Raw genomic sequence first — 49,863 nt, forward strand, 5'->3', positions numbered from 1 at the left:
ACCTCCGCCACGGATTGCAGCAGACAAAGCGGCCTGTAAAAAAGCCGTGTAGTGCCGACCTAAAATTGTCGATTATGGAAAAACAGCAAGTTACACGTCCACATGGTCGCGAATTGCGAAAGTCGGGCTATCTTGAACTGGAGCTGACGGAGCGGGTAATGATGGAAATTGCTATTGACGATTTTGGGACCGGATATTCCGCTTTAAGCCATTTGCAGATATTTCCCCTGACAACCCTGAAAATCGATAAATCTTTTGTGCAAAATATCGACAAGGAAGGCAGTAATTCCTCCTTGCTTCCTTCTATTGTGGCGATTGCGAAAAGTTTTAACCTTAATGTGGTGGCAGAAGGGGTGGAAACCGAGAAACAGTGCGCCGCCTTACGAACAATGGAGTGCGACGAGCTCCAGGGATTCTTTTTCAGTAAACCGCTGCCTCACAATGAAATTGAGGCCATGCTGAATACACCTGGCGGGTGTTGAAACATTGAGCAGACTTTCCGGGTGATCAACACATCACTGCGCCGACAGCTTGCCTGTTGATGAACAAGAGGTAGGCTGGTGAAATGACGGATGGAAAAAGGGTGCATGATTGGAGGAAAAAAAAGGCGGATCCCTATGCACAATTGGGGCGATATCCGGGTGGCGTTTGAATTCTTTGTCGAGAAAGGAACGAATGTCTTTTCTGTTCCACCCTCTTGGATGACGAAAATTACAATACAGGGACAGGTCACCTTCGTAAAAGTCGTCAACCTTTACGGCTTGAGCATCCAGGCCAAAGATCGGCATATTGAAGATGGCCAGGTTGAGAAAGGTAATGGCGCTGTGGTGCTGAGCAGTGAATTTCAATGTTTCCCGAGCTTCCTGGAGAGATTCACTTGGCGTACCAAATAACAGGTAAACATATGTTGCTATCCCTGCCTGTTCCAAGCAACGCAGTGTCTGGGAAACCATTTCAAGGGTGATCCCTTTGCGCATGGTATTGAGGACCTGTTGATTACCCGATTCCAACCCTAATTTGAGCATGACGCAGCCGGATTGGCGTAATTGTTTACAGTACTCCGGATCTGCAAGATATGGGGCCACCCGTGCAAAACCGTACCATGGAATACCGGTTGGTTGGGCAATGAGTATTTTTAACAGGGCCGGCGAAAGAGCATTATCGAGAAAATGGAACAGGACCGGGCTGTGCTGCTGCTGAAGGTAGTGCAGGTCGGCGGCTATCTGGTTGGGGGGCATGTGATGGTACTGGTTGCCTTCTGCAACTTCAGGGCAAAATGAGCATTTGTTCCAGTAGCATCCAGATGAGGCGGCATAGGGTATGATCGTCCCTGGGGAAAGATAGTCGGCAAGCGGGAGGTCTGTATAATCAGGTGGTGATGCCGTTGTGTGCTCAGTGTTGAGTAATTTGAGCAGAGGCATTTCCCCCCTGCCTGTTATCCAGTGATCGACCAGATCTGCAAAGGGATTTTTCCACCCAGGTTGACTCAGCCAGGAGGTGACCAGGCCGCCGCCTACGATGATCGTTACATCTGGGAAGGTGGCTCGTACAAAGCCTATCATGGCAAAAGTGGTATTTGCCTGGCTCAGGTAGGTGAGTGAAAAACCAACATGGGTAAAAGGCTGTTGTGCAAAGAGCTGCTCAAGGCGTTGTTTGAAGTAGGGGAAGTAGATGTTTTGTTCATAGGCTGCCGCTGCCGCCCGGAGATCACTGCTGCGCAGTGGTGAATTTTTTTGGTCCTGGTAATTGACTAGGCTGAGTGTGAGTCCCGGTTGCAGCGCACTTTGCTCCACAACCCGGTTCAGGTCTCGAACTACCCTTTGGTAACGATCCTGGTTAGAGAACAGGGAAAGATCCTGCAAGGCATCTCTATTTTTGTTGAGATGACGTTCGGCTCTTTTTGACCAGGTATCTTCGGGGGTACGGGTGCGCTCTATAAGGTAATGGAAGCCTTCGATATTGGCGTCAAGGACAACACATTGTTTTCCATGTGCTTTCAGGGTGCCTGCCAGCTGGGCAATGCCTGTTGGGGGTTCACCCGGTTTAGCAACAGGCGGATAGATGAGCAGCATTTTTTTACTATTTGTATTCACTCGATAAAAAAGGGAAATTGCTTAGTCCGAAGGGGGAACTTTTTACGAGTCCATCAATTGATTGAGTTTAAAATCAAAATCTGATTACCCATGAAACTCAGACATTTTTTTTGGACTCGGGAGACAGATCGGAGTCTTCGCTTACCTAAATTTCTCAGTACTGAGGTAGGGGACTGATTTTTTTTCATGGTTTTTTATGAAAATTAATCTGTCTCCCGGGTTTAAAAGAGAAATAAAATCAGTCCCCTGTCTGTTTCGGTAGATAATTGGCTGAGTTTTGTACGTAATCAGAAATCAAAAAATTCATGAGACATTCGGGCTCAGCCGGTTTCGGTCGGCAATCCCTGTTCATGCCACTCGTCAACCCCTTGTGGATAGCGAAAAATATTTGTATAGCCAAGTTGTGCGGCCACCCGGGCCGCGAAGATGCTTCGTATTCACGAAGGACCGTCTCAGTAAAAAGCGACAGGCCGACAGAGATCTGAGCCCAGCAGGGTGCGTAAAGCTCTTTTTTTGAGCAATTTGTCCCACAGGCTGGGTTTCATCGGAAAAGAGACCGCCCCCTTGATATGTCTTTGTACATATTTTGGACGGTCACGTAGATCAATAATCAGTAGTTTCTTGTCTTCAAGGTCTCGGTCATGCAGTTCCTTTGTTGTAATGTCGTTATAAACTTGGTTCATAAGTTACTCCAAAGTTAGACAGATTCTCGGGTCTTGTGAAAAACAATATCAGGGAATAGTTCCATGGTGTGCGACAAGCGCCACATGCCATCGGCCAGATAGGAAAGATGGCCTTCAGCATCAAAAGCCAGGTTTGCCTGATTTTTCTTTTCAAATTCCCTTAACTGCACCTTGTTTTCGCTCGTCACCCAGCGGGCAAGTGAAAAATTCATGGGCACGTATTCGGCATCAACCCCGTATTCCGCCTTCAGGCGGGTCATGGTCACTTCAAATTGTAACACGCCTACTGCCCCAAGCACATAGTCGTTGCCTATAATAGGGCGGAAGAGCTGTACAGCTCCCTCTTCGGCCATCTGCACCAATCCTTTTTGCAGTTGCTTTATTTTCAGCGGGTTCCTGAGGATAACCTTGCGGAAATGTTCCGGCGCAAAGTTGGGGATGCCGGTAAATTTCAGTTCTTCCTTGTCGGTAAAGGTATCGCCTATTTTGATGGTGCCGTGGTTGTGGATACCGATAATGTCACCGGGATAGGCTTCCTCGACGTTTTCCCTGTTTTGGGCCATGAAGACCGTTGCATTGCTTAAACTGATATCTTTGCCAAGGCGATGATGCTTCACTCGCATACCACGGGTGAATTTGCCGGAGCAGATCCGGAAAAAAGCAATACGGTCACGGTGGGCAGGGTCCATGTTGGCCTGGATTTTAAAGGTGAAACCTGAAAAAGCCGTTTCTTCAGGGGAAACCTCTCGGGTCTGGGTTGGTCTTGGCCCAGGTGGTGGAGACAGTTCTACAAAAGCATCAAGCAGCTCACGGACCCCGAAGTTGTTAATGGCGCTGCCGAAAAAAACAGGAGTCTGGCCGGCTTTAAGATATTCTTCATATTCAAATGGATTGGCAGCTCCCTCAAGCAGTTCGATGTCCTCCCGAAGCTTGTCCGCATCCACGCCAAGCAGTTGGTCAAGCTTGCTGTCATTGATGTCAGAGACTACGGTATGGTCTTCCGGTCGAGTATCCTGACTGGGAGTAAACAGGTTGAGTTCTTTTCGATAGAGGTTGTAGACTCCCTTGAAACCTTTACCCATGCCAATGGGCCAGGAAAGGGGAGCACATTCAATCTGCAACTTTTCCTCGATATCTGCGAGGATGTCCAGCGGGTCCAGACCTTCGCGATCAAGTTTGTTGATAAAAGTAATGATTGGGGTGTTCCGCATTCTGCAGACTTCCATCAATTTGGTTGTCTGGGTTTCAACCCCTTTGGCACTGTCAATAACCATTAAGGCACTATCCACCGCTGTGAGTACCCGATAGGTGTCTTCCGAGAAGTCCTGGTGACCTGGAGTGTCTAACAGGTTGATTTCATAATCGTGGTAATTGAATTTCATGACGGAAGTGGTCACGGAAATCCCGCGGTCTTTTTCAATCGCCATCCAGTCGCTGAGGGCGTGGTTGGACGTCTTTCGTGATTTAACAGCACCGGCCATCTGGATGGCCCCGCCAAAGAGCAGTAATTTTTCAGTCAATGTTGTTTTACCAGCATCGGGATGGCTGATAATGCCGAAGGTTCTGCGCTTTTCTATTTCGTTGAGGAATTTACCGCTCACGTTACAACCGTTACTTGAGAAAATGATAAAAGGGGAAACCGTGGCCTTGTTTGGATAGGGGGCCCGGCATTATAAAAAAAGATGGATCATTGCCGACCCATCAGGAACGAGGTATATACTCTATTTTACGTTTTTTGTCCAACTATCTTGTAAATTTGCTACTGCAATCCTTATTAACTCGAATTTCTCATGGGAAATCCGGGTTAAGACCCAAGACTGTTTGACAACGGACAAGGAGAATACGGTAGTTCTCGGCAAGGGAAAGAATAACCGGATTGCAATCGAAAAGAGAACTAAGAGGACGATATAATGGATAAGACATGCTATTTCCTACACGGTCTTGAATCCTCAAGTCAGGGAACCAAAGGAAGATGGTTTGATGAGCATTTTCCAAACATGATTGTTCCCGATTTTAAGGGTACTTTAGAGGAAAGGCTGACACAACTGGACCAGCTCTGTGGTGACGGCAAAGACCTGCTCTTTGTTGGGTCGAGTTTCGGCGGACTTATGGCCACTGTTTATGCATCCCGCCACCCTTTAGCCTGCAGGCGCCTTATCCTGCTTGCACCGGCACTGAATTATGACGGCTATGTACCTTCTGAAAAACCGATTCAGGTTCCGACGCTGCTTGTTATCGGTAGGCATGACACCGTAACCCCACCCGATCGTGTCGTTCCCCTTGCCGAAAAAAGTTTTGCCGACATTGAGATTCGAGTGGAAGATGACGACCACATGCTCCACAATATGTTCCCCGCATTGGACTGGTCGCTTTTGCTGGGTAAATGATCGTGCTTCTCAGGGTATCTTGAGGTATTCGCAAATTATCTGATCATCAGGGCAGTTGAAAAAACAAGGCAACCCATTCGTCTTGATATTCGGTGGCGGCAAGAGTATAGCCCAGCTCTTGATAGATGTTGATGATGTTGTGCTCCTGCTGCCCCTGGAGGATGCCTGCCAGGATGAGCGAGCCACCTGGGAGAGAACGTTGCCTGATGGCATCGGCCATGTCCACCAGTACGTCATGGACAATGTTGGCGCAAATAATCGCATATTGTCCCTGGATATCGTCCAGCGGAGTTATGCTGACGTCAATCTGGTCAGTAAGTCCATTATTGGCCACATTGTCTGCAGCTGCAGCTACGGCATCCGGATCGTTGTCAATGGCGCTTATCTGTTGACCACCATAAAGGGCGCCTGCCATGGCCAGAATACCTGTCCCTGTCCCGATATCAAGGATAGTCGCCGCTTTGTCACTCATCTCCTGAAAAGTTTTTGTCAGCAGGGAAAGAGCCATCTTGGTTGAGGCATGCTGGCCGGTTCCAAATGCCATTCCCGGATCCATCTCTATGATATGTTCTCCCTTTTCAGGGACATACTCTTCCCAGGTTGGTTTGATGACCAGTCCTGGAACAATTGCAAAGGGATTAAAAAATTGCTTCCAGCTGGTTGCCCAATCCTGATCGTCGATAAGGGTTGTCTCGATGGCCTCCATGTGGTGGTCGTAGAGCGCGAACAGTTCTTCCAGCCGTGTACTCACCAGCGCTGTAAGCTTTTTAATCTGCGCATCAGTGGGACTGCTGGAATCCAGTTGGAAAAAACCGCTGATACGGCAGCCGTTTTCCGAATCCGGGCTTTGCTCAACCCCCGCATTGCTGAGAACACCGATCAGGTCTGCAGCAGCTTCGCTTATCAGGGACGGAGTATTGCATGTGATTTTTAACCATTGGTTGCCGGATGGTGCGGTTGAAGGTGTTGTGGTCATGGTCAATAAAAGTGAAAAAAGTTAAATTTGAATATCGGTTGGTATGATGAAAATATCTGCTGAGTATACCTTGAATTGTCGTAAAGAGCGATGAGTATCCTGCAGCCGACACAGGCAACAAAGCTCTTGAGGCAGGTTGCGCCGAGCTTTCCAGGATGGTCGATACATATACGTCTTCCCAAAAACTAATTTTGTAGTATAAGGCCCAAGTAGCCGAACCTTTGTGTATCATTTTGTTATAATTGATGGCGTCGTAAAAAGTCCGATCTACGGTGTTACAGGTTTTGCCCGAGGCTTTGACATACCATATGTATAGTCAAGGCCTCGAGCAAAACACTGCGCCTTGTATATCAAACTTTTGTACTTGGCCATCTTTAGTGTGTGATGGACTCTTTACGAGTCCATCATAATTAATTTCCTGGGAAAAATATGCTTGGAACAATTGTAAATGCTGCGGCAATCATTGCAGGGTCTTTGCTCGGGCTCCTGTTTAGTAAAGGCATTCCTGATAATTATAAAGAAATTATCATGGGCGGTGTCGGTCTGTCGGTCATATTGATTGGGATGAAAAGTGCGTTGGTATGCGACAACCTGATTATTGTGATTCTTTCGGTTATTCTGGGCGCCTTGCTGGGTGAATTTCTTAAAATTGAGAACCGGCTCGAGTTATTGGGGAAATACCTCGAAAGTAAAGTAGCTGCACGGTCCAGTGATACAAGCTCTTTTGCAAGGGGGTTTGTGACGGCAAGCCTGGTTTTTTGTGTTGGTTCGATGGCAATTGTCGGCTCCCTGGAAAGCGGTCTGACCGGCAATCATCAGACTCTGTTTGCCAAATCCATCCTTGATGGGGTTACATCTATTATTTTTGCTTCTGCAATGGGGCTTGGAGTGATGTTTTCCAGTGGTGCGGTTTTTCTCTACCAGGGCCTGATCACCTTGACCGCAGTGTTGATGAAAAATTTGCTGGTCCCGGAAACCATCAGCCAGATGACCTCTGTCGGCGGCCTGCTTATCTTGGCCATTGGTTTAAATTTGTTGAAAATAACGACTATTCGAGTTGGTAACCTTATTCCAGGGATTTTTCTGCCTCTGCTCTGGTTCGGCCTCCTGCAGTTAATAAAATAGGGAGCTTTGCTTCTGTTGTTTGTGCTTTTTGTGCTGTTTGAGCAGGTATTTTTGTCCCCTGCAGGTTCTTGCTTGACCCTGTTCTATAGCTTGACTATAAAAGAATGGGAAAAGTGCAGGCTGTATTGCATCTAGGTACAGGGATTATGGCCAATGGAGACAACCGATGGCACCTTCCCTGCAAGAAAAAAAATCATCCGGAGGGAAGAGGAGTGAAGAGACTGATTGTTCGCATGTTCTTCGTACTGGCAGTGACGATGTTGGCTTTGGGATCAACTACCCAGGCTGCAACGCTGAAACTAGCCATGGATGCCGACCCGGTGTCCCTTGATCCGCATGTCCAGCTTTCCGGCGGCATGCTTCAATACTCACACATGGTTTTTGATCCATTGGTACGTTGGACCAAAGATGGTAAATTTGAGCCGCGACTGGCTGAAAAATGGGAACTGGTTAATCCAACAACCACCCGATTTTATCTTCGCAAAGGCGTCAAGTTTCATTCCGGCAACGATTTTACCGCTGAAGATGTTGTTTTCACTCTGGCCCGTTTGAAAAAATCAGACGATTACAAAGGATTATTTGAAAACTTCGCCGAAGCGAAGGTCGTAGATCCACACACGGTAGACCTGATTACCAAAGAACCCTATGGTTTGGTAATGGCCATGGGAACGTATATCTTTCCCATGGACAAAAAGTTCTACACAGGCGCTGACGAGAAAAATGGGAAAACCAAAGATCTCATCATTAAAACCGATTATTCCTTTGCCAACTTTAACGAGTCAGGTACCGGTCCGTTTACTGTGGCGGAAAGGGAGCAGGGGGTGAAAACCGTTTTCACCCGCTTTGCCGGCTATTGGGATAAGAATACAGGCAACGTCAGCGAGATTATCCTCACCCCCATTTCTGAAAATCCAACCCGTGTTGCAGCCCTGCTTTCAGGTGATGTTGATTTCATCATGCCTGTTCCACCGACAGATCTTGAAAGGGTGGAAAAAACAGATGGCCTTCAACTGGTCACCATGTCCGGTTCCCGTATCATTACGTTCCAGCTTAACCAGAAACGCCGTGAGGAATTCGCCAATGCCAAAGTTCGTCAGGCAATGGCGTATGCCTACAACAATGTCGGCGTGGCAGACAAGATCATGAAAGGGTTTGCCACCCCCGCTGCGCAGAATTCTCCTCAAGGGTACCAGGGATACAACCCTGATCTGCAGCCTCGTTATGACCTGGACATGGCCAAAAAGCTGATGAAGGAAGCCGGCTATGAAAAGGGATTTGAGTGTACCATGATTGCGCCCAACAACCGTTATGTGAATGACGAGAAAATTGCCCAGGCATTCGTGAACATGATGAGTAAAATCGGCATCAAGGTTAATTTGAAAACCATGCCAAAGGCTCAGTACTGGGATCAGTTCGACGCCCAGGTGGCAGACATCCAGATGATCGGTTGGCATTCAGATACGGAAGATTCCGCCAATTTCTTTGAATATCTCTACATGTGCCCCAACAAGGAAACCGGACGTGGTCAGTATAACTCCGGCAACTACTGTAACCAGGAAGTTGACGACCTGACACTTGCCTCCAACAGCGAGACCGATACTGCCAAACGTTCGGCTATGCTGCAGAAGATCGAAAAAATATTGTTTGATGATGCCGCTTTTATTCCTCTGCATTGGCAGAACTTATCCTGGGCATCCAAGGATAATATGAACACAGAGGACATTGTCAATGTGATGAACTTTCCATATTTTGGAGACCTGACAATTAAATAGCCTGTAATGTCTGCAGGTTGATGAATATCTTTTTTTAAAGGGAACCCGGCCTGGCCGGTGTTCCCTTTTCTTGTATTGAGCATTCTGCCATGTTTGCATTTACCGTTAGAAGAGTTGCCCAGGCCATACTGGTAATGTTGATTATCAGCTTTATCGGCTTTTCGATAAAACATAATTTCGGCGACCCTGTACGTGAGTTGGTCGGGGAAAGGGTCACGCCCCAGGAGCGCGCTGAAATCCGTGAGAAGTTGGGGCTTAATGACCCTTTTCTTGTTCAATATGGACGATTTTTACAAAGTGCGGTCCATGGAGATCTTGGTCGATCCTTTTTTTTCAAAAAACCAGTCACTGAAGTCATCTTGGCTAAGGCACCTGCCACACTGGAGCTGGTTTTTTGCGCCTCGCTGATTGTTATCGGCCTTTCCATTCCCATGGGGATTTATTCGGCAATACACCCCAAGCGGTTTTTCAGCCGTTTGATAATGGGGTTTTCCATCGTTGGCGTATCGGTGCCGGTTTTTCTCACCGCCATCCTGCTGATCTATATTTTTTCCGTTGAGCTGGGCTGGCTGCCCAGTTTTGGTCGTGGTGAAACCGTGCGTCTCTTTGGCTTCTGGGATTCCGGGCTGTTGACCCGTGACGGATTGCTTCATCTTATTATGCCGTCGATCGCACTTTCCTCAATAATGCTGCCGCTGTTTATTCGTCTTATTCGCTCAGAGATGATGGAAGTGCTGGAAACGGAATATGTGAAATTTGCCTGGGCCAAAGGACTTAAGCCACGGCGTGTATGGTATGTCCATGCCTTTAAGAATACCCTGCTACCGGTTATAACCGTTGGTGGCGTGCAGTTGGGGATTATGGTTGCCTTTACTATTCTCACAGAAACCGTGTTCCAATGGCAGGGAATGGGGGCAATGTTCATAGAGTCCGTTTCCCGGGCTGATACTGCGCTGATGGTTTCCTATATCGTGGTGGTTGGTTTTATTTTTGTGGTGGTTAATACAATGGTTGATTTAATCTACGGGATTGTAAATCCGACCGTTAGAATTGCAGGGAGGAAATAAGATATGGCCTTTTTGCGAAGAATTCAGCGATCTGATTTCATCTATTATTTTTTCCGGGACCCCGTAGCCTATATTTCTTTTTTTATCCTGCTCGCTCTTTTTGTCAGTGCCTTTGCTGCTCCTCTTATCGCGCCTCACAATCCTTACGATCCAACGACCATTGATATCATGGATTCAGAGCTGCCGCCTGTCTGGTCCAGTGAAGGGTCTGCTCGGTTTTTACTGGGGACCGATGATATGGGCAGGGATATGCTCTCCACCATGCTGTACGGCATGCGCATTTCCATCATTATCGGCCTTGGCGCCGTCTTCCTCCAGGCAGCAATAGGCATAGTGGTTGGTCTTTTATCGGGCTACATAAGAAGGTTGGATGCGATTCTGATGCGTATTGCAGATGTACAGCTTTCTTTTTCCACCTATATGATAGCCATCTTTATCGGGGCGACTTTTCAGATGATGTTCGGGGTCGCAAACTACGAAAAGATTGCCGCTCCGCTGTTGATATTTATTATCGGGCTGGCTGAGTGGCCCCAGTATGCGAGAACCGTTCGTGCGTCCGTTCTTGCTGAGCGGCGAAAGGAGTATGTCGAAGCTGCCAGGGTTATCGGTCTGTCCAGGTTACGGATTATGTGGCGCCATATTTTGCCGAACACGCTATCGCCAGTCCTGGTTATTTCGACGGTGCAGGTGGCCAATGCAATCATGAGTGAGGCCGCACTTTCTTTTCTTGGGCTGGGGATGCCTCAAAATAAACCATCACTTGGCTCGCTCATCACGTCCGGGTTTGAATACATTTTTTCCGGCACCTGGTGGATTACTATTTTTCCGGGCATACTGCTAGTGGTACTGGTACTGGTGATCAATCTGTTGGGTGATTGGATCAGAGATTACCTCAACCCTAAGCTTTATAAAGGATAAGTTGTGGATAAACTGCTTACCATCAACAATCTTAACGTTGATTTTACTCTTCGCTCTACAACCCTGAGGGCTGTCAATAATGTCAGCCTTTCGGTGAATAAAAGCGAGAGGTTAGGGATTGTTGGCGAATCAGGTGCCGGAAAATCGGTGCTCGGTTTTTCAATAATCAACCTGATTTCCAAGCCGGGTCGCATCGCTTCCGGTACCGTCATGCTACAGGGGGAAGAAATTTCTTCCTATACCTATGAGCAGATGCGGCAAATTCGCGGCAACCGGATCAGCATGATTTTTCAGGATCCGATGATGACCCTCAATCCGGTACTCACCATTGGCGAACAGATGCGGGAAACCATCAATGCCCATGCAAGTATGAGTGCAGCCGATGTGGATGCGATCTGCCTGGAAAAGTTACGCAAGGTGTATATTCCGTCACCGGAAAAACGCCTTGATCAATATCCACATGAGTTTTCAGGGGGAATGCGGCAGCGTATTATTATTGCCATCTCGCTTTTGACAAACCCTTCTTTGATTATTGCGGATGAGCCGACCACTGCCCTGGATGTGACCATTCAGGCTGAGATTATGGACCTGTTGCTGGAATTGTGTGAAACAGAACACATGGGTCTCATTCTTATTACCCATGATCTGGCGGTAGTTTCTCAAGTCACCCAGCGCATCGCCGTTATGTATGCCGGATCTATCGTGGAGCAGGGTGCTACCGAACAACTCATTACCAACCCGCAGCATCCGTACACAAAAGGTCTGCTGGGTGCGTTGCCTCAAAGAGCTTCCCGTGACGGTCGATTAAATCAGATTCCAGGAGTTATGCCGGGGCTGGCTAAAATACCGGAAGGCTGCTCTTTTCGAAATCGATGCTCTTTGGCTGCAGATATTTGTCTAACTCAACCTGTGCTTGAAGAGAAAACATCAGGTAGCCAAGTTGCCTGTCATATGGTGAAATAATGGTATCTTTTATGTTGTTATACAGGCTTCAGGCCGTGGAATTGTATTGCTCCATGTGTATCGAAATTGAGAAAAAAGGCCGGCAAAGAAAGGAGGGGTGCTGATAATGGATCCTTTGGTTTTGGTAAGCATCCGTAATCTTGTCAAACGCTTTGATATCACCGGTGGCTGGTTGGACCAGTTCCGTTTTTCCGGCGGCAAGATTTCCAAAGAAAGAACTGTTGTTCGAGCTGTAAACGGCGTTAGCATTGATGTGGCCCAAGGAGAGACTGTCAGCGTGGTGGGTGAGTCGGGATGCGGAAAGTCGACCCTGGCAAGAACCGTTATGGGGCTCTATCCTGCTGAAGAGGGTGAGGTGTATTATAAAAACACCCGGATCGATAACCTCAGTGAGGCGCAGCGCCAGCCGTTTCGTGCACGCATGCAGATGGTTTTTCAGGATCCGTATGCCTCATTAAATCCCCGTATGACACTGGGGGAAATTTTACGTGAACCTATTCGTTTTCATCAACCCAAGCTGGACAAGGGGGCTGTAGCTGAAAAGGTTGCCCTGGTGATGGAGCAGGTAGGCATAGATCCTGATTGGCATACCCGATATCCGCATGAGCTTTCAGGCGGGCAGCGACAGCGTATCTCTATTGCCCGAGCACTGACAGTGGAACCGGAATTTATAGTTGCCGATGAGCCCATAGCAGCGCTTGATGTTTCTATTCAGGCCCAAATCCTCAATTTAATGATGGACCTCCAGGAACAGAACAACCTGACCTACCTTTTTATCAGTCACGATTTATCAGTGGTAGAGCATATTTCAAAGAGGGTAGCTGTGATGTATCTTGGTTCCATGTGTGAACTTGCTCAGGCCGAAGAGCTTTTTCAGCGGCCCCGGCACCCATATACCCAGGCTTTGTTATCGGCAATACCGAAGTTGGGAAAGGCAGCTTCCCATGAAAAATTAACCGGTGATGTTCCTTCCCCAATCAACCTGCCTCCAGGTTGTGTGTTCCATACTCGCTGCCGACATGCCAATGATCGCTGCCGTCTGGAAATTCCACAATTGCTGACTGTAGAAGGTGGCACGCAAGTAGCCTGTCATGGGGTAGAGGAAGGGCGGCTTTAAATAAATTTATTGTATCTATATCGGCCCTTCTGCAAGGGAGGCCCTGTTTTCTATGATTTGTTCTCAACATGGGGCGTATTCGAAAGTACAGTCTTTCACAACACTCTCTCCTCATTGTACACATTTATTTTTTTTTACTTATAGATGAATCCATGTCTGTACCCAAAAAACTGTATATTGAATCAACCACCCGCTGTAACTTGGCCTGTGATAAATGTATAAAGCAGATGCCTGGAAATCGTATATCCAATGAAGATTTACCGCTTCCATTGTTTGAAAAGCTGCTTCCCGAATTGGGTGAGGTGGATACGCTGATTTTAAATGGGATTGGTGAACCTCTGCTTCATCCGAATTTGGTCGAAATGGTGGCAAAAGCCAGGGCAGTGATGAAACGTGACGGGGTGATTGGTTTTCAAAGCAATGGTGTCCTCATGTCCACAACCATGGCTGAAAAACTGGTGGAAGCAGGACTCTCTTCAGTATGTTTTTCATTGGACGGGTTGCAGGGAGAGGGGGAAGGTAACAGTGTGAGCTCGCCCAGTTCGCTTTCAGTGGCCAGGGCGCTTGGTAATCTGCGGCCATTTATACGTCAAAAAGAAGTACAGACCGGGCTCGAAATTGTAGTGAGTCAGGATAATGTTGAAGCATTACCTGATTTGATACAATGGGGCGCTGATCAGGGCGTGAATTATATTTTGGTGAGTCACCTGTTTGCTTATGATAAGGAGATGACCAACAAGAGTCTGTTTAGTCCTATTACTCAGGAAGTGCTTACTCTTTTTGTCAAATACCAGGAACTTGCTCGGCAACAAGGAATCGATCTTGTGCGTGGATTGCACGCACATGTGAAGTTCAACAGAGCTGCACCGGATAAGCAGGCACTTGAACTGCTTGCCCAAATGCGCAAACAAGCCCAGGCAAAGGATATCTATCTTCATTGGGCGGACCTGCTTGAATATGACGCAGAGCAAATGGACCACACTTCGGCTCTTTTTGCTACGGCCCAACAGGTAGCACTGGCCCGGGGAATTGCTCTGGAATTACCGCCATTGCAGGCCGAGCACAATCGTTCATGCCTTTTTATTGAGGATCAGGCAGCATTTATCGGCACCAGGGGCGAAGTTATGCCCTGTCATTTCCTTTGGCACTCCTATTCCTGCATGGGGGGCAATGAAGTGATTGATGTCCAGCAGTGGGATTTCGGCAATCTTCACGACCGTTCATTGACTGCTATTTGGGAGGGGGATGAATATAAGCGGTTTCGGGAAGAAGCACGCAGGGCCGAATATTCCAGGTGCTGGAGTTGTCCCCAGAGTCCATGTGCAGATATCGTCAACAACAACAATCTGCTCACCGCCAATGACTGTCATGGCAGTATTGTTCCCTGCGGTCATTGCCGTTGGTCCATTGGTGGCTTGCGATGTCTTTAACCAGGGTTTCTCATCTGTAAAAAATAAAGCTTTATTTCTATAAACAATAAAGGGCTCTCTCAATAGCTGAGAGAGCCCTTTGGTGTTGGAAGCCGGATCAGTAACAATCAGAGTAGAGATTCAGAAAACCAGAGCTATGAGTTTACTACGCTAGTGCCCGTTTATTTAAAGGGATTATAGGTGAGTGTCGGGCACGGAGCATTTTTGACCACCCTTTCAGCGACACTGCCAAGCCACATTTTTTCCAGGCCTTTTCTGCCATGGGTGCCGATGATGATCATATCTGCGTTGTTCTTTTCAGCATAGGCACAAATGCCTTCAACCACATCTCCATTAAGCACTTTGCCCAGACAGGGTGTTTCGCTGGTGTTATTTTTTGTGACCAGGTTATCCATTTTTTCCTGCGAAAGTTCCATCATTTGGGGAACAAAGTGTTTGATCGTCGGCCCCATGTAGTCGCCGTAGATATTTACTTCCTCCACGACATGAAGAAAATGGAGTGTGGCATTGAGTTTTTTTGCCATGTTGAGGGCATATGCCACAACCTTGTCAGTATGGGAGAGGAAATCGATCGGGACAATAATCGTACTGTTTGTTTGCATGGCACACCTCATTATGTGGAGTGAGTTAATGATGATACCAACGGGACAGGTGGTCAAAAAAAACGTCATTATGTTTGTAGGTGCTTTGTGTTATTATCGTCATTATTGTTTGAAATCACAATAAAAAAATACAGAAAACAAAAGATTTACATCCCTTTTCCCTGGAAGATGAGAGCGGTGCCCAGCGTAAACATAATGAGGCCGACCAGTACATCGAGAATTTTCCACGACAAGGTGTTTTGAAAAAAGGGCGCAAGTTTGCTTCCACCAAAACCAAGTGTGAAAAACCATATAAAAGATGCCGATATGGCGCCGGCAGTAAACAGGAGGCGTTCACTGCCGCCAAAGCGGCTGCCGATACTGCCGACCAATATCATCGTATCCAGGTAGACATGAGGGTTAAGGAGGGTAACAGCTAAAGTCGCTCCAATAGCCGCAGTGAAGGAACGGCAGGTAGGTTCGGTATGTTCCAATTTTTGTGTATTACAGGCACAGGCTGAACGTAGGGAGCGGGCGGCGTACCAGAACAGAAAAAGTGCTCCTCCCCATAGGGTGATCTCTGTGAGTAGAGGGTTGGTTGATATGACGGCGCCCACACCTGAAACTCCGGCAATGATGAGGAGTGCGTCACAGAGGCAGCAGATAAGGACAATGGTGAGTATGTTATTTTTTTTAATTCCATTGCTGAGGACAAAAGCATTTTGTGCGCCGATGGCAATAATCAACGCTGCTCCTGTTGCCAGTCCGTTAAAAAATGGCATGATCATTCTTTTTCCGGTGTTTTATGATTGTTACGCGCAATTTTTTGTTCGTTTTTGAGCTGGGCCGAAGATATTCAACAATTTTGTTTTTGTAAAATTAATAGTTTTTATTATCCATTAGCAGCGTTAATAGTAAGGCATGTTTGATTATAAATTGATTAAAGCCATGGCCACGGTTGTATTGGAGCAAGGTTTCGAGAAGGCTGCGCAAAAGCTGTATATAAGCCAGTCAGCGGTCTCTCAACGGGTAAAGTTGCTGGAAGAGCAAACCGGAAGGGTTTTGCTGGTACGGTCCAATCCGCCTGTCCCTACAGATGCAGGTCGTCTTATTTTGAAGCACTACCAGCAGGTTATGAGCCTGGAAAAGGGAATGGTAGAAATGCTTGATCAGGACAGTCAGAGCACTTTTGTGCCTCTGACCATTGGACTGAATGCAGACAGTCTGGCCACATGGTTTGTGGAGGCTGTTGTCCCCTTACTTTTGACAGAACAGGTAACTCTTGATTTGCTGGTAGATGACCAGGAGCAAACTCTGAGCTATCTGAAAGCAGGCGAGGTCATGGGGTGTGTAAGCTCTCATGCACGACCTGTCCAAGGATGCACCATGCATCACCTGGGAACCATGCATTACCGGTTGCTGGCAACCAGGGATTTTTGTACGACCTGGTTCCCGGAGGGGCTGACCACCGAGGCCGCAGCAGAGGCGCCGGCAGTTGTTTTTAATCGTAAAGATGGACTCCATCAACGATTGTTGGAAGAGATCTTGACCGAGGTACCTTCTCATTTCCCTGTTCACTATATTCCTTCCTCTGAGCAGTTTGTTGAATTGATACGCAAGGGACAGGCTTATGGTAGCGTGCCTGATTTGCAGGGGTGTCAGTATTTGCTCAGTCAAGAATTGGTAGAGCTGGTACCGGAAAAAGCCTATCCGGTACCCTTGTTTTGGCATGTGTGGAGTCACCGCTCAAGGTTATTGGAAAAAATCACCAAAATTTTAACCAGGGCAGGCTGTGTAATTTTTTAGGGCAGGGCCTATTGCTCCTGAGAAAAAAATCAATTATGGGGTAGGGTAGCGCGCGAAGCACCGAGGCCCAAAAGGTTCCGGATGTCCTCAAGGATCAGGTACAGGGACGGGATTAAGACCAGGGTAATGGCAGTGGCGAAAAGAATACCAAACCCTAGTGAAATGGCCATGGGGATAAGAAAACGCGCTTGCCGGGAGGTCTCAAATATCATTGGCAGGAGACCGAAAAAGGTAGTGAGCGTAGTGAGAAGAATGGGTCTGAATCTCGATACAGCGGCATTAATGACTGCTGCATAAGCTGTGTGCCCTTGCTTGCGATTACGATTTGTAAGGTCAATCAGAACCAGTGAGTCATTGACCACTACGCCGGACAAAGCGACGATGCCGAAAAATGAAACCAGGCTAAGAGAGAATCCCATCAGCAAGTGCCCCATGACCGCTCCAACTATACCAAAAGGGATTGCTGCCATGATAATAGCCGGTTGGCTGTAACTTTTGAAAATGATGGTAAGCAGAACATAGACAAGTAACAGCGCTACCAGCATCCCCTGGGCCAAAGCTGCCATGGATTTTTTTCTATCTGCCTGTTTCCCTTCAAAGGAAAAGTTAAGCCCTCCATAGCGGGTGGACAGCTCAGGCAGTAATTCGGTTTTGAGTGCGTCAATGACCTGGTCGCTTTTTTTAGCTGGAGTAATATCAGCTGTCACTTGTATCGTTCTACGCCCATCCCGGTGCTGGATAGAAGTAAAGGCCCGGCCTGGTGTTATGCGAACGACACTTGGTAGAGGTACTTCGCCTCCATCAGGTGTGCGGAGCATCATCCTTTCCAGGGTCAGCAGTGTTTCCCGTTCATGGAGTGGGTAGCGGAGCATTATTTTTATTTCATCCCGTCCTCGGAGCTGACGGTTGATTTCGTGACCGTAAAAGGAGGCTCGTATCTGGCGAGCAACCGAATTTGGGCTCAATCCCAGTCGATATCCCAGGGCATTGAGTTGGAAATCATACTGTTGCTTTCCCAGTTCAAACCCATCTTCGATTTCACTGACTATGGGAAACGTTTGCAAAAAGGTGACAATTTCGCGGCTGGCTCCATGCAATATCTCAGGATTTCGGTGTTGGAGTTCAAGGGTGAGGCCGGCGCCGGAACCAGGGCCACCGGAGTTTGATCGAAACCGTATCGATTCTATGCCCGGCAATGTTCCCACATCTTTTCGCCAAAGATTGGTGAATTCATGGGTGGAAAGGGGGCGGATGTCAGGGGGGGTAAGGTAGATTCGTATCCATCCTGTGTTGTCATTGATCATCGATTGGGTGCCCTGTACCAGCTCACTTCCCCCGTAGTCGTCAGCTATTTTTTTTGCAGAATGAAGAAGAGTGGTAAGTGTGGCCTCCACTTTTTTAGCGGATGCCCCGACGGGCAATTCAAACGAGACATAGGCCCTGTCGGATTCTACCTTGGGAAACATGGTCATGCCCATATGCCCACTTTTGATATAAGCACCGGTCAAAAGCAGTATGATCATGGCTATGGCGGTGCTGATGTAGCGATAGCGTAGTGCTATAATAATGAGAGGGGTGAAGCTTTTTTTTATGATTTTGGTTATCCCATTGCTAATGCGTGCCTGCATCCTCTCCAGCAATACTCCAATGCGTCCTTGAAGAGGGCGCTGATGACCCAGGTGGGCCGGCAAAACAAATAAAGCTTCAATAAGAGAGATGAAAAAAACCATCCCCACGACCACCGGAATGGCACGAAAAATTTTGCCCATTACACCGGGAATAAAATAAAGCGGCATAAAGGTCACAATATTTGTCAGGACGGCAAATGTTACAGGTGCTGCCATTTCCCGGGCACCTATAAGAGCTGCCTCAAGCGTATTATATCCCAGCTGGCGAAGACGGTAGACATTTTCCCCTATGATAATGGTGTCGTCCACCACAATCCCAAGAGAAACGATAAAGGCGAACAACGAAACCATATTCACCGAAACATCAAAAAAAGGAAGAAAGAGCAGTGAGCCGAGAAAGGAAACCGGGATGCCCATGGTGACCCAGAAAGCTAACCGGGGCTCAAGGAAGAGGCCGAGCAGGAGGAACACCAACGCCAGGCCGAGGTAGCCGTTTTTGAGCAACAGATCCAGTCGTTGTTGATAGATAAGGGAGCGGTCATTGACCGTATCAACGCTGAGCCCGTCCGGCAACGTACCGCGCAATGTTTTTACCCGTTTTTTGACTGCGTCGGCTATCTCTATGGGGCCCTGGTCCCCTACTCGAAAGACCTCTATACCAATGGCGGGCAAACCATTGTAGTGCATCGCCTGGTCTGTTTCTTCAAACCCGTCTTTGATGTCGGCAATATCACCCAGTCGGAGCTGTGAGCCTTCATCGGTCATCAGAACCGGAATGGAGGCGAATTCACGGCCAACATTGCGACGTTCCTTCATCCGTAACTGTACATCGCCACTCGTTGTTTTTATGGTGCCTCCGGGAAGGTCAATCGAGCCGTTTTTGATTTTTTCGGCCAGGCTCTGCATGGTTAACCCATAGGCACGGAGTGTTTCCTGGCTCACATTCACTGCTATTTCCAGCGGACGGTTTCCCTGCAGTTCCAGCTGGGAAATGAGTGGATCAAGCAGGAGTTGATCCCTGACCATTTCCGCAGATTCCTTGAGTACGGCATCGGAAAGCGCACCAAAGAGAATCAGGGTGATAACCGAACGGCGGCGCGAGGGAATAGTTACCTTTGGTTCTTCTGCATCATCGGGAAAAGAGTTGATCCGGTCAACTTCGTTTTTGATATCAACAGCCAACTGCTGTAGGTCTGTGTCAGCCAATGCTTCAGCCGTAACCGTTCCCCTCCCCTCGACCGCAGTGCTCTGAACCTGTTCAATGCCCTCCAGAGAAGAAATCGCCTCTTCAACGGGCAGGATAATGCCGTCTACCACTTCTTCAGGGCTTGCACCGGGGTAGGCAACACTTATGTGAACTTCATCACGTTCAAATTCAGGAAAGACTTCCTGCTTAATCTGAGTGCCCCAGTAGATGCCGCCAATGAGAAAAAACAGCATGAGTATGTTTGCTGCAACAGGGTTGGTCGCCATCCAGTGAATGGGGCCTGCATGGGTGGAGTAAAGTGTGTCTTTCACAGGGAAGCTTTGGGAGGAGTAGGAGTGTTGGGAATACTAACCGAAATGTGCATACCTTGGATCGGGGCAGCCACCGTGGAGGTAATAACCAGATCTCCGTCATGCAGGCCGTGATCAATGTAGGCTTGCTCCTGGTTTTGCCAGATGACGGAGACCGGTCGAATTTCAAGGGTATTTTCCTTGGTTGCGATGAAGACGCTCTGGTCAGGGCGTACAGCGCTTCGCGGTATTTGAAAACAATTTTTAAGTGGAGTGCCGGTAATGGTTGTTCGCACAACAGAACCCAGGAGGAGGGGGATTTTGCCGGTTGATCGATCAGTGGGTTGGGCAACTTCTATCAGCACCCTGGCCATAAGTCCTTTGGGGTCTACATCACCAAGCAGGCGAATAATTTTTCCCTGCCAATAAGCAGCAGCCTCTTGGTCGCTAATGGCAGTGATTTTTACAGGCGAACCATATTTTTCATCCTCTGGGAGCAGTATGTTTGCCAGTTCCTGTTGAGCCAGGGTTGCCCGAACCCAGAAAACATCTGTGCCAGCCAGAGTGGCGATGGTGGTTTGGCTGCTGACCTGTGCCCCGACTTCGGCATTGGTATCAAGCACGATAGCGTTAAAAGGACAAAGCAATTGGGTGCGATCGAGGTTGAGCTTGGCCATGGCTACATCTGTCTCGGCAGCAGCTTTTGCTGCCTTTGCTTGCGCCAACTGCGGTTTGCGAAGGGCGAGGTCGATTGGCGCATCTTTTAAATTTACTCCTGAAAATTCCGAAATCAGTTCATATTCTCTGCGGGCAACGGACTGGTTACCTTGTTCCAGACGTAAATCCATGACAGCTTTTTCAAGATCATTGCGGCGTCGCTGATAGGTTAATTTATAATCACGCGAGTCCAATTGCAGAACAGTGTCGCCTTTTTGCAGAATTCCTCCGGGGACGAGATTCGGGTGTACATCTTCAACCGTTCCTGCGATAGCAGGCTTGAGAGCCAGCGTGTTGGCGCTCAGGACTGTACCCAATGTCTCTATCCGGCGGGGAAAGGTCGCTTGCTGAACAGGTATTGCCTTGACTACAGTCTGCATTTTGGCAGGAGGCTTACGCTCTGCTTTAGGTTTACTTTTGATAATTTGTTGAGCCATTACCAGGCCGCCGGCGCATATAAGGACAACCAGGCCAAGAGCCAAGAGGCGTTGTCCTCTTGTACGTTTGGGCGTGGGGGTGTCCGGGTGAACTGGATTTTGAATGGGCTTCTGCTCTTTACTCATGAACCTTCTTTTTGTTGTTAACTATTTGTATTGTAATAAATAAAGCCGCTGGTTACTGCTGAGCTGTCGAGAGGGGCATTGTCTCGTTTGGCACCAGCTGATCTGTCCAGGTGCCACCCAGCGCCTTGTGCAGGGTCACCCTTGTCTGAACAAGATCTCTTTCTGTGGTTATTCGGTCCTGTTCAGCGGTAATAAGATTGATTTGTTCTCTGATCACAGGAAGGTAATCGCTGAGACCGTTGAGGTATCGCCATGTCGCTTCCCGATAAGCCATCTGTGCGAGCTCGATTTGTTGGTCGATATTGGCGATGCTTTTTCGGTATTGCTGCTCAAAAACCAATGCGTCTTCTACCTCTTTGAGGGCCAAAACTACGCTCTCGCGATAGGCGGCAAGTCTTTCTTCAGCTACTGCCAGGGTTCGTTGGACCTCTGCCGACCTGGCACCGCCATCCACAAGCGGTGTCGCAAAACTTGCTGCCAGGCGGAAAAGCCAGGCGTCCAGAAGAGATTCTATAATGCTGGAGTTGTATGTTAATGCACCGGTCAGGCTGAGCTGAGGCAGTCGGTCCGCTTTTGCGGCAGCGATGGCCCAGGTTGCTCCCTGTAGTTGCAGTCCCTTGGAGCGAATATCCGGCCGCTGGGCGAGCAGATCCGCAGGAAGACCACCTGGGGGGATGGCAGGGATCGATGGGAAGAGTTGTTGCGCCGTATTAAGCGGAGCTGTGGGCGGACGGCCAATCAGGATGGCCAGCCTATGGAGTGCTGTTTGTTTTGTCCTTTCAATGGTTATGAGTGCCCCTTCAATACCGGTGATGGTTTGGTTCTGCTGGTAGACATCCAGCGCACTCGCCTTGGATGTGGCAAAACGAAGTTCAATCAGCTCCAAGAGGCGTTTGTTGAGATTAAGCTGCTTGTGCAGCTGTGCCCCCTGTTGGCGGGCACTGATAAGGTCCAGCCATGCTATGGCAATTTCAGCACTCAGGCTCATCGCGGCTGCATACACATCCTCGTTTTTAGCTTGAGCATCAAGCTGTGCCTGGTTTTTTGCTGATTTTACTCTCCCCCATAGGTCAACTTCATAGCCTACGCTGAGGCCTAAGGAAAAGTCATCTGTGTTGGTTTCGGTACCGTCCTCTTGGCCGGTACGATTGTGGGCACCGCCGGCAAGGGCATTGAGGTGAGGAAAACTGTCTGCTCCAGCTTTGCGAGCCACTGCACGTGCCTGGGCAAGCCTTGCCCATGTTTGCTGTAAGGAAAAATTATGCTGTAATCCTTCTTCTATAAGCTCGTCAAGTTCCTTGTTGTCAAATTGTGTCCACCAGGGTACAAGGTGATCTTGTTTCTCTGTGTAGAATCGATAGGTTGGCGGAACCAGGTGTGCCGCCGGCTCGGTGAGTGGGGTATGAAAATCCGTACATCCGGGCAGGAAAGCCACAAAGAGAATGAGTAAAAAAGAACGTTGATACATGCTATTGCAGTCAGTGTGGCCAAATTGATGATTGACAAAAACTCTAAGATACGATTGACTTGTACTTATCCGTCTGTAACTCACTAGATGTTTCAGTAATGAAAAGAGTGTAACAGAGCATGTGGGAGATGGCAATCAACAACGGGATTGAAACCGTCACGATTTTCAGGGCATATCAGATGATTTCCGGTACATATTATGATTGATACATCAGGCCACCATTTAGTGTATGGAGTTCTTCAGGATTACCTGACCGGCGAGGAGTTGCAAGATACTGATGACGAGCGTATTCGTCAGGATTTAATGCGCCTGCTGGTAGAGGATTTAGGATTTTCTCGTCAGGAGCTGGAACCACGATTGCAGATTGTATCGGAGTTTAATGGCAAGCGGGTGGAAACACAGATTGAGCTGACCGCCAGCGTCAACGGGAAGCGATTGTTTATTTTGCGGTATGGTGCAGGCTCATTGGTGACCAGGGAAAAAGCGGCGATTGCCGCAGCACGGATTCTTGACCCCGAGTATGCTATACCACTGGCTGTGGTCACTAACGGCAGAGATGCCGAACTCCTTGATACCGGAACCGGTAAAGTGCTTGCGACAGGCATGGGCTGTATCCCCAGTCGTGAACAGGCAGAAAAGATGAAGGAAGACTGCAGCTTTGAACCCTATTTAGATGTTGAACAGCGGGAAAGGGCACTACGGATTCTTAATGTTTTTGATGAGGAAATTTGTTGTGTGGGACTTAAGTGTAAAACTACGGAATAGAGACAATGAGTGATTTAAAGCAATGGAGTAAGTCAAGTTGGCAGCAATACGAAGCGTTACAACAACCTAACTGGCCGGATAAGGAAAAATATGAGGCCGTTGTCAGCGCTCTTGCCACCTTGCCGCCCCTTGTTTTTGCTGGTGAAATTCGTGACCTGAAGACCCTGTTGGGAAAAGCCGGTGCCGGTGAGGCCTTTTTGCTGCAAGGCGGCGACTGCTCAGAGGAATTTTCCCGCTGCACCGCGCCCAATATCAGGGAAACCTTGAAAGTATTACTGCAAATGGCTGTCATCCTTACGTATGCCGGGGATAAACCGGTTGTCAAAGTTGGGCGCATTGCCGGGCAGTATGCTAAACCTCGATCAAGCGACACTGAAAATGTCGATGGGGTTGAAATGCCCAGTTATCGAGGCGACATGGCTAACTCAGCGGAGCCTAACCTGGAAGCCAGGATTCCAGATCCTGAAAGGTTGATGAAAGGGTACAACATGTCTGCTGCAACCTTGAATCTGCTGCGGGCATTTACCCGAGGTGGTTTCAGTTCGCTGCACCGCGTGCAAGCCTGGAACCAGGAGTTTGTCAAAAGGTCTCCCATGGGGCGTTCGTACGAGCGACTGGCCAAGCAAATCAGTCATGCGCTTAAATTCATGGAAACCATAGGCATTGCAACTGATATTCCACAGATGAAGCAGGCACAGTTTTTTACCTCTCATGAAGCGCTGTTTCTGGGCTACGAAGAGGCATTGACTCGAGAAGACTCTGTAGACGGCGGCTGGTATGACTGTTCCGGGCATATGCTTTGGATAGGAGATAGAACCAGGCAGCTTGAAGGTGCCCACATAGAGTTTTTGCGCGGTGTCAACAATCCGCTGGGAATGAAAGTCGGCCCTAATCATAATATAGACGAAATACTAAGGATCCTAGACCGGCTTAACCCGGAGAACGAACCGGGACGGATGACGCTTATTACACGGTTTGGGGCTCGACAGATTGAAAAGCACTTGCCCCCCTTGCTGCGAGCCATTAAGTCGGCCGGCAAAGAGGTCCTCTGGAGCTGTGATCCTATGCATGCCAACACCTTTAATTCTGAAAGCGGGCATAAGACCAGGGATTTTGAAAATATCCTCTGCGAATTGCGCTGCTTTTTCGAACTGCACTGGTCAGAAGGCACTGTGCCGGGCGGGGTTCACTTTGAATTAACCGGTGACGATGTCACTGAGTGTATTGGTGGGGCACGAAAACTCTCTGATGCGCAGCTCAGTCAGCGCTACCTGACAACCTGCGATCCGCGTTTAAATGCTGAGCAATCGCTTGAAATGGCATTCCAGATAGCGGAGATGATCAGGACCTCATAAAATACAGTCTGTAAAAAAAATACGTTCTTTTTGCCCTGCCGGATTTTTTTTCCTGCAGGGCTTTTTTTTTGGCTGCAGGATGAGAATAGATTGTCCGGTAGTGGATAATCCAGGCGATGGCCCCGCGCCCACAAAAGGTGTCGGCTGTGGAGACCGGAAAAGAAGAGAGTTACGGCTTTTTTGAAGGGGGGGTAAAAAGGGAAACGATTTCTTGGGGGGAGTGAACTTGCAGAAGCTTGAGTCGATTCGTATGCTGTTTGAGCACGTTGCTGATATGAGCAAGTGCCTGCAGGTATTCAGAGGCGATTTCGGCCGGCGAGAGAAGGAGTGCAAACAGATAGACCGGTCGATTGTCAATGGCCTCAAAATTGACGCCCTGCATGCTGCGGCCAAAACAAAATATAATGTCCTTGAGGCCTGCAACTTTGCCATGGGGAATGGCCACCCCGTTGCCGACACCGGTGGAGCCAATCTGCTCCCGCTCAAGCAGGATAGAGTAGAGTCGTGCGCTGTCCAGGTTGTGGTAATTGTCTACAGCCATCTGTGCAAGTTCTTTGAGCGCAGATTCCTTGTTCGTAGCCTGCATGTCGAGAAGAATGCACTGTTGTTTGAACTGGAGCATGATTGTGGGTTTATTTTCTTGCTTTTCTACGGTGTTTAACCGGCAGGATTTTCATTTGGTCACGATATTTGGCAACTGTCCGGCGTGCAACCTTTATATTTTCTTCAGCAAGCATCTGTGAGATTTTGTTGTCACTGAGTGGCTTGGCCGGGTCTTCCTGTGCAACCAGTTGCCTGATCCTGTTCTTTATAGCTTCAGCAGCAACCGTATCGCCATTGGTAGTAGCAACGGCAGTGCTGAAAAAATATTTCAGTTCATAAATTCCCTGGGGAGTGTGTGCATATTTATTGGATGTCACTCGACTGACAGTGGATTCGTGCATGCCTATGTCCTCGGCTACGTCCCTGAGAATCAGGGGCTTCATTGCACTTGCCCCATGTTCGAAAAAATCCCGTTGGAATTTAAGCAGACTTTCCATCACTTTGTAGATGGTGCGCTGACGCTGCTCGATGGAGCGTATGAACCATTCAGCGTTACGCTTGTTTTCCCGCAGATACCCTCGAGACTCTGCCGGCAGCTGTTTTCTTTGTTTGAGCAGGTGAATATATTCTTTGGAGACCTGCAGTCGTGGCAGGCCATCGTCGTTAAGCTGGATAACAAACTCGTCATCGATTTTATAAATATAGACATCCGGGGTGATGTAATTGGTCTGTTCGTTGCTGTATTCGTTGCCGGGATAGGGCGTGAGTTCCTGGATGATAGCAACTGCATCTGTAACCTTGCGAATGGTGGCCCCGGTTTGCCGGGCGAGCAGCATGTAGTTTTTTGTTTCCAGCAGGCTCATGTGCTGGTCGACTATCTGGTAGGGGAGTGTGTCATAGTAGCCAAGGCGATCAAGCTGGAGCAGGAGCGCTTCTCTGATATCGCGAGCAGCCACTCCGGCCGGGTCAAGGCTCTGTACAATGCGTAGAGCACCTTCAGCCTCTTCCTCGGTGCATTCGCAATATGCAACGATGTCATTGATATCTGCATCAAGGAAACCATGACCATCAAGGTTGCCCAAGATAAAATTGGTTATGTGGGTATCCTGCTCGTTGAGCTTGAGGTGGGTCAATTGCCATTGCAGAAATTGTTCAAGGCCGGGGGCGCTGGAGATAAAATCAAACTGGGAAGGAGCGTCAGCGGGGGGCGTTTCCCGAGCAAAAGAAAAGTCTGCATCAAAGTTGTTGGCATAGTCTTCCCAGTTGGTGTCCGGAACATTCTCGGTACCATCACCCTTGACCTGGCTGGTGACAAGGGGCTCACTGGTATCGACTACTTCCGCAGCTGAAAGCGATTCCGGGTTGTTTTCTTTCTGCTCCAGTGGGGGAGCCTCTTCGAGCATGGGGTTCTGCTCAATTTCAGCCTGTAAGGCTTCTGTGAGCTCCAGGCGACCAAGCTGCAACAGTTTGATGGCCTGGCGCAGCTGAGGAGTCATTACCAGCTTTTGTGCTAACTTAAGGCTTTGTCGAAGTTCCAGTACCATGTGTTTGCCGATAGGACGATAGAAACGCCCGGTTGAGTAATAAGTTTTATTGAGAAATGTAAAATACGTCCCTACATATGGAAATTGTCGCCCAAGTACATTTTACGGGCGACAACACTTTCGATAATATCAGTGGCCACCCCGCTGGTTAATATTTTACCGCTGTTCATGATATAGGCAAAATCGCAAACCTGAAGTGTCTCTCGCACATTGTGATCGGAGATGAGTACGCCTAATCCTTTCTTTTTTAAATCCCGAATGATTTGTTGTAAATCAGCTACTGAGAGAGGGTCGACACCGGCAAACGGCTCATCGAGCAGAATGAAGCGTGGGCGTGTTGCAAGTGCTCTCATGATCTCAACCCGGCGCCGTTCTCCGCCGGACAGTGCGTGCCCCTTGTTTTCGGCAAGGTGTTCGATCTTCAGGTCTGCCAAGAGTTCGCTGATGAGATTGTTGATTTCGTTCTTGGGCAGGCCAAGTGGCTCCAGTACTATCCGAACATTTTCCTCGACCGTCAACTTCTTAAAGACTGACGGCTCTTGGGGGAGATAGGTGATCCCTCGTCTCGCGCGCTTGTGTATCGGCAAGGAGGTAATGTTCTCTCCGTCAAGGTGGATGGATCCGCTGGTGGGTCTGACAAAGCCGACGATAGAGTAGAAGGTTGTTGTTTTACCAGCACCATTAGGGCCAAGTAAGCCGACTACTGAGGAATCCTTAACCTGGAGATTAATTTGGTCGACAACTCGACGCTGCCGATATTCCTTGACAATGTTTCTTGTTTCAAGAAGGGCGGATGCTGTCATTTTTTCTTGTCGGAGTCAGGGTGAAGCACTGCTTTTACCCTGCCGGGCTTGCTTTGGTCCTGTTCAACAATGGATCTTTTTTCATCGAGATAATAGGTAATGGTTTTTCCCGTGACCATGTTTTGCCCCTGCCAGGCTTTGGCGTTGCCGGTCAGGATAACTTTTCGATCTTTGGCAAAATAGTCCATACGATTACCTGTTCCAAGCCAATCGTCTTGGACAACTTCTACATTTTTTTTACAGATCAACCGATGTACCTGACTCGAGCTTTTCTTGCCGGAGGAATTTTTTTGCTGGGTATAGTAAACCGTCATTTCGTCGGAACGAATGGTGACATCTCCTTGCCTGGCATCGACATTGCCGATAAATACAACTGAATTGGCGTCTTCCTGGGAAATCATCCGATCAGCTTCTATATGAATTGGTGCGTCTGAATCTTCTTGGGCAATAGCAGTTATACAGCTCATGAAGAGGATGGCAAAAATAGCTGATAGTATCAGTTTCTTGTTCGATAGCATCGTGTCGCGCTGCATTGGTGAACCTCAAAATATACACAAAGTTAAATTTATGGTGTCTTGGATTACTTTTTGCAAGGTGTGCATCTTACTTGGTTATTTTTGAAATGTAAAGAGTTTACAAAAGGGTCGTTTTCATCCCGTCACATAAGACAACTATTTACACCCTCGGGAACGGTGAGTACAGTGCACAATACAATATTTAGTGCATATACAAAGTAACTCTCTTTGGGGCAAAGGAAAAGAATGCAGGAAGGAATTGTTAAAGCAAAAGTGCTGGTGGAGTCTCTACCATATATTCGTGAGTTTTATGGAAAAACGGTCGTTATTAAATATGGCGGCCATGCCATGGTGGATGAAGAGCTGAAACGCAACTTTGCACTTGATGTTATCTTGATGAAATATATTGGGATTAATCCGGTTATTGTCCATGGTGGTGGCCCGCAAATTAACCGGTTCCTTGAGAAAATGCAGGTGACTCCTAATTATATTCAGGGGATGCGGGTCACTGACGGGGAAACAATGGATGTGGTGGAGATGGTTTTGGTCGGTAAAGTCAACAAAGAAATCGTTGGTCTTATCAATCATTGCGGAGGAAAAGCGGTCGGGCTGTCCGGTCGGGATGGAGACCTTGTACAGGCGCGAAAACTAACCTTGCATACCAAGCCCGATGGAATAGATCGACCACCGGAATTGATCGATCTGGGGCGGGTTGGTGAGGTAACAAAGATTAATCCCAAGATTCTTGCAACACTGAAACAAGAGGATTTTATACCTGTGATTGCTCCGGTTGGCGTTGGTGATGACGGGCAGGCGTTTAATATTAACGCCGACCTTGTAGCCGGTGCCATTGCTGCAGAGTTGAATGCTGTTAAACTTGTACTGCTCACTGACGTTGAAGGTGTGAAGGATGGCAAGGGTAAATTGATCTCTACCATTCAGCATGACCATGTAAAAGAGTTGATTGATGCTGAAGTCATCAGCGGCGGTATGATTCCCAAGGTAAATTGTTGCCAAACGTCCCTTGAAAATGGGGTAGGGAAAGCGCATATCATCGATGGCAGGCAGGAACATGCAATATTGCTGGAAATTTTCACCCGTGAGGGGATTGGAACGGAGATCGTGTCATGAGTAATGCAAGTTGGGCAGAAAGGGGCAACAAGGCTTTTATCGGAACCTACAGCCGTTTCCCTGCCATGATGACAAAAGGGAAAGGCTGCCTTCTGTGGGACGCGGATGGAAACGAGTACCTAGACTTTTTGTCCGGAATAGCCGTCTGCTCCCTGGGGCATTGCCATCCAGTGGTTACGAAAGCGATTACAGAACAGGCGCAGACGCTGGTCCATGTTTCAAACCTGTTTCATACCCAGTCTCAGATAGAATTGGCAGAATTGTTGACCGACAATACTTTTGCTGACCGGGTATTCATGTCCAATTCCGGTGCGGAGGCAAATGAAGCGGCCATTAAATTAGCCAGGCTATATAGCGGTGAAGGGCGATATGAGATTATCACCCTTTCCGGATCTTTTCACGGAAGGACGCTTGCTACGCTGGCGGCAACCGGTCAACCTAAGTTCCATGAGGGGTTTGAGCCCATTCCTGCTGGATTTGTTCACGCAGAGTTTGGCGATCCACAAAAGGTCGAGCAGCTGATCACGGATAAAACCTGTGCAATTTTTTGCGAACCGCTTCAGGGAGAAGGCGGGGTGCGCCCGCTCGATGAAAATTACCTGCAAGCACTGCGCTCCCTGTGCGATGCGCACGATCTGTTGCTCATTTTTGATGAGATCCAGACCGGGATGGGGCGGACCGGGACACTTTTTGCCTATCAGCAGACAGGAGTGGTCCCGGATATCATGACGTCGGCCAAAGCGCTGGGTAATGGACTGCCCATAGGGGCAATGCTCACCACTGGTCACATTGCAAAAGCCTTTGGAGCTGGAACGCATGGGTCAACCTTTGGCGGGAATCCGGTGGCAGCGGCTGCGGCGGTAGCAGTGATGCGGGAAATGTTGTCTGATGATTTTTTGCCGGCAGTGCAGGAGAAGAGCCGGTATTTCATCAAAAAGCTGGAAGAGGTGGCAGGCCGCTTTCCAGAGCTGGCAACAGGGGTTCGAGGTCAAGGTTTGTTGCTGGGACTCGTTTTAAGTGAAAACGGCATAGAGCATGGTGCTGGTATTGTACAGCGAATGTTTGAACGTGGGGTCGTGATTAATTTTGCAGGCAACAAGGTGCTTCGCTTTGTACCGCCATTGGTTGTAACGCACGAGGAAATCGACAAGGTCATGGATGAGCTAGTGGTTGTTCTGGCCGGGCTCGATTGAATTTGAAAAAGTAGGTACGCTCGATGGACTGGCTTTCACTTATAGCCTTGGCTGTGGCCCTTGCCATGGATGCCTTTGCGGTTGCCTTGGCTGCAGGATCGATCCTGCGGCCTTTAACATTTCGCCCCTGCTTTCGGCTTGCTTTTCATTTTGGCCTGTTCCAGGGGCTGATGCCTGTTATCGGGTGGCTTGCCGGGTTGACGATCCAGGGATTCGTGAGCAGGTGGAGCCATTGGATTGCTCTTTTACTGCTCACCGGCGTTGGTGGTCGAATGATCTATGAGGCCCTGCGCGGAGAAGAGGAAGAACGGCGCAGCTCCGATCCGAGCAAGGGACTGACCATGGTCGCTCTTTCGGTTGCGACCAGTATCGATGCCCTGGCCGTTGGTATTACTTTGGCAATGATTGATGTGGTCGTCTGGGTGCCGGCTCTTGTCATCGGTGTCATTGCCTGTGTTTTTACGGTGATAGGGTTGCTTCTGGGGTCTCGGATAGGAGGAGTTTGGGGTACGCGGGTAGAGGTAATCGGGGGGGTTGTACTTGTCTTTATCGGTTGTAAAATAGCTGTCTCCTCGCTTTGAGGGTGGTGTATCTGGAAAATCCCTTTGCAAAACTGCTGTTTTTTTGTATCAATTAAGGTTTTTACTTGGCGACTGGATGGAGTTATAGAGCAGCGTGATCTTTATAGCCCCCGGTGCCGCAGCAGACCCGGAGCGAAGGGGGCGGAAAATGAGCAAACATGTATTGGCGTTGGAGCAGTTTGACCGGCAGCAGTTGCAATCTTTTGTAGACAGAGCTATTGAGCTCAAGAGCGAACGTAAGCAAGGCGTCCGCCATGAGCAGCTTGCAGGAAGGACCATCTGCCTGCTTTTTGACAAACCTTCAACTCGAACCCGGGTTTCTTTTGAAGCTGCAATGTACGGGCTGGGCGGTAACGTTATCTTCATGTCCAGTAAAGATTCGCAGCTCGGCAGGGGCGAACCTTTAAAAGATACCGCCAGGGTTCTGGCACGATATGTTGATGGCATTGTTGTGAGGACCTTTGGCCAAGAGATAGTGGAAGAGCTGGCCAGGTATAGCGATGTGCCGGTTATTAATGCCCTGACCGACCTGTATCACCCTTGCCAGATACTCAGTGATGTGATGACCGTCATTGAAAAGAAAGGGGCACTGGAAAATCTGAAGATTGTCTGGATTGGTGACGGCAATAACATGGCCAATTCATGGATTGAGGCTGCCGCCATTTTTGGCTTTTCACTGACCCTTGCCTGTCCGCAAGGTTTTGATCCTGATGAAAAGGTTTTGGCTCGATCAAAAGAACGAGCAACGCAATCGATAACACTGTTGCGCGACCCGGTTGAAGCAATCAAGGATGCCGACGTTGTTAACGTGGATGTGTGGGCATCCATGGGTCAGGAAGACGAACAGGAAGAGAGGTTGGAACTTTTTCAACCCTATCAGCTGAACCGGGAACTCCTGGCTAAAGCAAAAGACGACGCAGTGGTGCTCCATTGCCTTCCTGCCCACCGTGGTGAAGAAATTACTGAAGACGTACTTGAGGGGCCGCAGAGTGTGGCTTTTGATCAAGCTGAAAATAAAATGCATATTCACAAGGCACTTCTGGATCAGTTTATTGATTGAGAGGAGGTTGTGTGAAGTCTGTGAATACGATAAGAGCACGAGTAAAAGGTAAATATTAAGCTATGAGCGTAGAAAAAATAGTGCTTGCCTATTCCGGCGGGTTGGATACATCGGTTATTTTAAAGTGGTTGAGTGAAGAGTATGGTTGCCCGGTTATTGCCTATTCTGCAGATATAGGACAGCAGGAAGATTGGGATGCCGTGCGCCGCAAAGGTATGGCAACGGGTGCGGAAAAAGTCATTATTTCCGACCTTCAGGAAGAGTTTGTCCGCGATTTTATTTTTCCTGCATTCAGGGCTAACGCTATTTACGAAGGTTCTTACCTGCTGGGTACCTCACTGGCACGTCCGCTTATCAGCAAAGAACAGATCCGCATCGCTCAAGAAGAGGGTGCAGATGCCGTAAGCCATGGTGCTACAGGGAAAGGTAATGACCAGGTCAGGTTTGAACTGAGTTACCTTGCGCTTAATCCAGGAATAAACATCATTGCTCCATGGCGAACCTGGGATTTGAATTCCCGCAAGAAACTGGTGGCTTTTGCCCAGGAACACGATATTCCGATTCCAGTAACCAAAAAGAATCCCTATAGTTCCGATGAGAATCTGCTCCACATTAGTTTTGAAGGGGGAATCCTTGAAGACCCGTGGAACGAGCCGGACGAAGACATGTTTAAATTGTCGGTTTCCCCGGAAAACGCACCTGACAAGCCCACCTATATAGAAATGGACTTTGAGCAGGGGACGCCGGTAGCCATAGACGGTGAACGGTTGAGCCCGGTAGCACTGATGAAGCGACTCAATACCCTGGGCGGAGAAAACGGTATCGGCCGTCTTGACCTGGTGGAAAATCGTTTTGTAGGTATGAAATCGCGAGGAGTCTACGAGACACCAGGCGGTAGCATCCTGCGTGTAGGGCATCGGGATCTGGAATCCATTACCATGGATAGAGAAGTTTTAAGTATCCGGGATTCCCTTGTTCCCCGTTACTCGACCCTTATCTACAACGGTTTCTGGTTCTCGCCGGAAATGGAGTTGCTGCAGAAAACAATGGATGATGCGCAGACAACCGTGAACGGCACTGTGCGTTTGAAATTATATAAAGGCAACTGTATACCGGTTGGTCGTAAATCAGATAATTCATTGTATTCAGAGTCCTATGCCACCTTTGAAGAAGACGAGGTGTATAATCAGGGGGATGCCACCGGCTTTATCCGCCTTAATTCATTGCGCCTTCAGATCCAGGCCTTGAACCGGAAGTAAGAAACTATGAGCCAACAGGATGCATCTGCCAAATTATGGGGTGGCCGTTTTTCAGAAGCCACTGCCGCGTCAGTAGAAGATTTTAGTGCCTCTGTCCAATATGATGCGCGACTTTACAAGCATGATATAATGGGCTCCAAGGCTCACGCAAAAATGCTTGCCAAGCAGGGCCTGATATCTGAGGAGGAGTATACCTCCATGGTCACGGGTTTGGATGAAATTGAGCGCGATATTGCAAGCGGCCGATTTGAGTTCAAACCAGAGCTTGAAGATGTGCACATGAACATCGAAAAAGCGTTGACTGATCGAATAGGCGCTGCAGGAGCAAAGCTGCACACCGCCAGGAGTCGTAATGATCAGGTTAATCTCGACTTCCGTATGTATCTTCGGGATGAAGTCGCAGAGCTGGATCGATTACTTGAAAACGGCCAGAGGGCCTTTGTGCGGCAAGGTAGAAAGTATCTGGGTACGATTATGCCTGGATATACCCACATGCAGCGAGCGCAACCAGTACTGCTTTCCCACCACCTGCTGGCCTACTTTGAAATGCTGAAGCGTGATAGAGAGCGGTTGCAGAGTTGTCTCAAACGGATCAATGTGTTGCCGCTTGGCTCGGCAGCACTTGCTGGAACCGGTTTGCCTGTTGATCGTGATTTTGTTGCACAGGAACTCGGGTTTCCAGAGGTGAGCGCTAACTCCATGGACACTTCCGGTGACCGAGATTTTGCCCTGGAATTATTGTTTTGCCTTAATCTGATCCAGATGCATCTCAGCCGTCTTGCCGAAGAGTTGGTCTATTGGTCTTCCAAAGAATTTGATTTTGTACGCATTGGTGACCGCTACTGTACCGGTTCTTCGATTATGCCACAAAAGAAGAACCCGGATATTCCTGAACTCATTCGCGGAAAGAGCGGTCGAGTGACCGGTGCTCTGGTTTCCCTGCTTGTTACTGTCAAGGGGCTGCCGCTCACCTATAACAGGGATCTGCAGGAAGACAAGGAACCTGTGTTTGACGCATTGGATACAGTGAAGGCGAGTCTCTCGATCACTGCTGAATTGCTCGATAATACTGAGTTCAATGTCGAACGATTGCAGGCGGCGACCTATGGCGGATTTATGACTGCAACTGATCTTGCCGATTATCTTGTCTGCAAGAATGTACCGTTTCGGCAGGCCCACGGGATTGTCGGTAAGGTGGTTGCCCACTGTCAGGAACGGGATATCGAACTGATTGATTTGAACCTTGCCGAATTAAAGCAGTTCTCTGAACATCTGGAGGCTGATGTTTTTGACGTCTTGTCTGTTGAAGGGTCAGTGAACAGCCGGGTTTCAACCGGTGGCACAGCCTTGGTCAGGGTTACCGAGGCCCTGGAGCAGGCAGAAATCTATTTGGGATAATACCATGATCAAAAGCAGGAAAATTTCCACAACAGTGATTGGGGTCGCAACGATTTTTCTCAGTGCTTTCGCACTTGGCGGCTGTGGTTTTAAGGATAAGCCCGTGCCTCCCCAGCAGGTTCTACCACGGCCGGTGACCGATCTGCGCCACCAGCTGAGTGAAAAAGGGGTCACTCTCTATTGGAGCTACCCTGTTGAAACAGTTACCGGGGAAGATTTGGACGATATCTCTGAATTTGTCATGTTTCGTGCTGTGGTTCCGGTGGATAGCTATTGTGAGACCTGTCCTGTTCCGTTCGGATCTCCTATTTCACTTCCAGGTGGAGCCCTGCCTGATGAGGGAAAGAAAACCGCAAGTTACCAGGCAACCCTGTTACGACCGGGCAACCTTTATTTTTTCAAGGTCCGTAGTAAATCCGGTTGGTGGGCTGAATCTGCTGATTCCAACACGGTTCGTTTTTTGTGGAACACTCCTGCGCTTGCTCCCGAAGGGCTGAGCGTTACCGCTGGTGATAAGAGCAATGCCCTGCAATGGCAGCCTGTAAAGAGCCACCTGGATGGTACCACCCTGAAAGAGGCTGTGAAATACCAGGTGTTGCGAAGCCTTGGCGGTGGTCCTTTTCAACCTGTTGGTGATTTGCTTGATGGAACCGAGTATGTGGATACGGATGTGACCAACAACCGTAAATATTTTTACCAGGTTCAGACTATCAGTATATATCCACAAGGGGCTGTCGGCGGCGGAGTGAGTAACAATGTAGCGGCAACACCACTGGATAAAACTCCACCAGCCGTTCCGAATGATGTGCGGGGAATTAAGACCGGGGCCGGCCTGAAGATATTCTGGTCGCCGGTAGAGGAAAGCGATCTTAAGGGGTACCGTGTCTACAGAAGGCTGCCAGGTGATGATGCCCCTCAATTGGTAGGCGAAGTGTTGCTGCCGTATACTATGTTTATCGATCGGGAGCCTCCGGCAACTGCTGCCAGGATCTATTATTCCGTATCGAGCATTGATAAACGGACACCGGCGAATGAAAGTACCAGTTCGCCTGAGGTTATGATCAAGAACTGAGTTATTTGCCGCTAGCCCGGATTTCTCATCAGTTCAGGCGGTGCCAGGTTCAAAGTTTTTGGTAGTGAATCATAGTAGGCTATCGGAGTCTACGCTTACCTTTTACTGCCAAAATACTGAAGAAGATGGTACCGCATGGACTGACCTTTGGTGAACATTGTGAAAATTAACAACTCCATACAATTGCATTCAACATATTGAAATTGTTTGCAATTAGAAAATAGGCACAATGTTCATGAGAAATTCGGGCTAGGTTAATTATTGGCCATGTAGCAGCCGGTTATGTAGGGAGCATTGTACATTGTGAAGAAGAAGCTACCAGTTATTCCATTTGTGAAAATGAGTGGGGCCGGGAATGATTTCATCATTATTGACCATCGTAATGCCTTGCTCTCCATGGATGAGGCGGGGAAGTTTGCTCGCCTTGTTTGCCGGCGTCGTTTTTCTGTGGGTGCAGATGGCCTTTTTTTGATAGAAGACTCAGATGTTGCCGATTTTAAATGGCATTTTTTCAATGCCGACGGATCGCTGGCAGAGATGTGTGGTAACGGTGCAAGATGTGTGGCCCGATTTGCCTATATGCACGGTATTGCCTCGGCTAATATGCGGTTTGAAACTTTGGCCGGTATCGTTGAGGCGCGAGTTGCAGACGTAAATGTGACCATTAAAATGCCTCAGCCGCATTCTTTGCAGCTTTCCACTCAACTGGCTGTGGGGGATGACGGCACCATTGAAATTCATTTCCTTGATACCGGGGTTCCACATGTGGTTTGTTTTGTTGACGACGTTGACAAGGTCGACGTGAAGGCTATGGGTCGTGCAATTCGTTATCACGACGATTTTCAACCGGCTGGAACCAATGTGAACTTTGTCTCCCTTGCAGGCGGTGGTTTGAAGGTAAGAACATATGAGCGAGGAGTGGAAGATGAGACCCTGGCTTGCGGCACAGGAGCAACCGCCAGTGCCATTGTCGCCTCTTTACTGAATATGACGGCGTCTCCTGTAGAGATTATGACCACTGGTAATAACCAGCTCAAAATCAGCTTTGATGCGCAGGGGGAAGGGGGCATAGACAATGTTTTGCTCAAAGGGCCGGCCCATGTCATTTATAAAGGAGAGTTATCTCCGGAAGCCCTGGAAGAATTATAGGATATTTTGCGGTAACGTTGCTTGAGCGAAGTTATCCCGGGATCTGTCAGTGAGTAAAGATCAGGCCGATAGAGATGGAATTAAGATAGTATGGCATGCTCAAACAGTGAAGAGTTTGCTATAAGGAGAAGGAAATGGGTAGGATACAAGGTGCGATAACAGCAATGATCACCCCTATGCTCAATGGTGAGATCGATGAGCAGGGGATGATTGATTTTATTGAATTTCAGATTGAAAACGGCATTCATGGCCTGGTTCCCTGCGGCACGACAGGAGAATCTGCAACCCTCGGGTTTGCAGAGCATAAACGTGTCATCGAGCTGACGGTTAAAGCCGTCAATGGACGGGTACCGGTTATTGCCGGAACAGGAGCAAACAATACGCTGGAGGCAATAGAGTTGACCGCCTCGGCAAAGGAAAGCGGCGCTGATGCTGTGTTGTCTGTTGTGCCCTACTATAACAAGCCCAGCCAGGAAGGCCTTTATCAGCATTTCAAAACAATACTTGACGCAGTCGATATTCCGACGATTCTCTATAACGTTCCGGGAAGGACCGTTACCAATATGCTTCCGGAAACGGTTGCCCGGCTGGCGCAGCTGCCCAATGTAATCGGCATAAAGGAGGCTTGCGGCTGTCTTAATCAGATTAGCCAGGTAATACAGCGTTGTCCCAAAGATTTTGCCGTCCTTTCAGGTGATGATTTCACAGCCATGCCAACAGCGCTTATCGGTGGTAAAGGGGTTATTTCCGTTGTTTCCAATCTCCAGCCCAAAAAGACTGCAGCCATGATGGAAGCGGCGCTTGGGGGCGACCTGCAAACAGCCAATGCCCTGCACTACGAGCTGTTTTCTTTGATGGGAGCCATGTTTTGTTATCCCAGCCCTGCGCCGGCGAAAAGAGGCCTGCATCTCATGGGACAAATTCAGTCACCGGAAGTCCGGTTGCCGATGACGGAAATTGATCAACCAGCAGAAGAACAACTGACCAAGTGTATGCGTGAGTGTCAACTTCTCTCATAGAATATCACTCAAGGCTTGCACAAGGATAGATACATTATGACAAAAGTAATTGTTGCCGGTGCCGGCGGCAGGATGGGACAGCGAATATCGCAGATGGTTCTCCAGCAGGAGGGCCTGGAACTGGCAGCTGCTTTTGAACATCCTGATAGCTCCGTACTTGGCGAAGACGTAGGCATTATAGGCGGGTTTGGTACTACCGGAGTGATCATTGCTCCAGGTTTGGAATCGGTAATCGAATCAGGAGATGTGATTATTGATTTCACCTTCCATGAGGCAACCATGGCGTTTGCCGAAATTGCTGCTGCGCATGGAAAGGCTATGGTCATCGGTACTACCGGTCTTAACCAGGAACAACTGACGACCCTTTCCGGATTAGCTGGGGAAAATTTCCCCTGTGTCCATTCGCCTAATATGGCTGTTGGGGTGAACGTTCTTTTCAAGTTGGTGGAGAAGGCTGCATCCGTTTTAGGAGAAGCATATGATGTGGAGATTGTTGAGGCGCACCATCGTATGAAAAAGGATGCTCCATCAGGAACGGCTTTGAAACTCGGCGAAATGGCTGCTTTAGCCCTTGGCAGGGACCTGGACGATGTCGGGGTAATGGAGCGTAACGGTATTATCGGTGAACGAACCGACCAGGAAATTGGTATCCAGACCATCCGTGGCGGCGATATTGTGGGCGAGCACACTGTATATTTTGCGGGCGTTGGCGAAAGAATTGAAATTAGTCATCGGGCCACTAATCGTGATAATTTCGCCAGAGGGGCAGTTTTAGCCGCTGCCTGGATAAACGGTAAGGCGAACGGGATGTACACAATGTTCGATGTACTGGATCTGGATAATTTTTAATCTCAGATCACTACAGAGGAAATTCTTGAGCTCCATATTCAATCATCGTGCAGTCGCCTTTTCCTGATCGGCCCCATCAATTTTGTGTGAGCCTTGGCTCAAACCTTGGTGATTCGCTGCACATTGTTTTATGTGCGTGGAGGCGACTGAGCGAGAAGCCCTCAATCGGGGCAGGCAGGCTTTCCAGCCCCTACCGTACCAAACCGGTGGGGATGGTAAGCGATAATCAGTTTATCAACGCTGCTGCAGTGGGGTGGACATCGCTGGAACCAGAGGTATTATTGCTCCATCTGCAGGGTATTGAGCACGATTTCGGCAGAGTGAGGTCCACAGATCAGTCTGGCTATCAGGATCGCACCCTTGATCTTGATTTATTGCTGTATGATGATTTGGTCCTCAATCTCCCTTTGCTCGTTGTCCCGCATCCCGAAATGAATCATCGTCTATTTGTGCTGCAACCGCTGGCGGAAATAGCTGCTTCCCTCCATCATCCAGTATCAGGGAAAACCATAATGCAACAACTGGAAAATTGCCTTCGGAAAACTGATGGTGAGTCGGGCATTGAAAAGCTGACCTGGCCCAATTATGGGTGAATGTGATAATTTTCTTTGCTTTGCCTGGGTTGCATTTGTTTGCGCTGCGCTGGTAAGAATGTTCGACAACGGTTTTTACTGAGTGGAAAGGATTTGATTAGACTTTTGTCGGTCCACGGCTATAATACTGTCATGTTGAAATGTGCAACAGCAAAAAAAAACGTAAGATAAATGACTCCTTTTCGCCTCCTGATACTCGCCGCTCTTTTTTATATCGGCTACCGTCTGCTGCGCAGCTTATTGCTGGAGCAGTTTAAAAAAAAATCATCTCAAGAGAAAAAAGACTCTCAAGTACAAGATGTACTGGTAGAGGACCCTGTCTGTCATACCCTGATCCCTAAAAAACAGGCTATCCGTCTGCGGAAAGATGGGCATACATATTATTTTTGCAGCGAGAAATGCTGCGATTTATTTACAGAAAATTCGGAGGAAAAAGAATGAAGTTTTTTATAGATACCGCCAACATTGACGAGATTAAAAAAGGTCTCGAAATAGGCATGGTTGACGGTGTAACCACCAATCCATCCCTTGTCTCAAAGGAACAGCGCCCATTTAATGACATACTCAAAGATATTTGCGCTATTGTCGATGGTCCGGTAAGTGCGGAAGTGGTGAGCTTGGATGCTGACGGCATGGTTGCAGAGGCCCGCGAACTTGTCAAAATAAGCGACAATATCGTTATCAAGGTACCAATGATTGAGGAAGGCCTAAAAGCGGTTAAACGTTTGGCAGCCGAAGACATTAAAACAAATGTTACCTTGATCTTTTCTTCTACCCAGGCATTGCTTGCAGCCAAGGCCGGTGCTACCTATGTCAGCCCGTTTGTTGGTCGGCTTGATGATATTTCCATTAATGGTTTGGAACTTGTTGCCGATATAATGAGTATATATCGCAATTATGGGTACGCAACCGAGGTTATTGTAGCCTCTGTGCGCTCCCCGATGCATGTATCGGACTCTGCCCTGGTTGGTGCAGACATTGCTACCATTCCATACAAGGTAATTGCTCAGTTGGCAAAACATCCTTTGACCGATAGAGGCATGGAACAATTTCTTTCAGACTGGGAAAAACGCCAGAAATAACTTCGGGTAATCTATGGAGAAAATCCTTTTCGCGTCGTTGGTGCTGATACTGGCTGTTTTGCCGGTATCAGCAGATGCAGCGCTGTATACCTATGTTGACGAACAGGGTGTGGCCCATTACACTAATGTTCCCGCCGATGGCAGAACGAGGCTGAAAACCGGTACTCCTGTTCAGTCCATTCGGCAGAAACCAAAGAAGGTATTTTCCAGCAGATTACACAGCTATCCGGCGCTTGTTGCTCAGCAGCGCAATATTTCCTCCCATTCCCTGCATCAACATATTAACCGTGCAGCGGCCACCTATAAAGTCGACCCCTCCTTAATTAGAGCCATCATTAAAACAGAATCAAACTTCAATCCACTGGCCATTTCCTCTCAAGGTGCACAGGGATTGATGCAGTTGATGCCTGGCACGGCAAAAGATCTGGATGTTGCAGATCCCTTTGATGTTCGTCAGAATATTGATGGTGGAACTCGCTACTTCCGGCGCATGCTCGATTGTTATCATGGAAACGTCGAATTAAGCCTGGCCGCATATAATGCAGGACCAGGTCGCGTGAAACCATTCGGAAAAATTCCACGCATTCCGGAAACAGTGGCATATGTGGCAAAGGTCATGCGCTATTACGAAGCGTATAAAAAAGGTTTTTCACGATTGACGAGTGTTAATATCCGTCGACTGGTAACAGTACGTTAATATTATCAGGTAATACCTTTTGTTCGTAAAAAAATCGGTCTACTCACTTCCAGGCCAAGCAAAGCTTGACTTTGGCAATGGAGGTGAAAAGAGGCTGCCCTGGTTATCCCCAAACCATTAACGCTCCCATCATCAACAGAAACACGTATATACATATAAGGTAGGCCCTGCGGTTGATCTTGTCGGTAAGACGGGAACCGATCGCCGTCCCCAGCAGTACCAGTGGCATCGTGACTGTGCAATACTTCAAGGTTAACAGTGTTGTCATCCCGCTGAGTGCGTGTACGATCATGGTGAAAACAGCATTAAAAACAAAAAATCCTGTCAGGGTTGCTTTTATTTCATTTTTCTTCCAGTCGGTCAATGTCGTGTAGATAATGGCAGGTGGACCGCCGGCGCTTAATAAAGCAGTGATAAAGCCAGTGCAAAATCCTGCTGCATAGCCGATAAATAACGGCATCTTTACTGGCTTGGGATGGGCTGCCAGATTATAGACACTGTAGGCAATGAGCAAAATGCCGAGAAAGGTTCGAATAAGATCAGGGTTGACCAGCGTAAGACATTGAGAACCAAGTAGCACTCCAGGTATTGAGCCGACAAGCAAGGGCAGTATCTTTTTTGAGTCCAGAAAAGAACGTAATGTGTAAGCCAGATAACTGGTTATGATGACACCATTTAAGATGACCAGTGGTACTGCTGTTTTCACATCTATGATCAGGCAGAGAAGCGGGATGGCTACCAGACCTGCGCCAAATCCTGTTATACCCTGAACAAATCCAGCAACAAGAAAAATCAGTCCGGCAATGACAAAAGAACCCATTACTTGACCTGTAAACAGGGGCAACGGTTGACTGGAGAAGAGGGAGCAGCTGCTCGTTCAAAAAAAAGGCTATTATGCGTGTCAGACGTCATCGGTGCAATAGAATCCATACGATTGTAAAAGGCACTCTGTTTGTGCCTGTATTTGTTTTTTTGTTGGCGGAATATTGGTCATCGCTTCACATTCACTGCCAGCGTGATATCGTGAACTGTAAGGGCACATGTTTGAGTGTAGCGTCATGTAACACTGTTTTTTACGAGTAGAGAGATAAGGTATTAAGAGCAACATGGTTCAATCACACCTCAGAAGTAGATCAAGACGGAAAGCCTACCGTTTTTCAGGAGACAGATTACCTGTGCAGTATAGGACAAGGTTCGATGATGGCGAAGCAGTGTTGCGCGACATCTCAACCTCTGGCTGCGCTCTTTCCTCTGTAAGCGTGCCGGTTGTCTTGCGCGAAAAGGTTTTGGTAATGCTTACTCTTCCCGAAGAAAAAGAAAAAATTGAGGCAACGGGGATCGTCACTCGCGTGGACGCCGATACTTTCGCGGTGGCTTTTACATTGATAGAATCAGCTACTGTCAAGCTTATCCAGACTTTCTTCTTTAAAACCCTCAGAAATAAAAAACGTTAAGCGAGCGAACCCAACTCGCAGAGAATACGAGGCCGGCAGGCATAGAATGGAACAATATATCGCAAGACAGCCGATTTTTAATCTGCATAAAAAAGTGTATGCCTACGAATTATTGTACCGGGGCGCCAAGCATTATTCTTTAGATAAGGTGAGCGGCAATCGAGCCACAACAAGCTTGCTTTCCAGTGCGTTTTTGACCAGGGATATACAGGATATCTCGAGTTTTAAACCATGCTTCATCAATTTTACACAAGACCTGCTGGAGAAAAAGCTACCAGAATCTTTTTCGAAAGAGAGCGTGGTAGTTGAAATTCTGGAAGATGTGGAGCCGACCCCACAGGTAGTGCAGGCCTGTCAGCAGTTGCACAACAAAGGCTATACCCTGGCATTGGATGATTTTGTGTATGACAGGAAATTTATACCGCTGTTACAACTTGCAGATATCGTAAAAATAGATTTCAGGCTTACCCCACACCAAACCATTTTACGTACCCTGAATATACTTGCCAGGTATAAGGTAAAACTCCTTGCAGAAAAGGTGGAGACTTTAGAAGAATTTGAGGCAGCAGCGAAACTTGGGTTTGTCTATTTTCAGGGATATTTTTTTTCCAAGCCCGAACAGATAAAGATCGAGGAACTCAGCACCACTCAGATTACCCACCTGCGGTTGTTGGCGGAAGTAACCAAAAAAAGCACGACCATTGATAAACTGCACAATATAATTGCAAATGATATATCTGTGAGCTACAAGCTGCTGCGATTTCTTAATTCCTCTTATTTTTATCGGTTGCAGGAAATTAAGTCGGTAAAGCAGGCTATAGCCTATCTTGGCATAAAAGAATTGCGCCATTTTGTTATGTTGGTCATCATTTCTGAAATGACAACGAGCAAACCAGGAGAGTTGGTGCGCCTTGGCTTGGTGCGGGCAAAATTTTGTGAATTATTGGGAGAAAACAGTGACCGCAGCATTGAGTCCTCTGAATTGTTTGTAGTTGGATTATTTTCCCTGCTTGATGCCATGTTGAATGCTCCAATGATAGAAATTATGGACAGGCTTCCGGTGAGTAACGGTATAAAAGAAGCACTGCTTACTGACACTGGCCCCTATTGTATTTATTTAGAGCTCGTTAAAAATTACGAAAGAAATAATGAAGCCCTTTTTGTCCCCTTGTTCGAAAGATTGGAGCTTGACCCGGAGAAAGTGAATACGTGTTATTTAACGGCAATAAAGTATGCTAACGGATTACTGTGAGCCGTTTTGCCGTTCCAAGGGAAGTGTATATGGTTAGTATCAAACAAATTGCTTTGTTCTTGACTTAGAAGAGCAATTAAGGTAACTAGTTGAATCCATGCCGGAGTGGTGAAACTGGTAGACGCACTGGACTCAAAATCCAGCGGGCCTTGCGCCCGTGTCGGTTCGATTCCGACCTCCGGCACCATTTGTTAGTCCCAAGACTTCCGACAAAGTCTTTTTAACCCGCAGCCAGCAACGGTTAGCGGGTTTTTTCTTTCCTTTTTGCTCCATTTTAGTCCGTTGACATCCCCGATAAATGTGGGTACAGGTGTGGGTACAGGATTCAAATATACCCGCATTTGTCATTTTGTACCCGCATTCGGAGGGAGTGTCGCAATGAAACTATCCGCCGTCCAAGTAAGGAACGCAAAACCCACCAACAAGGCCTATAAACTCGCTGACGGTAAAGGCCTTTATCTCCACATTTCCAAAACAGGAAAAAAGACCTGGCGTTACAGGTATCGGTTTGATGGTAAGGAAACCACTCTTGTCCTCGGTGAATTCCCACAAGTGACACTGGAGGTTGCCAGAAGAAAAAGAGCCGGCGCCCGTGATCTTCTTGACCGGGGGAAAAACCCAGCTCATGAACGAAGAAAGGAAAAACAAGAGTATCTTGCTGAGATCGAGGAAGAAGAGAGAAAGGGCAAAAATAGCTTTGAAAATCTAACTTTTGAATGGTGGGAGCAACAACTTGGTAAATGGAGCAAAGAACATGCTGATGCTGTTTTAGCTACTCTCAGGCGTGATGCGTTCCCAGTTATAGGCAGTAGACCTGTAAGTGATATTGCCCCACCTGAAATTCTGAAAATACTTCGATCAATAGAAGCAAGGGGATCGCTTGAAATAGCAAGTAAGGTTCTACAAAGGGTGAACGCTGTTTTTCGTTACGGAGTACAAACCGGGCGGATAGATTCCAATCCCGCAGCAGAAATGAAAGGGGTTCTAAAAACCAGAAAAGTGAACCACAGAGCTGCCATTTCAAGGGAAGGTTTGCCACATTTTCTGAAGGACCTTTCTGTTGGGGATATACATCAAACCACCCGGCTTGCTCTTCAGTTCACAATCCTGACCGCTGCAAGAAGTGGCGAGGTTCGTGGCGCTACCTGGAAAGAGATAAATATTGAAGAGAAACTGTGGAAGATCCCGGCAGAAAGAATGAAGATGGCAACTCCGCACTCCGTTCCTCTTTCAAGGCAGGCCATGGGGATTCTTGAAGAGATGGGGCGGTTGTTTGGTCAAGAGGGTATCGTCTTCCCAGGTATCAGAGACCACAGTAAATCGCTTTCTGAAAATACAATGCTCTATGCAATGTATCGCCTTGGCTATCATTCACGGGCTACTGTGCATGGGTTCCGGGCAACCTTTTCAACCATTGCCAATGAGTCAGGATTTGACGGCGATGTGATTGAGAAGGCTCTGGCCCACGAGCAAAGGAACAAGGTTCGAGCTGCTTACCACAGGAGTGAGTACCTGCCCCAAAGAAGAGAGCTTATGCAATGGTGGGCTGATCTGCTACAGCACCTTGAGCATGGAGCCGAAATAATACCGATTGGACAACTAGCAAACAAATAACAGTTTGCATGGGGATAGGGTAGCTCCCGAACAGCGGTTTCCCTTAACCGTCTTCCCTGTGCATTTCTTCATAATAAGGGCTTTGAAGGGGAAGATATGGATAGTTTTGATTTTTATAGGCATAGTGAAGATTTGAAGGTAATTGACGCCATAATTTTGCTAATTGATCTTGATCCTGGAGACGTTACCTGGGTTGGAAATTATACTTTAAGTCGTGATCCCGGCAATGGATATCGTGACAACTTCAAGCCTCCTGAATTCAAGGCAGCATTTTCAATAGTGACCACGGCTATTATGGCTGGCAAACTTCCAGCTATTAAAAGGTACAAAGCATTTGAAGCCGGTCAGTTCGGTTTCCTGGAAGACCTACAAGAAGATGAAGATCGAGCCCAACAATATGAAATCGACTACAACAATTTACCTGATGATATCGATCTCACCCTTCTATCTGGAGGTCGACGATTCCACTTTAAAGTTGAACCTGATTGGTCTCAATCAACCGTGAGTAAAGTATCTTTTTGCTTATGGCTGAGTGAAAGAGGAATTAAATCAAAATTTTTTCTACCTGATAGTCAAGAGAACGCAGTTGATCTCAATGGTCCAGGTTATCTTGACCCAGGCCACAAGTGCTATAGTTCAAAGTTGGCAGCAGCTATTCATGCATGGGAGGCGGTTAGCAAATCCGATTGGGAAAACAGTCCCAAAACTGTCATAAAGCTTCTTGAAGAATGGTTGGAAAATAACTACCAGGACTATGAATGGTTGATCTACCGTGGAAATAAAAACTCAACAGGAGTTAAGGAAACAGCAAAAACCGTTAATTGGCGACCTAATGAAGGAGCATAAAGGGAAGTTTCTAGAAACCTTACCCACCCCTTAACGTGCTGTTATTCAATTAAATTTCATTTTCATCAAGGTTCTACCCTACCCTAGGGCTCCACAACCTCGGGTACCCCCACCCCCACAGGGGTGGGTGAGGAAAACAACCTCACCTACCTTCCCAAACAACCATTTTCCGCATACTTTTCCTTTCAAGCACAGACTAATCCATTTAAGTCAACTTGGAGGAAACATGACATCAATAGAACAACCTACAGGCCCTAAATCAAAAGGAAAGAAATCTTATAACATTCAAAACATTCCAGGTATCACCAGGACAGTTCTTCGCATACATCAAGTTGAATCAGCAACCGGATGGGGTAAGTCAAAGATTTACGAGTTGATGAAGACCGGGGCTTTTCCTACTCCGGTAAAACTCGGTCCCAAGTCTGTAGGCTGGTGGAGTGACGAGATTCAGGAATGGATAGATAGTCTTCCTCGAGTTGCAGCATGAGGGGGAAAACGAGTCACAGAACTGTGGACAAAAAAGGTGCATTGAGCAAGACCGTAATTAAGAATGAGGAACAAAGAATACAGTTTAGTGTTGTTACTGCGGCAAATGGAATATTGACGAAAAGTATGCGTCGAGAGGGAGAAAAGTTAATAAAAGATTCTTCCGGGTGTCGCATGTCAGAAGGACGTATTAAGACCATAACGATAACACCGGAGCGTTTCGCTCACAGTTTAAGAAAACTCACCCCTGCTAAAGCGATCACTCATGGCGTCTGTGGTTCTGAAGAGGCGTTCGTGGTACCCAGATCACGCCTCGCAGCAGTACGCAAAGAGGCAGACGGACAACCTAACTGTTTGCCAATCATAGCTAGGTCCAAGGAGTTCCTTGGCTATCCTGCGGGACCTGGGATTCTCATGTTCGACCACGATGCGGCTCGTGAAAATTCGTCTGCATTACTCGATAAGGCTTTGGAGCCTTACAACCCCAGGGAACTCCTTAAATGTGTAATTGAGGTTTATCCTGAAGTGGAAGGTAGTGCGTGGGTGGCAACACCGTCAACCTCGGCTTGTATCCATGATTCTGCCACAGGTGAAGAGTTGAGTGGGCTTGGTGCCGGTTTTCATCTTTACTTGTTTCCAGAAAAAGCCACAGACATACCCCGTTTCCTCGAAGTACTCGGCAAGAGGCTTTGGTTAGCAGGATATGGTCGTATAGAGACTTCCAGATCTGGAGCATTTCTGGTGCGGACTATTATTGATTTGACTGTAGGCTCACCAGAGAGACTTGATTTCGTGGCCGGCGCCATGTGTGAAGACGGCCTTGAACAACGATTGCCGGATCCGGAATATTCTCCAGGAAAGTTACTCGACACAGGACTGTTGCCAGATCTAACAGAAGAGGAAAACGCAGCGTACGACCAGCTGATTGTTCAAACAAAAGAAAAGGCTGGGGCGATCCAGGAAAGAATACGGGAAAGATATATCGTAAAGGAAGCAGGAAAACTGGTTAAGGCCTCTGGTGGCAAGCTGGATAGTGACAAGGCACGAACCATTGTCGAGGAAAGGCAGCGGCATGTCCTCGAAGACGACGACTTTCTTTACTTTGCACATCTCAAGGGAGGGGTCACGGTCACTGATGTGTTTAAAGATGGTGCAGCATACCACGGAAAGTCATTGGCCGATCCACTGGAATTTGATTATGACGCTGGCAGCAAGACCAAAGCCAAGTTCTATTGGAATGGCGGTAAGGCCTTGATCCATAGTTATGCCCATGGCTCCATCACGTACAGGTTCAGGAGGTATGTGGAAAAGGAGATCGATTTTGACAAAGTATTGCCTGAGCTCCTGGACCGTACGAAAACCGATTGTGGGGCACCCTATGAGCCAGAAGCATTGAAGATGCTGGCAAGTTTGAAGAGTCGTGACAAGAGCATGTTCATGCGGGTTCGCAACGATATCAAACAAGCTAACCGGGATGTTATTCTGGGCGAGTTGGACAAGGATATTTCCCGTTTTTTTCGTATGAAAAATCCTACCAAGTCTTCACCTCCTACATCTTCTTCATTATCAGTAAGTTATCCTGCATCTTCACCTATATTAGAAAAAATTGGAGAACTCCTCAAGGGGAGCCTTATTCTAGAAAAGGAAGATGGCAAAACAAGTCTTGTGCCACAATCAAAGGCAGTTGATATTTTCACAGGAGCGCTCAATGGCCTCTTTGCATTCAGTATGGAAGGTCTGCGTTGGTATAAATTTGAATGTTATTGGTGCGAATGTCCTCCTGCAGAGTTCAGTTCAGCGGTAACGTACTTGCTATATGCAGGGTCGTTGGATCTCGGTTTCAGTAATAATTACCACAATGGCGTGGTGTCTCTCCTTCAGAAGTGTGGTCAGAATCTCCTCCCGGTAGCCAAGGAGGATATGATCCCCTTTCAAAATGGATTGCTCGATTTGGCAACTGGTGAATTGGTGCCTGCAACCCCTGCGAACGCAAGCACTTGGATACTCCCTTTTGAATATGAAAGAGAGGCTCAGTGTCCTCATTTTTTGACTTGGTTGAGTGAGGCCGTTGAAGGAGACGAAGATACAATAGCCCTATTGAGGGCATGGCTAAATGCACTTCTCACCAGCCGGTCGGACCTGCAGGTATTCTTGCACCTGATTGGTCCTGGTGGCACAGGGAAGAGTACTTTCGGCAGGCTTGTATTCGTTCTAGTAGGTGAGGAGAATGCAACAACAACATCACTCAAACAGCTCGAGACCAATAGGTTTGAATCCGCTAACATTTTTGGAAAGCGTCTTACTGCTATTGAAGAAGCAGGCAAATACGGTGGGTCAGTCAGTGTTCTCAAGGCGATGACCGGCCAAGATCCCCTCCGCCTTGAACGGAAGAACCAGCAGCAGCAAGGCTCCTTTATCTACAAAGGGCAGACCTTATTGATGAGCAACGAGCGGTTAGCATCCTCCGACTACACCAGTGGTATTGAGCGCAGAAGGGTAACAGTCGAATTCAAGAAGCGCGTCACTCAGGAGGAAAGGGCAGCTTGGGCAAAAAGGGGCGGTGAGACGGAAATTCTCCATAGAGAGGCCCCTGGAATAATTAACTGGGCCTTAGCCCGACTTTCGCAGTTCGACCTCCGATTTCACTATTTTCGCCCTGTTTTGAAGCGTAACCTCTTGAAGTTACGTTAGCAGGATGCAAAAAAGGCTTGTAGTGCCGACCTACCCCCTTGCTTTGCTGATAATATTGGGCAAGAGTAGGATATGTTTTTACGAGCAAAAAAACGTTTCAAGGATGGCAAAGAGCATCGCT

The 49,863-nt window shown here is 47.9% G+C and carries 46 protein-coding genes and 1 tRNA gene; 33 read left to right on the forward strand and 14 right to left on the reverse strand.

From position 1 onward, the window contains the following. The coding region (locus JWH17_RS18185) for an EAL domain-containing protein (RefSeq protein ID WP_205224087.1) at nucleotides 1–482 on the forward strand (482 nt) is incomplete at its 5' end. A gap of 33 nt (nucleotides 483–515) precedes the next feature. On the opposite strand, the gene JWH17_RS18190 is transcribed toward JWH17_RS18185, so the two are convergent. The 3 genes from JWH17_RS18190 to JWH17_RS18200 all read right to left on the reverse strand — a co-directional run bounded on the left by JWH17_RS18190 (nucleotide 516) and on the right by JWH17_RS18200 (nucleotide 4,377). Next, on the reverse strand, nucleotides 516–2,072 hold the full coding sequence (locus tag JWH17_RS18190) for a B12-binding domain-containing radical SAM protein (RefSeq protein WP_205224088.1): 1,557 nt from the start codon (nucleotides 2,070–2,072) through the stop codon (nucleotides 516–518). Between the two features lie 473 nt (nucleotides 2,073–2,545). Then, nucleotides 2,546–2,776 (reverse strand): rhodanese-like domain-containing protein, encoded by a 231-nt coding sequence (locus JWH17_RS18195; RefSeq protein WP_205224089.1) that lies wholly within the window; start codon nucleotides 2,774–2,776, stop codon nucleotides 2,546–2,548. Between the two features lie 14 nt (nucleotides 2,777–2,790). Further along, nucleotides 2,791–4,377: a peptide chain release factor 3 gene (locus tag JWH17_RS18200; RefSeq protein WP_205224090.1), complete on the reverse strand. Its 1,587-nt coding sequence runs from the start codon at nucleotides 4,375–4,377 to the stop codon at nucleotides 2,791–2,793. Between the two features lie 309 nt (nucleotides 4,378–4,686). Here JWH17_RS18200 and JWH17_RS18205 point away from each other — a divergent pair, with 309 nt between their 5' ends. Continuing rightward, a complete protein-coding gene (locus tag JWH17_RS18205) occupies nucleotides 4,687–5,163 on the forward strand; it encodes an alpha/beta fold hydrolase (protein WP_205224091.1) in 477 nt (158 codons plus the stop codon). 46 nt (nucleotides 5,164–5,209) lie between these two features. Here JWH17_RS18205 and JWH17_RS18210 read toward each other — a convergent pair whose 3' ends face one another. Then, complete coding sequence (locus JWH17_RS18210) at nucleotides 5,210–6,139, reverse strand: 50S ribosomal protein L11 methyltransferase (RefSeq protein ID WP_205224092.1); 930 nt, start codon at nucleotides 6,137–6,139, stop codon at nucleotides 5,210–5,212. A gap of 429 nt (nucleotides 6,140–6,568) precedes the next feature. Between JWH17_RS18210 and JWH17_RS18215 the strand changes: the two genes are divergently transcribed. From JWH17_RS18215 to JWH17_RS18245, 7 genes are all read left to right on the forward strand, one after another. Beyond that, on the forward strand, nucleotides 6,569–7,264 hold the full coding sequence (locus JWH17_RS18215; RefSeq protein ID WP_205224093.1) for a DUF554 domain-containing protein: 696 nt from the start codon (nucleotides 6,569–6,571) through the stop codon (nucleotides 7,262–7,264). 233 nt (nucleotides 7,265–7,497) lie between these two features. Beyond that, nucleotides 7,498–9,036, forward strand: coding sequence for an ABC transporter substrate-binding protein (locus JWH17_RS18220; RefSeq protein WP_205224129.1), 1,539 nt, complete (start codon nucleotides 7,498–7,500; stop codon nucleotides 9,034–9,036). Between the two features lie 89 nt (nucleotides 9,037–9,125). Continuing rightward, entirely contained in the window at nucleotides 9,126–10,103 is a 978-nt protein-coding gene (locus tag JWH17_RS18225) for an ABC transporter permease (protein WP_205224094.1), read from the forward strand. 3 nt (nucleotides 10,104–10,106) lie between these two features. Next, nucleotides 10,107–11,021 (forward strand): ABC transporter permease, encoded by a 915-nt coding sequence (locus tag JWH17_RS18230; RefSeq protein WP_205224095.1) that lies wholly within the window; start codon nucleotides 10,107–10,109, stop codon nucleotides 11,019–11,021. A gap of 3 nt (nucleotides 11,022–11,024) precedes the next feature. Next, nucleotides 11,025–11,984, forward strand: coding sequence for an ABC transporter ATP-binding protein (locus JWH17_RS18235; RefSeq protein WP_205224096.1), 960 nt, complete (start codon nucleotides 11,025–11,027; stop codon nucleotides 11,982–11,984). A 106-nt stretch (nucleotides 11,985–12,090) separates the two neighbouring features. Beyond that, entirely contained in the window at nucleotides 12,091–13,101 is a 1,011-nt protein-coding gene (locus tag JWH17_RS18240; RefSeq protein ID WP_205224097.1) for an ABC transporter ATP-binding protein, read from the forward strand. A gap of 152 nt (nucleotides 13,102–13,253) precedes the next feature. Beyond that, nucleotides 13,254–14,531 carry a radical SAM/SPASM family putative metalloenzyme maturase gene (locus tag JWH17_RS18245; protein WP_205224098.1) on the forward strand — a complete coding sequence of 426 codons (1,278 nt, stop codon included), beginning with the start codon at nucleotides 13,254–13,256 and terminating at the stop codon, nucleotides 14,529–14,531. Nucleotides 14,532–14,692: 161 nt separating this feature from the next. On the opposite strand, the gene JWH17_RS18250 is transcribed toward JWH17_RS18245, so the two are convergent. Next, nucleotides 14,693–15,133 (reverse strand): universal stress protein, encoded by a 441-nt coding sequence (locus JWH17_RS18250; protein ID WP_205224099.1) that lies wholly within the window; start codon nucleotides 15,131–15,133, stop codon nucleotides 14,693–14,695. A gap of 146 nt (nucleotides 15,134–15,279) precedes the next feature. Then, entirely contained in the window at nucleotides 15,280–15,900 is a 621-nt protein-coding gene (locus JWH17_RS18255) for a LysE/ArgO family amino acid transporter (RefSeq protein WP_205224100.1), read from the reverse strand. A gap of 133 nt (nucleotides 15,901–16,033) precedes the next feature. Here JWH17_RS18255 and JWH17_RS18260 point away from each other — a divergent pair, with 133 nt between their 5' ends. After that, nucleotides 16,034–16,918: a LysR family transcriptional regulator ArgP gene (locus JWH17_RS18260; RefSeq protein WP_205224101.1), complete on the forward strand. Its 885-nt coding sequence runs from the start codon at nucleotides 16,034–16,036 to the stop codon at nucleotides 16,916–16,918. 29 nt (nucleotides 16,919–16,947) lie between these two features. Here JWH17_RS18260 and JWH17_RS18265 read toward each other — a convergent pair whose 3' ends face one another. The 3 genes from JWH17_RS18265 to JWH17_RS18275 are packed head-to-tail and all read right to left on the reverse strand — an operon-like array spanning nucleotide 16,948 to nucleotide 22,791. Next, nucleotides 16,948–20,064: an efflux RND transporter permease subunit gene (locus JWH17_RS18265; RefSeq protein WP_332468445.1), complete on the reverse strand. Its 3,117-nt coding sequence runs from the start codon at nucleotides 20,062–20,064 to the stop codon at nucleotides 16,948–16,950. After that, nucleotides 20,061–21,323: an efflux RND transporter periplasmic adaptor subunit gene (locus JWH17_RS18270; protein ID WP_205224102.1), complete on the reverse strand. Its 1,263-nt coding sequence runs from the start codon at nucleotides 21,321–21,323 to the stop codon at nucleotides 20,061–20,063. The genes JWH17_RS18265 and JWH17_RS18270 overlap by 4 nt, the downstream gene beginning before the upstream one ends. A gap of 52 nt (nucleotides 21,324–21,375) precedes the next feature. Beyond that, nucleotides 21,376–22,791 (reverse strand): efflux transporter outer membrane subunit, encoded by a 1,416-nt coding sequence (locus JWH17_RS18275; protein ID WP_205224103.1) that lies wholly within the window; start codon nucleotides 22,789–22,791, stop codon nucleotides 21,376–21,378. 198 nt (nucleotides 22,792–22,989) lie between these two features. Between JWH17_RS18275 and JWH17_RS18280 the strand changes: the two genes are divergently transcribed. Both JWH17_RS18280 and JWH17_RS18285 read left to right on the forward strand, forming a co-directional pair. Beyond that, nucleotides 22,990–23,556, forward strand: a complete 567-nt coding sequence (locus tag JWH17_RS18280; protein ID WP_205224104.1) for a type I restriction enzyme HsdR N-terminal domain-containing protein — start codon at nucleotides 22,990–22,992, stop codon at nucleotides 23,554–23,556. A 5-nt stretch (nucleotides 23,557–23,561) separates the two neighbouring features. Then, complete coding sequence (locus tag JWH17_RS18285; protein ID WP_205224105.1) at nucleotides 23,562–24,911, forward strand: class II 3-deoxy-7-phosphoheptulonate synthase; 1,350 nt, start codon at nucleotides 23,562–23,564, stop codon at nucleotides 24,909–24,911. Between the two features lie 169 nt (nucleotides 24,912–25,080). On the opposite strand, the gene JWH17_RS18290 is transcribed toward JWH17_RS18285, so the two are convergent. The 4 genes from JWH17_RS18290 to lptA all read right to left on the reverse strand — a co-directional run bounded on the left by JWH17_RS18290 (nucleotide 25,081) and on the right by lptA (nucleotide 28,334). Next, nucleotides 25,081–25,533, reverse strand: coding sequence for a PTS sugar transporter subunit IIA (locus tag JWH17_RS18290; protein WP_205224106.1), 453 nt, complete (start codon nucleotides 25,531–25,533; stop codon nucleotides 25,081–25,083). A 10-nt stretch (nucleotides 25,534–25,543) separates the two neighbouring features. After that, complete coding sequence (gene rpoN / locus JWH17_RS18295; RefSeq protein ID WP_205224107.1) at nucleotides 25,544–26,998, reverse strand: RNA polymerase factor sigma-54; 1,455 nt, start codon at nucleotides 26,996–26,998, stop codon at nucleotides 25,544–25,546. Between the two features lie 71 nt (nucleotides 26,999–27,069). Next, entirely contained in the window at nucleotides 27,070–27,801 is a 732-nt protein-coding gene (gene lptB / locus JWH17_RS18300) for an LPS export ABC transporter ATP-binding protein (protein WP_205224108.1), read from the reverse strand. Then, nucleotides 27,798–28,334, reverse strand: coding sequence for a lipopolysaccharide transport periplasmic protein LptA (lptA, locus tag JWH17_RS18305; protein WP_232371175.1), 537 nt, complete (start codon nucleotides 28,332–28,334; stop codon nucleotides 27,798–27,800). The genes lptB and lptA overlap by 4 nt, the downstream gene beginning before the upstream one ends. 228 nt (nucleotides 28,335–28,562) lie before the next feature. On the opposite strand from lptA, the gene argB reads away from it, so the two are divergent. The 14 genes from argB to JWH17_RS18375 all read left to right on the forward strand — a co-directional run bounded on the left by argB (nucleotide 28,563) and on the right by JWH17_RS18375 (nucleotide 41,399). Further along, nucleotides 28,563–29,447, forward strand: a complete 885-nt coding sequence (argB, locus tag JWH17_RS18310) for an acetylglutamate kinase (RefSeq protein ID WP_205224109.1) — start codon at nucleotides 28,563–28,565, stop codon at nucleotides 29,445–29,447. Next, nucleotides 29,444–30,640: an acetylornithine transaminase gene (locus JWH17_RS18315; protein ID WP_205224110.1), complete on the forward strand. Its 1,197-nt coding sequence runs from the start codon at nucleotides 29,444–29,446 to the stop codon at nucleotides 30,638–30,640. The genes argB and JWH17_RS18315 overlap by 4 nt, the downstream gene beginning before the upstream one ends. 23 nt (nucleotides 30,641–30,663) lie before the next feature. Continuing rightward, the gene (locus JWH17_RS18320; protein WP_205224111.1) at nucleotides 30,664–31,221 is read left to right on the forward strand and encodes a manganese efflux pump MntP; all 558 of its coding nucleotides are present in this window, start codon (nucleotides 30,664–30,666) and stop codon (nucleotides 31,219–31,221) included. A 148-nt stretch (nucleotides 31,222–31,369) separates the two neighbouring features. Continuing rightward, nucleotides 31,370–32,281, forward strand: a complete 912-nt coding sequence (gene argF / locus JWH17_RS18325) for an ornithine carbamoyltransferase (RefSeq protein WP_205224112.1) — start codon at nucleotides 31,370–31,372, stop codon at nucleotides 32,279–32,281. 62 nt (nucleotides 32,282–32,343) lie between these two features. Then, nucleotides 32,344–33,540, forward strand: a complete 1,197-nt coding sequence (locus JWH17_RS18330; RefSeq protein WP_205224113.1) for an argininosuccinate synthase — start codon at nucleotides 32,344–32,346, stop codon at nucleotides 33,538–33,540. Nucleotides 33,541–33,546: 6 nt separating this feature from the next. Continuing rightward, nucleotides 33,547–34,938, forward strand: a complete 1,392-nt coding sequence (gene argH, locus JWH17_RS18335; protein ID WP_205224114.1) for an argininosuccinate lyase — start codon at nucleotides 33,547–33,549, stop codon at nucleotides 34,936–34,938. Between the two features lie 4 nt (nucleotides 34,939–34,942). Next, on the forward strand, nucleotides 34,943–36,010 hold the full coding sequence (locus JWH17_RS18340) for a fibronectin type III domain-containing protein (protein ID WP_205224115.1): 1,068 nt from the start codon (nucleotides 34,943–34,945) through the stop codon (nucleotides 36,008–36,010). Between the two features lie 303 nt (nucleotides 36,011–36,313). After that, nucleotides 36,314–37,159 carry a diaminopimelate epimerase gene (gene dapF, locus JWH17_RS18345; protein WP_332468446.1) on the forward strand — a complete coding sequence of 282 codons (846 nt, stop codon included), beginning with the start codon at nucleotides 36,314–36,316 and terminating at the stop codon, nucleotides 37,157–37,159. A gap of 134 nt (nucleotides 37,160–37,293) precedes the next feature. Further along, entirely contained in the window at nucleotides 37,294–38,178 is an 885-nt protein-coding gene (gene dapA / locus JWH17_RS18350; protein WP_205224116.1) for a 4-hydroxy-tetrahydrodipicolinate synthase, read from the forward strand. 36 nt (nucleotides 38,179–38,214) lie between these two features. After that, nucleotides 38,215–39,027 carry a 4-hydroxy-tetrahydrodipicolinate reductase gene (gene dapB / locus JWH17_RS18355; RefSeq protein ID WP_205224117.1) on the forward strand — a complete coding sequence of 271 codons (813 nt, stop codon included), beginning with the start codon at nucleotides 38,215–38,217 and terminating at the stop codon, nucleotides 39,025–39,027. Between the two features lie 86 nt (nucleotides 39,028–39,113). Beyond that, nucleotides 39,114–39,620: a 2-amino-4-hydroxy-6-hydroxymethyldihydropteridine diphosphokinase gene (gene folK, locus JWH17_RS18360; protein ID WP_205224118.1), complete on the forward strand. Its 507-nt coding sequence runs from the start codon at nucleotides 39,114–39,116 to the stop codon at nucleotides 39,618–39,620. A gap of 171 nt (nucleotides 39,621–39,791) precedes the next feature. Further along, nucleotides 39,792–40,061, forward strand: a complete 270-nt coding sequence (locus JWH17_RS18365) for a YHS domain-containing protein (protein WP_205224119.1) — start codon at nucleotides 39,792–39,794, stop codon at nucleotides 40,059–40,061. Further along, entirely contained in the window at nucleotides 40,058–40,702 is a 645-nt protein-coding gene (gene fsa / locus JWH17_RS18370) for a fructose-6-phosphate aldolase (RefSeq protein WP_205224120.1), read from the forward strand. Before JWH17_RS18365 ends, fsa begins: the two co-directional genes overlap by 4 nt. A gap of 13 nt (nucleotides 40,703–40,715) precedes the next feature. Continuing rightward, on the forward strand, nucleotides 40,716–41,399 hold the full coding sequence (locus tag JWH17_RS18375; RefSeq protein ID WP_205224121.1) for a lytic transglycosylase domain-containing protein: 684 nt from the start codon (nucleotides 40,716–40,718) through the stop codon (nucleotides 41,397–41,399). 103 nt (nucleotides 41,400–41,502) lie between these two features. On the opposite strand, the gene JWH17_RS18380 is transcribed toward JWH17_RS18375, so the two are convergent. Beyond that, the gene (locus JWH17_RS18380) at nucleotides 41,503–42,219 is read right to left on the reverse strand and encodes a sulfite exporter TauE/SafE family protein (RefSeq protein ID WP_205224122.1); all 717 of its coding nucleotides are present in this window, start codon (nucleotides 42,217–42,219) and stop codon (nucleotides 41,503–41,505) included. Between the two features lie 286 nt (nucleotides 42,220–42,505). Here JWH17_RS18380 and JWH17_RS18385 point away from each other — a divergent pair, with 286 nt between their 5' ends. The 7 genes from JWH17_RS18385 (at nucleotide 42,506) to JWH17_RS24430 (ending at nucleotide 49,742) form a co-directional block, all read left to right on the forward strand. After that, on the forward strand, nucleotides 42,506–42,853 hold the full coding sequence (locus JWH17_RS18385; RefSeq protein ID WP_232371176.1) for a PilZ domain-containing protein: 348 nt from the start codon (nucleotides 42,506–42,508) through the stop codon (nucleotides 42,851–42,853). A 46-nt stretch (nucleotides 42,854–42,899) separates the two neighbouring features. After that, complete coding sequence (locus JWH17_RS18390; protein ID WP_205224124.1) at nucleotides 42,900–44,105, forward strand: EAL and HDOD domain-containing protein; 1,206 nt, start codon at nucleotides 42,900–42,902, stop codon at nucleotides 44,103–44,105. A gap of 99 nt (nucleotides 44,106–44,204) precedes the next feature. Continuing rightward, nucleotides 44,205–44,292: transfer RNA gene (locus JWH17_RS18395), tRNA-Leu, on the forward strand. A gap of 191 nt (nucleotides 44,293–44,483) precedes the next feature. After that, nucleotides 44,484–45,719 (forward strand): tyrosine-type recombinase/integrase, encoded by a 1,236-nt coding sequence (locus JWH17_RS18400; protein ID WP_205224125.1) that lies wholly within the window; start codon nucleotides 44,484–44,486, stop codon nucleotides 45,717–45,719. Nucleotides 45,720–45,815: 96 nt separating this feature from the next. Then, nucleotides 45,816–46,565 (forward strand): hypothetical protein, encoded by a 750-nt coding sequence (locus JWH17_RS18405; RefSeq protein WP_205224126.1) that lies wholly within the window; start codon nucleotides 45,816–45,818, stop codon nucleotides 46,563–46,565. Between the two features lie 226 nt (nucleotides 46,566–46,791). Further along, complete coding sequence (locus tag JWH17_RS18410) at nucleotides 46,792–47,052, forward strand: helix-turn-helix transcriptional regulator (protein WP_205224127.1); 261 nt, start codon at nucleotides 46,792–46,794, stop codon at nucleotides 47,050–47,052. Between the two features lie 23 nt (nucleotides 47,053–47,075). Further along, complete coding sequence (locus tag JWH17_RS24430) at nucleotides 47,076–49,742, forward strand: DNA primase family protein (protein ID WP_205224128.1); 2,667 nt, start codon at nucleotides 47,076–47,078, stop codon at nucleotides 49,740–49,742. Nucleotides 49,743–49,863 lie beyond the last annotated feature (121 nt).

The sequence above is a fragment of the Desulfogranum marinum genome, from assembly GCF_016918565.1.
In the GTDB taxonomy this organism is placed as follows: Bacteria; Desulfobacterota; Desulfobulbia; order Desulfobulbales; family Desulfobulbaceae; genus Desulfogranum; species Desulfogranum marinum.

Bases quoted from the DNA above. Each gene is read 5' to 3' on its own strand.
- JWH17_RS18190 (WP_205224088.1), bottom strand. From the start codon at position 2,072: ATGCTGCTCATCTATCCGCCTGTTGCTAAACCGGGTGAACCCCCAACA.
- JWH17_RS18195 (WP_205224089.1), bottom strand. From the start codon at position 2,776: ATGAACCAAGTTTATAACGACATTACAACAAAGGAACTGCATGACCGA.
- JWH17_RS18205 (WP_205224091.1), top strand. From the start codon at position 4,687: ATGGATAAGACATGCTATTTCCTACACGGTCTTGAATCCTCAAGTCAG.
- JWH17_RS18210 (WP_205224092.1), bottom strand. From the start codon at position 6,139: ATGACCACAACACCTTCAACCGCACCATCCGGCAACCAATGGTTAAAA.
- JWH17_RS18215 (WP_205224093.1), top strand. From the start codon at position 6,569: ATGCTTGGAACAATTGTAAATGCTGCGGCAATCATTGCAGGGTCTTTG.
- JWH17_RS18220 (WP_205224129.1), top strand. From the start codon at position 7,498: ATGTTCTTCGTACTGGCAGTGACGATGTTGGCTTTGGGATCAACTACC.
- JWH17_RS18225 (WP_205224094.1), top strand. From the start codon at position 9,126: ATGTTTGCATTTACCGTTAGAAGAGTTGCCCAGGCCATACTGGTAATG.
- JWH17_RS18230 (WP_205224095.1), top strand. From the start codon at position 10,107: ATGGCCTTTTTGCGAAGAATTCAGCGATCTGATTTCATCTATTATTTT.
- JWH17_RS18240 (WP_205224097.1), top strand. From the start codon at position 12,091: ATGGATCCTTTGGTTTTGGTAAGCATCCGTAATCTTGTCAAACGCTTT.
- JWH17_RS18245 (WP_205224098.1), top strand. From the start codon at position 13,254: ATGTCTGTACCCAAAAAACTGTATATTGAATCAACCACCCGCTGTAAC.
- JWH17_RS18250 (WP_205224099.1), bottom strand. From the start codon at position 15,133: ATGCAAACAAACAGTACGATTATTGTCCCGATCGATTTCCTCTCCCAT.
- JWH17_RS18255 (WP_205224100.1), bottom strand. From the start codon at position 15,900: ATGATCATGCCATTTTTTAACGGACTGGCAACAGGAGCAGCGTTGATT.
- JWH17_RS18260 (WP_205224101.1), top strand. From the start codon at position 16,034: ATGTTTGATTATAAATTGATTAAAGCCATGGCCACGGTTGTATTGGAG.
- JWH17_RS18270 (WP_205224102.1), bottom strand. From the start codon at position 21,323: ATGAGTAAAGAGCAGAAGCCCATTCAAAATCCAGTTCACCCGGACACC.
- JWH17_RS18275 (WP_205224103.1), bottom strand. From the start codon at position 22,791: ATGTATCAACGTTCTTTTTTACTCATTCTCTTTGTGGCTTTCCTGCCC.
- JWH17_RS18280 (WP_205224104.1), top strand. From the start codon at position 22,990: ATGATTGATACATCAGGCCACCATTTAGTGTATGGAGTTCTTCAGGAT.
- JWH17_RS18285 (WP_205224105.1), top strand. From the start codon at position 23,562: ATGAGTGATTTAAAGCAATGGAGTAAGTCAAGTTGGCAGCAATACGAA.
- JWH17_RS18290 (WP_205224106.1), bottom strand. From the start codon at position 25,533: ATGCTCCAGTTCAAACAACAGTGCATTCTTCTCGACATGCAGGCTACG.
- rpoN (WP_205224107.1), bottom strand. From the start codon at position 26,998: ATGGTACTGGAACTTCGACAAAGCCTTAAGTTAGCACAAAAGCTGGTA.
- lptB (WP_205224108.1), bottom strand. From the start codon at position 27,801: ATGACAGCATCCGCCCTTCTTGAAACAAGAAACATTGTCAAGGAATAT.
- lptA (WP_232371175.1), bottom strand. From the start codon at position 28,334: ATGCAGCGCGACACGATGCTATCGAACAAGAAACTGATACTATCAGCT.
- argB (WP_205224109.1), top strand. From the start codon at position 28,563: ATGCAGGAAGGAATTGTTAAAGCAAAAGTGCTGGTGGAGTCTCTACCA.
- JWH17_RS18315 (WP_205224110.1), top strand. From the start codon at position 29,444: ATGAGTAATGCAAGTTGGGCAGAAAGGGGCAACAAGGCTTTTATCGGA.
- JWH17_RS18320 (WP_205224111.1), top strand. From the start codon at position 30,664: ATGGACTGGCTTTCACTTATAGCCTTGGCTGTGGCCCTTGCCATGGAT.
- argF (WP_205224112.1), top strand. From the start codon at position 31,370: ATGAGCAAACATGTATTGGCGTTGGAGCAGTTTGACCGGCAGCAGTTG.
- JWH17_RS18330 (WP_205224113.1), top strand. From the start codon at position 32,344: ATGAGCGTAGAAAAAATAGTGCTTGCCTATTCCGGCGGGTTGGATACA.
- argH (WP_205224114.1), top strand. From the start codon at position 33,547: ATGAGCCAACAGGATGCATCTGCCAAATTATGGGGTGGCCGTTTTTCA.
- JWH17_RS18340 (WP_205224115.1), top strand. From the start codon at position 34,943: ATGATCAAAAGCAGGAAAATTTCCACAACAGTGATTGGGGTCGCAACG.
- dapA (WP_205224116.1), top strand. From the start codon at position 37,294: ATGGGTAGGATACAAGGTGCGATAACAGCAATGATCACCCCTATGCTC.
- dapB (WP_205224117.1), top strand. From the start codon at position 38,215: ATGACAAAAGTAATTGTTGCCGGTGCCGGCGGCAGGATGGGACAGCGA.
- JWH17_RS18365 (WP_205224119.1), top strand. From the start codon at position 39,792: ATGACTCCTTTTCGCCTCCTGATACTCGCCGCTCTTTTTTATATCGGC.
- fsa (WP_205224120.1), top strand. From the start codon at position 40,058: ATGAAGTTTTTTATAGATACCGCCAACATTGACGAGATTAAAAAAGGT.
- JWH17_RS18375 (WP_205224121.1), top strand. From the start codon at position 40,716: ATGGAGAAAATCCTTTTCGCGTCGTTGGTGCTGATACTGGCTGTTTTG.
- JWH17_RS18380 (WP_205224122.1), bottom strand. From the start codon at position 42,219: ATGGGTTCTTTTGTCATTGCCGGACTGATTTTTCTTGTTGCTGGATTT.
- JWH17_RS18385 (WP_232371176.1), top strand. From the start codon at position 42,506: ATGGTTCAATCACACCTCAGAAGTAGATCAAGACGGAAAGCCTACCGT.
- JWH17_RS18390 (WP_205224124.1), top strand. From the start codon at position 42,900: ATGGAACAATATATCGCAAGACAGCCGATTTTTAATCTGCATAAAAAA.
- JWH17_RS18400 (WP_205224125.1), top strand. From the start codon at position 44,484: ATGAAACTATCCGCCGTCCAAGTAAGGAACGCAAAACCCACCAACAAG.
- JWH17_RS18405 (WP_205224126.1), top strand. From the start codon at position 45,816: ATGGATAGTTTTGATTTTTATAGGCATAGTGAAGATTTGAAGGTAATT.
- JWH17_RS18410 (WP_205224127.1), top strand. From the start codon at position 46,792: ATGACATCAATAGAACAACCTACAGGCCCTAAATCAAAAGGAAAGAAA.